Annotated in this window: 35 protein-coding genes (1 of these 35 running past the window's edge); 20 read left to right on the top strand and 15 right to left on the bottom strand. The window is 56.4% G+C overall.

Annotated elements, in window-relative coordinates:
* The 6 genes from H6B30_RS11610 to H6B30_RS11585 all read left to right on the top strand — a co-directional run.
* Positions 1–244 carry the 3' end of a hypothetical protein gene (locus H6B30_RS11610; RefSeq protein ID WP_205110770.1) on the top strand. Its footprint begins 2,003 nt before the window's first position, so the window shows 244 of its 2,247 coding nt (coding positions 2,004–2,247); its start codon lies beyond the left edge, outside the window; it ends in the stop codon at positions 242–244.
* A gap of 308 nt (positions 245–552) precedes the next feature.
* Positions 553–2,268 (top strand): pectate lyase family protein, encoded by a 1,716-nt coding sequence (locus H6B30_RS11605; RefSeq protein WP_205110769.1) that lies wholly within the window; start codon positions 553–555, stop codon positions 2,266–2,268.
* Between the two features lie 721 nt (positions 2,269–2,989).
* On the top strand, positions 2,990–4,666 hold the full coding sequence (locus H6B30_RS11600; protein ID WP_205110768.1) for a glycoside hydrolase family 43 protein: 1,677 nt from the start codon (positions 2,990–2,992) through the stop codon (positions 4,664–4,666).
* Between the two features lie 188 nt (positions 4,667–4,854).
* Positions 4,855–7,602, top strand: a complete 2,748-nt coding sequence (locus H6B30_RS11595; protein ID WP_205110767.1) for a glycoside hydrolase family 3 C-terminal domain-containing protein — start codon at positions 4,855–4,857, stop codon at positions 7,600–7,602.
* Between the two features lie 34 nt (positions 7,603–7,636).
* The gene (xyl3A, locus tag H6B30_RS11590; protein ID WP_205110766.1) at positions 7,637–10,213 is read left to right on the top strand and encodes a xylan 1,4-beta-xylosidase; all 2,577 of its coding nucleotides are present in this window, start codon (positions 7,637–7,639) and stop codon (positions 10,211–10,213) included.
* A gap of 350 nt (positions 10,214–10,563) precedes the next feature.
* Positions 10,564–12,108: a glycoside hydrolase family 28 protein gene (locus H6B30_RS11585; RefSeq protein ID WP_205110765.1), complete on the top strand. Its 1,545-nt coding sequence runs from the start codon at positions 10,564–10,566 to the stop codon at positions 12,106–12,108.
* Between the two features lie 318 nt (positions 12,109–12,426).
* On the opposite strand, the gene H6B30_RS11580 is transcribed toward H6B30_RS11585, so the two are convergent.
* Together H6B30_RS11580 and H6B30_RS11575 are read right to left on the bottom strand one after the other, a co-directional pair.
* The gene (locus H6B30_RS11580) at positions 12,427–13,425 is read right to left on the bottom strand and encodes an immunoglobulin-like domain-containing protein (RefSeq protein ID WP_205110764.1); all 999 of its coding nucleotides are present in this window, start codon (positions 13,423–13,425) and stop codon (positions 12,427–12,429) included.
* A gap of 69 nt (positions 13,426–13,494) precedes the next feature.
* Positions 13,495–17,301 (bottom strand): hybrid sensor histidine kinase/response regulator transcription factor, encoded by a 3,807-nt coding sequence (locus H6B30_RS11575; protein WP_205110762.1) that lies wholly within the window; start codon positions 17,299–17,301, stop codon positions 13,495–13,497.
* A 111-nt stretch (positions 17,302–17,412) separates the two neighbouring features.
* Between H6B30_RS11575 and H6B30_RS11570 the strand changes: the two genes are divergently transcribed.
* From H6B30_RS11570 to H6B30_RS11560, 3 genes are all read left to right on the top strand, one after another.
* Complete coding sequence (locus H6B30_RS11570) at positions 17,413–17,622, top strand: hypothetical protein (protein ID WP_205110760.1); 210 nt, start codon at positions 17,413–17,415, stop codon at positions 17,620–17,622.
* 450 nt (positions 17,623–18,072) lie between these two features.
* The gene (locus H6B30_RS11565) at positions 18,073–18,654 is read left to right on the top strand and encodes a DUF4274 domain-containing protein (protein WP_205110759.1); all 582 of its coding nucleotides are present in this window, start codon (positions 18,073–18,075) and stop codon (positions 18,652–18,654) included.
* On the top strand, positions 18,654–19,259 hold the full coding sequence (locus tag H6B30_RS11560) for a hypothetical protein (protein WP_205110758.1): 606 nt from the start codon (positions 18,654–18,656) through the stop codon (positions 19,257–19,259). Before H6B30_RS11565 ends, H6B30_RS11560 begins: the two co-directional genes overlap by 1 nt.
* A 114-nt stretch (positions 19,260–19,373) precedes the next feature.
* Here the strand turns inward: H6B30_RS11560 and H6B30_RS11555 are convergent, their stop codons facing one another.
* The 3 genes from H6B30_RS11555 to H6B30_RS11545 all read right to left on the bottom strand — a co-directional run bounded on the left by H6B30_RS11555 (position 19,374) and on the right by H6B30_RS11545 (position 24,110).
* Positions 19,374–20,780 (bottom strand): glycoside hydrolase family 57 protein, encoded by a 1,407-nt coding sequence (locus tag H6B30_RS11555; RefSeq protein ID WP_205110757.1) that lies wholly within the window; start codon positions 20,778–20,780, stop codon positions 19,374–19,376.
* A gap of 90 nt (positions 20,781–20,870) precedes the next feature.
* Complete coding sequence (locus H6B30_RS11550) at positions 20,871–22,139, bottom strand: glycosyltransferase family 4 protein (RefSeq protein WP_205110756.1); 1,269 nt, start codon at positions 22,137–22,139, stop codon at positions 20,871–20,873.
* A gap of 18 nt (positions 22,140–22,157) precedes the next feature.
* A complete protein-coding gene (locus H6B30_RS11545; RefSeq protein WP_205110755.1) occupies positions 22,158–24,110 on the bottom strand; it encodes a glycogen debranching enzyme N-terminal domain-containing protein in 1,953 nt (650 codons plus the stop codon).
* Between the two features lie 244 nt (positions 24,111–24,354).
* Here H6B30_RS11545 and H6B30_RS11540 point away from each other — a divergent pair, with 244 nt between their 5' ends.
* Positions 24,355–25,059 (top strand): Crp/Fnr family transcriptional regulator, encoded by a 705-nt coding sequence (locus H6B30_RS11540; protein ID WP_439116967.1) that lies wholly within the window; start codon positions 24,355–24,357, stop codon positions 25,057–25,059.
* Positions 25,060–25,096: 37 nt separating this feature from the next.
* Here the strand turns inward: H6B30_RS11540 and H6B30_RS11535 are convergent, their stop codons facing one another.
* The 3 genes from H6B30_RS11535 to gap form a co-directional block, all read right to left on the bottom strand.
* Entirely contained in the window at positions 25,097–26,038 is a 942-nt protein-coding gene (locus H6B30_RS11535) for a diacylglycerol/lipid kinase family protein (protein WP_205110753.1), read from the bottom strand.
* Between the two features lie 70 nt (positions 26,039–26,108).
* Positions 26,109–27,029: a tRNA (adenosine(37)-N6)-dimethylallyltransferase MiaA gene (miaA, locus tag H6B30_RS11530; RefSeq protein ID WP_205110752.1), complete on the bottom strand. Its 921-nt coding sequence runs from the start codon at positions 27,027–27,029 to the stop codon at positions 26,109–26,111.
* Positions 27,030–27,108: 79 nt separating this feature from the next.
* On the bottom strand, positions 27,109–28,119 hold the full coding sequence (gene gap, locus H6B30_RS11525) for a type I glyceraldehyde-3-phosphate dehydrogenase (protein WP_205110751.1): 1,011 nt from the start codon (positions 28,117–28,119) through the stop codon (positions 27,109–27,111).
* Between the two features lie 203 nt (positions 28,120–28,322).
* Here gap and mscL point away from each other — a divergent pair, with 203 nt between their 5' ends.
* The 5 genes from mscL to H6B30_RS11500 all read left to right on the top strand — a co-directional run bounded on the left by mscL (position 28,323) and on the right by H6B30_RS11500 (position 34,210).
* Positions 28,323–28,742, top strand: a complete 420-nt coding sequence (gene mscL, locus H6B30_RS11520) for a large-conductance mechanosensitive channel protein MscL (RefSeq protein ID WP_205110749.1) — start codon at positions 28,323–28,325, stop codon at positions 28,740–28,742.
* A gap of 822 nt (positions 28,743–29,564) precedes the next feature.
* Entirely contained in the window at positions 29,565–31,763 is a 2,199-nt protein-coding gene (locus tag H6B30_RS11515; RefSeq protein ID WP_205110748.1) for a helix-turn-helix domain-containing protein, read from the top strand.
* A 34-nt stretch (positions 31,764–31,797) separates the two neighbouring features.
* Complete coding sequence (locus H6B30_RS11510) at positions 31,798–32,628, top strand: carboxylesterase family protein (protein ID WP_205110747.1); 831 nt, start codon at positions 31,798–31,800, stop codon at positions 32,626–32,628.
* 215 nt (positions 32,629–32,843) lie between these two features.
* A complete protein-coding gene (locus H6B30_RS11505; RefSeq protein WP_205110745.1) occupies positions 32,844–33,176 on the top strand; it encodes a TIGR04076 family protein in 333 nt (110 codons plus the stop codon).
* A 461-nt stretch (positions 33,177–33,637) separates the two neighbouring features.
* Positions 33,638–34,210 carry a DapH/DapD/GlmU-related protein gene (locus H6B30_RS11500; protein ID WP_205110743.1) on the top strand — a complete coding sequence of 191 codons (573 nt, stop codon included), beginning with the start codon at positions 33,638–33,640 and terminating at the stop codon, positions 34,208–34,210.
* Between the two features lie 590 nt (positions 34,211–34,800).
* Here the strand turns inward: H6B30_RS11500 and H6B30_RS11495 are convergent.
* The 7 genes from H6B30_RS11495 to H6B30_RS11465 form a co-directional block, all read right to left on the bottom strand.
* On the bottom strand, positions 34,801–36,114 hold the full coding sequence (locus H6B30_RS11495) for a glycosyl hydrolase 53 family protein (protein WP_205110741.1): 1,314 nt from the start codon (positions 36,112–36,114) through the stop codon (positions 34,801–34,803).
* A gap of 21 nt (positions 36,115–36,135) precedes the next feature.
* The gene (locus tag H6B30_RS11490; RefSeq protein ID WP_239483940.1) at positions 36,136–38,154 is read right to left on the bottom strand and encodes a chitobiase/beta-hexosaminidase C-terminal domain-containing protein; all 2,019 of its coding nucleotides are present in this window, start codon (positions 38,152–38,154) and stop codon (positions 36,136–36,138) included.
* A gap of 99 nt (positions 38,155–38,253) precedes the next feature.
* On the bottom strand, positions 38,254–39,345 hold the full coding sequence (locus H6B30_RS11485) for a glycosyl hydrolase 53 family protein (RefSeq protein WP_205110739.1): 1,092 nt from the start codon (positions 39,343–39,345) through the stop codon (positions 38,254–38,256).
* A gap of 96 nt (positions 39,346–39,441) precedes the next feature.
* Positions 39,442–40,764, bottom strand: coding sequence for an Outer membrane protein SusF domain-containing protein (locus tag H6B30_RS11480; RefSeq protein WP_239483938.1), 1,323 nt, complete (start codon positions 40,762–40,764; stop codon positions 39,442–39,444).
* A gap of 71 nt (positions 40,765–40,835) precedes the next feature.
* Positions 40,836–41,993 carry a SusF/SusE family carbohydrate-binding protein gene (locus H6B30_RS11475; RefSeq protein ID WP_205110735.1) on the bottom strand — a complete coding sequence of 386 codons (1,158 nt, stop codon included), beginning with the start codon at positions 41,991–41,993 and terminating at the stop codon, positions 40,836–40,838.
* Between the two features lie 42 nt (positions 41,994–42,035).
* Positions 42,036–43,658, bottom strand: a complete 1,623-nt coding sequence (locus tag H6B30_RS11470) for a RagB/SusD family nutrient uptake outer membrane protein (protein WP_205110734.1) — start codon at positions 43,656–43,658, stop codon at positions 42,036–42,038.
* 13 nt (positions 43,659–43,671) lie between these two features.
* Positions 43,672–46,773: a SusC/RagA family TonB-linked outer membrane protein gene (locus tag H6B30_RS11465; RefSeq protein ID WP_205110732.1), complete on the bottom strand. Its 3,102-nt coding sequence runs from the start codon at positions 46,771–46,773 to the stop codon at positions 43,672–43,674.
* Between the two features lie 262 nt (positions 46,774–47,035).
* On the opposite strand from H6B30_RS11465, the gene H6B30_RS11460 reads away from it, so the two are divergent.
* From H6B30_RS11460 to pulA, 5 genes are all read left to right on the top strand, one after another.
* Positions 47,036–48,064 carry a LacI family DNA-binding transcriptional regulator gene (locus tag H6B30_RS11460; protein ID WP_239483936.1) on the top strand — a complete coding sequence of 343 codons (1,029 nt, stop codon included), beginning with the start codon at positions 47,036–47,038 and terminating at the stop codon, positions 48,062–48,064.
* A gap of 147 nt (positions 48,065–48,211) precedes the next feature.
* Positions 48,212–49,516: an MFS transporter gene (locus H6B30_RS11455; RefSeq protein WP_205110730.1), complete on the top strand. Its 1,305-nt coding sequence runs from the start codon at positions 48,212–48,214 to the stop codon at positions 49,514–49,516.
* 681 nt (positions 49,517–50,197) lie between these two features.
* The gene (locus H6B30_RS11450; protein ID WP_205110728.1) at positions 50,198–52,882 is read left to right on the top strand and encodes a 4-alpha-glucanotransferase; all 2,685 of its coding nucleotides are present in this window, start codon (positions 50,198–50,200) and stop codon (positions 52,880–52,882) included.
* A 290-nt stretch (positions 52,883–53,172) separates the two neighbouring features.
* Positions 53,173–55,296, top strand: coding sequence for a glycoside hydrolase family 97 protein (locus H6B30_RS11445; RefSeq protein ID WP_205110726.1), 2,124 nt, complete (start codon positions 53,173–53,175; stop codon positions 55,294–55,296).
* A 17-nt stretch (positions 55,297–55,313) separates the two neighbouring features.
* Positions 55,314–57,227, top strand: a complete 1,914-nt coding sequence (gene pulA, locus H6B30_RS11440; protein WP_205110724.1) for a type I pullulanase — start codon at positions 55,314–55,316, stop codon at positions 57,225–57,227.
* Positions 57,228–57,671 lie beyond the last annotated feature (444 nt).

Raw genomic sequence — 57,671 nt, 5'->3', positions numbered from 1 at the left:
GTGGAATCCTGAGACTGGCGAGGTTATCTGGGATGTTTACATCACCCAAGACGCATTCGAGTACATGGGCAGCATACTCATCACCGGCGACACCAGCTCAGTGAGCGACGGCATCGAGGAAGTGACTGCCGACGAACAGCAGTTCGACGAGAACGCTCCGATGTACAATGTGATGGGCATGAAGGTTGCCAAGGGCACCAAGGGCCTCATCATCCAGAATGGCAAGAAATTCATGGTGAAGTAACAAACCTGCAGGCGGGTTACCCGCCACGCGCCAAACCCAAGGGGCGCACCGCTCGGCCGGTGCGCCCCTTTTCTTGTTTCATTGCCGCAAGCCAATACCGGCGGCTTCTTTACCGGTTTGGTTTCTACGCCCTGTTGGTGGCGAAGCATCGATGTAAGTACTGTTGGCAAAAGCGCAAAAACTGGCATTAACCCGTACAAAAGAACATTTTCCACCTTTTAAGTGAAAAAATTCCCCCTTCGAACGGATAAAGTAAGTAACTTTGTAGGCAAAAGCAACACATATCAATAACAACTAAAACATCAAATATGAAATTCAGACTACTCACTTTGGGCGCTCTGTCGCTCATGCTCGGCACATCATTCTCGACAGATGCCATGGCCGAAAGCAAAGAGAAGCAACTGGCTTTTCCCGGCGCCGAGGGCTTCGGCCGCTATACTACAGGTGGGCGCGGCGGCACTGTCTACCATGTCACCACACTCGAGGATACCGACGAGGAGGGCTCGTTCCGCTGGGCATGCAATCAGAAAGGGCCGCGCACCATCATCTTCGATGTGTCGGGCACCATCTACCTGACATCTCCGCTTAGGCTCAACAACGGCGACGTGACCATTGCCGGCCAGACCTCGCCCGGTGGCGGAATATGCATTGCCGACTATCCTTTTTCCATCGGTGCCGACAATGTCATAATACGCTACATGCGCTTCCGCTGCGGCAACCGCCATGTCGACGAGCATGAGGGCGACGGCCTCGGCGGCATGGACCTCAAGGATGTCATCATCGACCACTGCTCCGTAAGCTGGAGTGTCGACGAGTGCCTGTCGGTATACGGCAGCCGAAACCTCACCGTACAATGGTGCATTGCCGCCCAGAGCATGGTCAATGCAGGCCACTCCAAGGGTAGCCACGGCTACGGAGGCAACTGGGGAGGCAGCGGGGCGTCTTACCACCACAACCTGGTAATTCACCACACCTCGCGCACACCGCGTCTCGGCCCGCGCCCGAGCACACAGACCGACGAGCGCATGGACATGCGCAACAACGTGATTTACAACTGGGGTGGCAACGGCTGCTACGGTGGTGAGGGCATGAACGTGAACATAGTCAACAACTACTACAAGCCGGGGCCCGCAACCGAGAACAGAAGCGAAACCATACAGCGCAGGATTGCCGGCATAGGCATCAGGACGTCAGAGTACACCGGCCACAACACCGACAGCCCCAACGAGTGGGACAAGATGTGGCACGTATGGGGAAAGTTCTATGTCGACGGCAACGTCAACTCCAAATATGACGACGTGACCAACGACAACTGGACCTACGGCATGTATAACCAGATAACCAACGGCAGCGGGGTTGACAACACTTACACCCAAGCCACTCGCGACACCATGCGCATCAACGAGCCCATCGACTTTGTTGCCGTGACCACCCACTCTGCAGAGGATGCCTTCGACCGTGTGCTCAAGTATGCGGGATGCAGGCGCACTGAAAGCTCGCGCGACGCCCTTGACATCATCCTTGTCAACGATGCAAGGGAAGGCCTGGCCACATTCACCGGCAGGAACTGTGACCAAGGCTTCATCAACAGCCAGGATGACTGCGGCGGATGGCCCGTGCTCGCCACGGCCAACGCACCGGCCGACCTCGACAACGACGGCATCAGCGACCAGTGGGAAGACTTCAACGGCCTCGACCCGTCAAACCCTGACGATGGAAACGAGGTCGGTGCCGACGGTTACACCAACCTTGAACGCTACCTCAACAGCCTTGTCAACATTACCACCATCAACCAGAATGCCGGCGGAACGCAGATGGGCTACATCATATATGAAGACGGCACGACAAGCATCACCGGCATTGAGGACACAAACGCAAGCCAGTATGGGGCAAACGCCAATACCGACAACAACATCTACTTCCTAAACGGCACCATAGCCAAGCAAAATGCCACAATGGAAGACTATGACGGCCTGGCAAAGGGCATATATATCCACAAAGGCAAGAAGGTTGTGGTGAAATAGCCTGGCTGTCGCATTGCCGCAATCACTCTTGGCAATGCCATCGGAGGCAGGCAAAATAGATTTCGCGGAAGTTTCTGTCTTCCGCGAAATCTTTGTCAACCACAATGTGGCTGCATTTCCAACAGCAAGTGGCACACATGCCCCCGTCTATTCACGGAAAAGCCATAAAGCCCATGCCTTCACATGACAAACCTGGAAAAAGCATCGGCATGCCTATTGCCTATGGCTGTCTGCACTATCGCCTTTCCGGCCTACGGAATCCCTTATGCAGTATCCTGCATCAGCAGGCCTGCCAAGGCATGTGATTAAAAGTGAAATGCAGGCAACTGCACGCTGGCCACCATGTGAGGCAGCACCACCATATGGCGAGGTGGTGGTAACCAATCGCCAACGGCCTGTCCGTCTCTCCACGCAGACGTTCTGCCTACTGTCAGCCCTACCTTGTTGCCAATGCCGGGGCAAACGGCACTGACAACAACTTCTCTGCCCATCCGAATGCACCCAAAAACTGCCTACATACGTAAAAGAAACAAATTTAACCCCAAAATAGCCAAATAATCGCCGGCAGGTTAACGGCATTTCACTAACTTTGCATCAAGCAATAGTAAACATGGCCGTAAGCCAACGCCATGTTGCATGCGGGCAACCCATGCATCATGTTGTGGCTGAAAATGATATCAGGCATGCCACAGGCCATAAATAATTATCAACGCGAGAAAACATGATAAGAAAACTTCTCATAGCCAACATGCTGCTGATGGCAGTCTCTGTCGGTGCCAGCGGGAGCGGCGAAGGGGCAAAAGCCTCGTTCGACTACTTCACTTATACCGGCGACGACGATTATTACCGACAGAATCCGCTGGCCGACAAGGCATCGTTCTACAATCCCATAATCCCCGGCTTCCACCCCGACCCTGCCATTTGCCGTGTCGGCGACGACTACTGGCTTGTCAATTCCACGTTCGGCTACTTTCCCGGGGTGCCGCTCTACCACAGCCGCGACCTTGTCAACTGGACGCTCGTGGGCAATGTGCTCAACCGCCCGTCACAACTGCCTGCGCTTGCCGGACAAGACGTGGGCAAGGGGGGCATCTATGCACCCAACATTAGTTTCGACCCGCAGACCGGCACTTACTACATGCTTACCACCGATGTGGGGCGCGGCCACTTCTACGTCACAACCAAAAACCCAATGAACAACGACTGGAGCGACCCCGTATGGCTGCCAGCCATCGACGGCATCGACCCGGCGTTCTTCTTCGACGACGACAGCAAGGCCTATATCATATACAAGGAGTCTACCGAAGGGCAGCCCAAGTGGAGCAACCACCGCTGCCTGCGCATAGCACGGTTTGACCGCGCTACGGGCCAGACCACGGGTGCACCGGTCAAGTTCCGCGAAGCGGGCGTGGGCCCCGAGGAGCGCCTGGCACGCAACGAAGGCCCGCACATATATAAAATCGACGGCAAGTACTACATCATCTGCGCCGAAGGCGGCACCGGCATATTCCACTCGGAAGTGGCCTACAGGGCCGACTCTGTGTTTGGCCCTTACACCCGCTGGAGCCGCAACCCGATGCTCACGCAGCGCGAACTGAAAGCGGGGCGCACCAACCCGGTTACCTGCACTGGCCATGCCGACATAGTGCAGACACCCAACGGCGAATGGTGGGCCGTGTTCCTGGGTTGCCGTCCGGGCCCCGGCGGCGTTGAGCAACTGGGCCGCGAAACGTTCTTGATGCCCGTGAACTGGAGCCTCGACGGCTTCCCTTACATCACCCAAGAGAAAGACACCGTGCCGCTGATGCTGCGCCGCAACGGCACAGAGCGCCGCGAAGGCGTCACGTTCGGCAACTTCACATGGCGCGACGATTTCGATGGCCGGCACGCCGGGCCCGAATGGCTCTCGCTGCTGGGCCCTGCCGACGCCTACGCGAGCATGGTCGGGGGAAGGCTGGACATAGTGCCCGACGAAGTGTTGCCTCAAGACAGGCGCACGCCGCCCATGCTCCTGAGGCGCATACAGCACCACAAGTTCACCGCCGAGACCAAGCTCGATTTCCTGCCCTACCCCGGTGCCCAGGCGGGCATGGCTGTATTCAAGAACGAACAGCGCTACTACCGCTTTGGACTGCGCCGCGGCATGATTGTGGTTGAGCGCAGCGACAAGGGACGGAGCACCTCGACCATAGCCTCGGTCGGCGTGGACAGTGAAACGAAAAGCGTCATGCTGCGCACCAAATGCCTGGGCGACAACTATGAGTTCAGCTTCTCGACCGACGGAGGCGCAACGTGGCAGACGGCAGCCAAGGGTGTCGACGCGTCGTTTGTAAGCCAGCGTGCAGGCGGGTTTACAGGCACCATGATAGGCCTCTATGCCTACAGGCAGTATCTCTGAGTCGCCGGCCGGCGTTCATCGCCCGGATGTGGCTGGGCCGCGGCCGGCGTTACAAGCCTCATCACCGTCACTATACCAACCACGGGGCTTGGCTTGGCCAACAGCGAAGGGCCTTGAAGCCACCCCGGCGCTGGCAGCACGACAATCCTGAAAAGAGTGGAATAAAATCCTAAAACAAAATAACGGCAATGAAAAAGAACCATGTCATATTTGCAATCGTCACGGCGGCATCGGCCATGATAGCCGCCCCGGTAGCATCACAAGTATATGAATACCCGTTTCAAAACCCGGAGCTGAGCTTCCACGAGCGTGCCAAGAACCTTGTGTCGCTGCTCACCCTCGACGAGAAAATCAACCAGGTTGGCCACCAGACGCTCGACATCACCCGCCTGGGGGTGAAGGGCTACAACTATTGGAACGAGGCCCTGCACGGCGTGGCGCGCTCGGGCAAAGCCACGTCTTTCCCGTCGTCGAAGGCCATGTCGAGCACATGGGACCTGCCCCTCATCTTCGACTGCGCCTCAGCCACGTCGGACGAGGCACGGATATATTACAACACAAAGCAGAAAGGGCTCATCTACTGGTGCCCAACGATAAACATGAGCCGTGACCCGCGGTGGGGGCGCGACGAAGAGAACTACGGTGAAGACCCCTACCTCACAGGCCGCATCGCAGTGGAATACATACGCGGCATGCAGGGCGACCACCCCAAATACTACAAGACCGTGGCCACGGCAAAGCATTTCGCCGCCAACAACTATGAAAAAGGGCGGCACAGCACCTCGTCGGACGTCGACGCGCGCAACCTGCGCGAATACTACCTGCCGGCATTCGAGACGGCGGTGAAAGAAGGCAACGTGCGCTCGGTGATGAGCGCATACAACGCCCTCAACGGCATACCGTGCGGAGCCAACCACGAACTGCTCATCGACATACTCCGGGGCGAATGGGGATTCGACGGATTCGTGACGAGCGACTGCGGCGCGGTGGAGGATGTGTACAACAAGCACCACTATGTGGCCACCCTGGCCGAAGCCTCCGGCGTGTCGATGCGCAATGGCGAAGACCTCAACTGCGGCACCACGTTCCAGGATTACTGCAAAGAGGCAATAGAAAAAGGCTACATGACCGAGGCCGACCTCGACTCGGCACTCACCCGGGTGTTTGAAGCAAGGTTCTCGGTGGGCGAGTTTGACGATGCCGCGCTGCTGCCGTGGAGCAGCATTTCGGAAAGCGAGCTCGAGTGCCAGGAGCACATCGACCTGGCCCACCGGGCTGCACGCGAGTCGATAGTGCTGCTGAAAAACGACAACTCGTTTCTTCCGCTCGCCAAAGACAAGAGCATTGCCGTCATCGGGCCGCTCGGCAACACCGTCAGCCTGGGCGGTTACAGCGGCTCGCCGGTTGAAGTGACAAGCCCGCTGGAGGGCATTGCCGAGAAGATAGGCTACACCATAAGCGACGGAACGATACAGTGTGAAGACTTCACGGGCAGCAGCGTGCCAAGCTCTTCGAAGCGGCTGAGCATAGAGGCCAACGGCAGTTCGGGCAATGTGGGATACATATATGCCGGCGACTGGATTTCGTTTGACGACGTCAACTTCGGCGACGGCTGCTCGAAGGTCGACATTTACTCGGGGGCAGAAAACGACCTTGCCACCACGGTAGAGCTCTACCTCGACCGCATCGATGGCAAACCGGCTGCCACCGTGACGCTTGCCACCACGGGCGACTGGGCAAAATACGCCACAACGACGGCCGATGTCGACCCGGCCCTGTTCAAAGGAACCCACAAACTGTACCTCGTCTTCGGCGGAGGCGACAAGTATTGCGCCAACATGGACTGGGTGAAGTTCTACAACGAGGGCGACGACAACCCGCTCGAGACCCAAGGCCCGCTCTACTTCTACAAAGGCTGCGCCGTAACAGGGAAGGCGGAAACCAACATAGAGCGCGCCGTCGAGATAGCACGCAAGGCCGACGTGGTTGTGTTTGCGGCCGGCACCAACCTCGAAGTGTCCGACGAGAGCAACGACCGCACCTCGCTGTCGCTGCCAGGCGATCAGCAACAGTTGCTCGAAGCCGTCTACGAGGCCAACCCCAACGTGGTGCTCCTGCTGCAGACGTGCTCGTCGGTGACAGTAAACTGGGCGCAAGAGCATGTGCCGGCCATAGTCGAGGCTTGGTACGGTGGCCAGGCGCAGGGCAAGGCCATTGCCGATGTGCTCTTCGGCGACTACAACCCGGGCGGCAAGCTGACATCGACATGGTATGCCTCTGAATCCGACCTGCTTGCGGACATGCTGCAATACGACATCAGGAAAGCCAAGTATACATATATGTACCACGACAAAGAACCTCTCTACCCGTTTGGTTTCGGACTGAGCTACACCACGTTCGGCTACAGCGACATGGCGCTCAGCACCAACAGACTCGACGCGGGCGACAGCGTGGTCGTCACGGCCAACATCACAAACACGGGCAAAGTGGCCGGCACCGAGATAGTGCAGCTATACACCCACGCACAATCGGAGATAGAAAGGCCGCTGAAGGAGCTCAAGGGGTTTGCCCGGGTTGAGCTCGAACCGGGCGAGACCAAGCCCGTAAGGTTTGTGCTGCACCACGACCAGCTGGCCTATTTCAACGACCTCACCAACACGTTTGACGTGGAAGACGGCACTGTCGACGTGCTCATAGGTGCAAGTTCGGCCGACATAAGGCTCAAAGACAAAATCACAACCGAGGGCGCCACGGTGAAGACCACATACAAAAGCACTACCAGCGGCATAGAGAACGCCATGCGCAACCCTTCGCTCAAGGGCGACAGGGTGTACACGCCGCAAGGCACCTGCCTCGGCACAGCCGACAACTTAGGCGCACTTCCGGCCGGTATATATGTGATAAACGGCGAGAAAGTGGCCGTAAACAACAAATAAACGAATCATAGAACAACTCTAAAACTACAACAACATGAAAAGAAGCAATCTGCTCTTATCCATCATCGTGATGTGCTCTGCGGGGGCGGCAGCACAAAACCTGCCTTACCAGAATGCCGACCTGCCGGCCGAGCAGCGCGCCGAAGACCTGCTGGGCAGGCTAACCCTCGACGAGAAGGCCAAGCTGATGATGAACGGCTCGCCTGCCATACCACGCTTGGGCATACCGCAGTTCGACTGGTGGAGCGAGGCTTTGCACGGCGTAGGGCGCAACGGCCTGTCGACAACGTTCCCCTCGTGCATCGGCATGGCAGCATCGTTCGACGACGAACTGCTCGAACGCATCTACTCGGCCATAAGCGACGAGGCCCGGGCAAAGAACACCGCACAGAAGCGCAAAGGCAAGGTGGGCAAATACCAGGGCCTTTCGTTCTGGACCCCGACAATAAACATATTCCGCGACCCGCGCTGGGGGCGCGGCCAAGAGTCGTATGGCGAAGACCCATACATGAACTCAAGGATGGGCCAGGCCGTGGTGCGCGGACTGCAAGGGCCCGAGGGCCACAAATACCGCAAGCTGCTTGCCTGCGCCAAACACTTCGCTGTGCACAGCGGCCCGGAAAAGACCAGGCACAGCCTCGACATTGAGTCGCTATCGCCGCGCGACCTCTGGGAGACCTACCTGCCCGCGTTCAAAGACCTTGTGCAGAAAGCCGGGGTGCAGGAAGTGATGTGCGCCTACCAGAGATTTGAGGGAGAGCCGTGCTGCGGCAGCAACAGGCTGCTGCAACAGATACTGCGCGACCAGTGGGGATTCGACGGACTGGTGGTCAGCGACTGCGGGGCCATAGGCGACTTCTGGCGCCCCGGACGCCACGGTGTGTCGAAAGACGCGGCGGCGGCGTCGGCCAAAGCCGTGATCAGCGGCACCGACGTGGAGTGCGGCAGCAACTACAAGAGTCTGCCCGAGGCCGTCAGGGCCGGCGAGATAAGCGAGGAGCAAATAAACGTGAGCGTGAAGCGGTTGCTGAAGGCGCGCTTTGAGCTCGGCGAACTCGACCCCGACTCGCTCGTGGAGTGGACAAAGATACCCGAAAGCGTGGTGAACTGCGACGCCCACAAGCAACTGGCGCTGCAGATGGCGCGCGAGCAGATGGTGCTGCTGCAAAACCGCGGCAATCTGCTGCCACTCGACAAAGACGCCGGCCGAATAATGGTGATGGGCCCCAACGCCGCCGACTCGGTGATGATGTGGGGCATTTACTTCGGGCAGCCGGCCCACACGGTGACGGTGATGGAGGGCATCGAGGCCAAGCTCGGCACCAAGGTGAAATATGCCAAGGGATGCGAGATTACCGAGATAACCGACACCCGGAGCCTGTTCGGCGACTTTGTCACACCCGACGGGAAGCCGGGCATGGAGGCGCGATTCTGGAACAACACCCGCATGGAGGGCAAGCCTGTGGTGGAAACACGCTACACAAGCGCGCTGCAATTCGACAACGGGGGCAACACGGCTTTTGCTCCGGGCGTTGAGCTCACCAACTTCACGGCCAGCTTCCGCGGTTCGTTCACGGCAAGGCAAGACGGACGGGTGTTCATCAACTATGTCAACGACGACGGCATACGCCTGATTGTCAACGGCGACACCGTGGCCAACCGATGGATGGCCGAGGAGATGAGGAACAACAAGAGGGAGTTGAAAGTGAAGGCCGGGCAGAAGTATGACATACAACTCGACTACATGCAACTGGCCGACGGCGCCACGCTGCAGTTTAACGTAGAGACCATAGAGCCGACTACGCCGGCAGAGGTGGTGGCAAAGGCCGCCGACGCCGACGTGGTGATATTCGTAGGCGGCATCTCGCCCGACCTGGAACGCGAGGAAGCCAAGGTCAACAAGCCCGGCTTTGACAACGGCGACCGCACGAGCATTGAACTGCCGCAGGCACAACGCGACATACTGAAGGCGCTGCACGAGGCCGGCAAGAAGATTGTGCTGGTGAACTGCAGCGGCAGCGCGGTGGCTCTGACTCCCGAGACCGAGACGTGCTACGCCATACTGCAGGCCTGGTATGCCGGCGAACAGGGCGGACACGCCGTGGCCGACGTGCTCTTTGGCGACTACAACCCGGGCGGGAAGCTGCCTGTGACCTTCTACCGCGACGACAGCCAGCTGCCGCCGTTCGACGACTACTCGATGAAGGGCCGCACATACAGGTATTTCGGCGGCGAGCCGCTATTCCCCTTTGGCTTCGGCATGAGCTACACCGAGTTTGAACTGGGCAAGCCCGAATACGACAAGAAGGCAGGCAAGATAACGGTGAGCGTCACCAACACCGGCCGGCGCGACGGCACCGAAGTGGTGCAGGCTTACATGCGCAACACGGCCGACACCGAAGGGCCGGCCAAGACGCTGCGCGGATTCTGCCGGGTGGAGCTGAAAGCCGGCGAGACCAAGGCCGTGGCCATAGACTTCCCGCGCGAGAGCTTTGAAGGATGGGACGCCGCCACCAACACCATGAGGGTGGTTCCGGGCAACTACGAACTGATGGTTGGCACGTCGAGCGCTGACAAAGACTTGCAGAAGATACAGGTAACCATCGACTGAGACAGACGCTTGGCAACGGGCCCCGGCGACGGACTGAGGCAAACGGCACAAGGGCCGCAGCCGGCCGGACGCTGCAATATTTACTGACAAAAGTGACATCAGGCCGCGCCAAGGCCCGTACTGCCATGCCAAACGGCCCGAACGGCCACGCCAAACGGGCCATACGGCCGGGCAGTACAGGCCTTTTGGCAGGCCGATATGCCGGCGAGCGCAAACCCGTGGGGCTCAAGACGTTAGTAGAACGTACCCTGATTTTGAAAAAAGCATACATGACCTGTGCACCCGACAGGCCGTTGACATCAATGAATTAACGACTGCTGAAAACATAACAAACAACAAAACAAAAAACAATGATGAACAGAATAACGAGAATGGTGGCTATGGCCACCGTGGGGCTGGCATCGCTGCTGACCGCCACGGCACAAAAGGCCGACGGCGCAGCCACCGACTACAACGACTTGCCCTTTGAGATGAGGGCCGTTGCTGAACCGAAAATACCCGACTATGAAGTAAGGCTCACCGACTTCGGAGGAGTGGCCGACGGAACCACAATGAACACCGAGGCTTTCAGGAAGGCCATTGCCGCCCTGGCACAACGCGGCGGCGGACGGCTGACGGTGGCCCGAGGGGTGTGGCTCACCGGGCCCATAGAACTGAAAAGCAACACCGAGCTACACCTTGAGGAGGGCGCCCTGGTGCTCTTCTCGCCCAACAGGGCCGACTACCCGCTCGTAGACTCTTACTTTGAAGGGGTGAGGATGCGCCGCTGCATGTCGCCGCTGACGGCCGTAAACGCAGAGAACATAGCCATCACCGGCACAGGCGTGTTCAACGGCAACGGACAGAGCTGGCGACCGGTGAAGCGCGGCAAGATGACCGATGGGCAGTGGAAGGCACTGTGCAAAGGCGGGGCACTCAACAAGAAAGGCGACGTGTGGTATCCAACGGAACAAATACGCGACATAGACGCCGACAGGGACAAATACTACCAACGGGCCTACAGCGAGAACACCGACGAGGCATGGCAGGAACTGCACGACTATCTGAGGCCTGCCCTGCTCTCGTTCATAGGTTGCAAGCGGGTGCTGCTGGAAGACGCAACGTTTGAAAACTCGCCGGCATGGAACGTACACCCGCTGATGTGCGAAGACCTGACTGTGCGCAACGTGACCATACGCAACCCGTGGTACTCGCAAAACGGCGACGGGCTCGACATCGAGTCGTGCAGCAACGTGGTGGTGACGGGCTGCTCGTTTGACGTGGGCGACGACGCCATGTGCATAAAGTCGGGACGCGACGAAGAGGGCCGCAAGCGCGCCATGCCCACCCAGAACGTGGTGATACGCGACTGCCGGGTGTACCACGGCCACGGCGGCTTCGTGATAGGCAGCGAGATGTCGGGCGGCGCACGCAACATAATGGTAGACAACTGCCTGTTCATCGGCACCGACACCGGCCTGAGATTCAAGTCGACACGAGGCCGCGGGGGCACCGTCGAGGATATATTCATACGCAACATCGGCATGGCCGACATACCCGGCGACGCCATCACCTTCGACCTGTACTACGGAGGCAAGGCCCCGCTCGAGGTTGCCGGCAAGGGCGGCAACCAGACGGCGGCACCCATACCGGCTGTCGACGAGACCACACCGAGCTTCCGCAACATAAGCGTTGAGGGAGTGACGTGCAACGGGGCCAAGCGAGCCATCTACATGAACGGGCTGCCCGAGATGCCCATCAAGGACATCAAGATAAGCCGCTCTACGTTCAAGGCGCAGGAGGGTGCAATACTCAACTATACCGACGGGCTGACTCTCGACGGCGTGAAGATAACCGCCGCCGACGGCAAGGCCATAAAGAAGTATAACAACGTGACCAACCTGACAGTAAAATAAGCGCCGGCCCGGGCATAAACAACCGCACCGGCATATTAGTAGCTGTTGAAAATCATTTATCTCTGGTATCGGTTAACTATCAACAGCTACTTGCATAAAGAAAGCTCCTACGCGCAAGATGCCACCATTGTGGTTTCCTTTGCGCGTAGGAGCTTTCTTTATTTGTGCCATCATTTTAACCCGCCCATTATGTTAGAGGCCGAATAGATTTGGCTCGGTTGGCATGAAGAGTGGCTGCCGACAAGGAGGCTGAAGCGCCCTGAAGCATGATTGACAACCGAAAAACAACATACGGCGGCCTGACGGGCGGTTAGGGGTTCATGTGCCAGACAGAAAGAAGTCGCACATAAGCACCACCTTGTGCCCGTCGATGCTTACCTCCTTGAAGAAACGGTAGCGCCCCGGCCGGTTGTTGTTGACCGTAGGATATAGTTGCCCGTAAAAAGTGTGGCTGCCGCCCGGGCCTACATTGATGCCAATGCTGTTGACCACACCGGCAGTAGGCAACCAGTACCACCGCCCGCCGCACTCGACGGCCATCCTGTAATCCTCGCCCGTGCCAACCGTCAGGCTGCCATGGTTGCGCAATACAAACGCAGCCCTCCGGGCATCTGCCGGGAAGCTGTCGCTCTCCGGCCGTATGCTGACGCCCAGCGTGTCGGCCACGCCGGTCACAGAGCATGGTTCACGCCCCGTGGAACCACTGAAGCGCAGCGCCGGCGAGTCGTATACGTGTTTTCTGAACGCCAGTCGCGCCGCTTCGGTGTTGAGCCTCATGTGCACGTCTATGGCATGTAGCCCGACACCCCACATGTAAACATTGTCACTGACTTCGGCCGGAGCCGTTGCCATACGCTTGTTTATCGTGTCAAGCATGACGCCGAGCTCTTTTTCCGAATACACCTTTCCGCCCACCTTCTCAATGGAGAAATGGTTGCTGCCGGCCGCCTGCGAAATCTCGCGGCGCGCCCTGGCCGTGTCGCCACGCACCTGGAACACAAGCCGCTCGCCGCTAAAATGCCACCCCTCAATATAGCCGGGGCAGCGGCTGCTGCCAATGTTGGCACCCACGGGTGCCCCGGCTTCACCATAAACGCGCGTGAGCCTCTCGATGATGAGCATGCCTTCCGACTGGTCGACAGCCCCCGAGGCATTGCCACCGGATGAAAGTGGCGGCGGCACAGTCTCGCCGTAGGCCACAGCGGTGGCAGTGGTGTCGCCACGGTGTGCCGTTGCAGGCCTCACTTTTCCGGGCCTGCCACACGCAGCCACCACGACACCCAAAGCCAGCAAGGGCGATAAAAAAAACTTTTTCATACCACAAAACATTTTGATCAGGGCCATGCAACCCGGGCTGCACAGCGGCCGAGGCATGCAAGCATACCGCTACGTGTTGTCGCCCGACTCGGCCCTGTCGCGATATTCAGACGGGGTCATGCCGGTTTCCTTCTTGAAGCACTTGCTGAAATACTTAGGGTCGGAGAATCCCACGGCATAAGCAATCTGCGAAAACGAATAATCGCTCTTTACAATCATCTCTTCGGCACGCAGAATCCTGATGTGCTTCACAAAGTCGACAGGTGCCATGCCTACAATGCTCTTTATCTTTCCATAGAACACCGAGCGGCTCAGATTGACGGAAGAGGCCAGGTCTTCAATCTTTATCTCCGGGTTGCTGATGTTCTCTTCGAGGTAAACCATGAGTTGCTTCATCATCTCCTTGTCTGCATCGACAATCTGCGGCGACTCCAACCTGTATGTGTCCTTGTTCTTAGGATCAAGCTGCTCTACGTAGAGTTGCTGCAGCATGCGCCGCTGACTGATGATGTTCTGCACACGCATCTTGAGGTATGTGGCACTGAAAGGCTTGGTTATGTAGTCGTCGATGCCCTCGCGCAATCCCTGCAAGCGGTCGTCGAGCGACGCCTTGGCCGACAGAACAATGATTGGGATGTGGCAAATATCCTTGTTCTGCTTTATCTTGTGCACCATGGTCAGCCCGTCCATTACCGGCATCATGACGTCGGTAACAATGAAGTCGGGCATCTGCGCCTCGGCGGCCTCGAGTCCGCTCTGCCCGTTGTCGGCCTGTATCACGGTATAGTCGCTGCTGAGTATGCCCACGAGGAAAGCCCGTAGGTCGTCGTTGTCCTCGACAACGAGCAGCCTCAACGACTTCTTTGCGCTACCGGCGGCGGCATGGGGCACGGCTGTCTCGCCGCCGCTGCCGGCCATCATCACCCCGGCGTTGGTGTCGCTGATATATACGTGGTGGTCGAGATTGTAACGAAGCATCTTGTTGACCAGCTCCAGCATGCGCGAGGCATTGCGCTGCACCATCTCGAGATGCCGCCGTGAGGTGTCGGTAAGACCGCCGCCGCCCAGCACCTCGGCCACCGGGCCGCCGATAAGCGTGAGCGGCGTGCGCAGCTTATGGCCTATCTCGGTGAAGAACTTGGTCTTCATGTCGTTGAGGTCGCGCTCGAGCACGGCCTTGGCCCGCAACTTATAGATGTAGATGGCGACATATATCACCAGGCATGACAGAACGATGTAAAGCAGCCAGGCCCACCCGGTCTCCCAGAAGGTGGGGTGAGAGTAGATAACCAGTTCGGCCACATTGTCGCTCCACACCCCATCGGCGTTGGTGCTCTTGACAAGCAGCCGGAACTTGCCTGCGGGCAACCTGTTGAACGAAGCGCTGTTGGCCGGGCCCACAAAGTTCCAGTTCTCGTCGATGCCTTCAATCTTGTAGGCATACCTCACGAGGTATTTGTCGGAGTATTCGAGCGCGGCGAAGTAGATGGTGAGGTTGCGGCTGTCGGCAGGCACGTCGAGAACGTCTTTGTTGAGGATGGAAACCATGCGGTTGGTGCTGTGGTAATGCACCCTGGTAAAGATGATGTTCGGGCAATACGAACTCTTTTTCAGGTCGGCGGAGTTGAAGCTCACGAAGCCCCCGCGGGCCGCAACGGATATGAAGTCGGTCTTTGCGTAGTGGGCGGGCTTGGCCTCTGACAGCTCCACACCGTCGCCGATGTTGCCCGGCCCGTAGCGCAACAGTTCGCCTGTGTCGAGCTTGTATCGGTCGATGCTGCTCTCGCGCATTATCCACAGGTTGCCTTTGTTGTCTTCGGCCACCGACTGCACCACGCCCTCGTCGGGCCTGGCTCCGCTCATGTCGCAGAACTTAAGGCCGTCGGCCAGCAACTTGGGCGAAGCCACGAGCTGCAAGCCTCCGCCCATGGTGACCACAACCACCCGGCCAGAGCGCGTGATGAGCGTCTGCAGCACGTCGGGGGCCAGCAGCGACGTGGTGTCGCCAACCACCTGGGGCGTGGTATAGAAGCGTATGCCCTCGGGGTGGCTGAAGCGGTCGGAGAACGTGACGAGGCCGTTGGTGGTAGAGAGGAGCATCTCGCCGCGGCCGGTGTGGGATATGCGGCGCACGCGTGCAAACTGCTGCATGGGGTATTGGGCCAGACGGTTGCGGTGGTTGATGAAGCGTATGCGGCCCTGGCTCTTGTCTACAAGGTTGATGCCACCCTCATAAGTGGCCACCCATATACGCCCCTTGCTGTCGGCATCGATGTCGTAAACGTCGTTATAGCTTATGGAATACTTGTCGGCGGCATTGGCAGTGAAATGCTCCACGCGGCCAAGGCTGTCGATGACATAGAGCCCGGTGCCCTTGGTGCCAACCCACACGCCGCCGTGGCTGTCTTCGAAAAGCGAGTAGATGCGGTTGGCGAAAGCCACCGGCTCGCTGACAAGGCGGCCACCGCGCGACATGTAGCCCACAAGGCGGCGGTCGGCATCGAACAATGCCAGCTGGCCATTGTACGTGCCTGCCCATATACGCCCCTTGCTGTCGTACATCAGCGAGCGCACCTCCTGCCCCGGGAGCACGGGCGTAAGCTTGAAGTGATGATAGCGGAAGTTGACAAGGTTGACGTCGCGCGTGCCCGTGAACCACAGGTTTCCCTCTTTGTCAAACATGAACTTGTTTATCTCCGGCAAGTAGGAGTCGGTGCGGTCGGACGTCTTCAGCATATACGGCACGAGCTCGCCGGCGGCCTCATCGTAATAGCTGAATGTGCCTTCGGCCGGAACCACCCACACCGTGCCGTAGGCATCCTCGTGAACAAAAGGCTTCACGCTGGTAGTGCGGTGCAAGGGGCGGTCGGCGTCGGCCATGAGCCAGCGTGGCGACAAGTTGCGGCCGGGGAGCAACACCACGCCTCGCGAAGGGGTGAAAGCCCAGATGCGGTGCTTGCGGTCGACGTAGATGGAGGTGACCTCGGACGACGGCTGCGACGGCGTCTGAACATTGAGCACCCTCATGCCGCCCCGCCTCACGTCGTAGGCCACTATGCCCACGTTGGTGGCCAGCAGCAGGTTGCCGCCGTCGAGCTGCTCGACGGCATTGATGCGCACCACGCCGTGGGGCATGGCCACAGGCTGCATGGCCCTATGCCGCGGGTCGAAGAGGAACAGACGGCCGTCGGTCGAGGCGAAATAGAGGTTGTTGCCGGCCTGTGCCATATACTCTGCCGAGATGTACGAACGCATCCTGGCACCGGCCATGGCCACGCCGCGGTCGGAAAAAATCCACTCGCGCCCCTGCCCGTCGAGCTCAACCTTGCTCAGGAGGTTGCTCGGCAGGGTGCCGTTGTCGACGCTGAACTGCTCTATGCCGGCCCCGGTTGAGATGAGACTGTCGCTCACACGGTAGCACGCCGAGGCGTCGTTGCTAATAAGCCACGTATGGCCATTGGCCAAGGGATAGATGCTGCGCACGGGCACATCATGGCCGAAACGCTCGCGTATCATGTCCGTCACGTCGATGAAACGGTTGGCCTGGGTGTCGAACAGGTAAACATGGCGGTCGGACGTGCCGCACCATATATCGCCCTTCGAACCCGGCTTGATGAGCATAATCCTGTTGGTGGACAGCACCATGCCTTGCTCGGCCGAATTACGGAACGTGGCAAAGCGATAGCCATCGTAATAACAAAGCCCGTTCCACGTAGACATCCACATAAGACCGTCGGGAGTCTGCATGAAACCGGATATGATATTGGCAGCAAGCCCGTCGCGGATGGTAAACGTGCGCACATCGCAATACGGCTGTGCAATGGCGCGGATGGAACACAGCACAGCTGCCATAATGATTATGAAACGGTATCTCATCTTTTAAAACAAATTCATAGCAACATTGCAAAATTACGAAAAAAGCATCAGAATACGCAAGCACACGCCGTCAAATTTACCAAAACAACGAAACAACAGACGACACAATGCATGAAGGCAAAAGACCGACGGAGCGGCATGAAACCCATGGACGGCCACGGAAAGCAACAGCCGGGGCTGCAACACAGACGGAGAAAAACACGAGAAACAGACCGGCAAGCAACGGCTAACGGCAACGGCAACGGCACAAGACTGCAAACAGTAGAAAAAAATCCCATGGCAATCGATGAAATAAATGCTCACAATGGCATTGGGAAATGAAAATTAATACGTATCTTTGCCAAATGCAACATTCAAGCAAGACAGACGGCCAAAGGCCGCTGACGACCAAATGCCTGCCGGCAACGGGCACCGGAAAAAAGGAAGCTACGGGCAGCCGGCCTTGGATGAACTGCACATCGGAATGGCCATGGGCTGTGTTGGCCAAAACCGCAATAGGCGGAACAAGTGATGACAATATGCAGACGGCGGCGCGGAAACGCTGACCGCCCCCGGCACCTGCGGTTTTCTGCAGGCCGTGGGCGGGCTGGATGAGACTGTAAGAGCCGCACGGGCAATGGCCGGCACCGCGCTTCGGAGGCCACTGCAAGAAACGACGCAGGATTTAATGATATTGACGGGAAGCCTGACAACAAGGCATGAAACCACAAGCAGCCTGGCCAACGAAAGGGCACAAGGCGCTGCATGAACTAACCAAAGAGAAAGAGACCTATGACTTTATTGAAGAAAATCTTAGACAAAAACTACGTGTGGGGCGACGAGCGCATAGGGGAAGACGCATACGAAGAGCTGCTGGCCGACATCATCATCGACTATCTTAAGCGGCACGGGCCCGAATGCAGGGAGATGCTGGCACGGGGTTGGCGCCTTGACAACCCGCCCAAAGTGATAAAATGGATTGCACAACAGCCAGACACAGACCGCGGAACGATACTGAGGCTGTACTGGATGATGGATCCCGGATACGGCAAGCAATTCGCCACCATAGATGAATGTGCCGAAGGACACAGGTGGTATGTGGAAGAATATGACATAATTAAGACCATTGAACGCAACTATTCTGAAGGGTTCTACCGCAACGAGAGATATGCCTTCGACCCGGGCAACGACGGCTGCAAGCAGGGATACGACTGGACAAAGACGCTCGAAGGACATACGATGAAGGATGACATACCTCAGGAAATGTTCATACCGACCAATGGAACGGTGGCAGACACCAAGGGATGGGCCGACGGAGTGCCGCCTGAACTGAAAGAAACCATATCACGACTTGAAGAACTTATTGACGACTGATGGACAAAGAAAACATTATCAAGCACTATTGCGCCAAGGCCGAAAGGGCTGTGAGGCGCATGAGCCGGAAAGGGATTGGCGACATTTACGCCATTTCGTTCTGGAAAGACAACGTGGATGACGACCCGCGACGCCCTGTGGTGACAATCGGATACAACACGGTTTCGCACGCGGAAGCCCAAAAACAAAACACAAGCAACGCCATGGAGGCTAAGTGGAACTACGCTTACTGGATGCAAGACGACACGGGCACGCTGGGTGGAAACGACACTATGCTCAGGCTTTACTTTAAAGACGAGGGCTTGTTCTACACCCTGCACGAACTGAACAAGGCCGAAAAGCAGGAAGAAAACGGCAACCCGGAGGGATACAGGATGATTGAAGAGAAAGACAGACGAATGCAAGAGGCATTCATGGACATTGTCATCGAGGTGGCCAACAGGCTGCACCGCAACGAAATGATAACCCGGGCCTTGGGCAGGGACCTGCCGGTAATAATCCACGAACTGGAATACTACGACCAGCCTGTGGGCTGGACAGCCAAGGCCAACCCCACCCCGCTGGTGGCAGAGTTCATGGAATGGTACAGAAGCTTTGCCAAATGAGGGCTGAAGGCTTGGCGCAAGCCTATATGAAAGAGAGGCGATGGCATGATGCCCATCGCCTCTCTGCATGTAGATACCGACGCAACGGCCTAAACACAACGGCCAAGCGCCATGTCACTTGGATTCAGTCTTTGCATCGGCAGCCTTTGCCGTGGCCTTGCGCGTTGTGGCTTTCTTGGCGGCGGCAGCCTTCTCTACCTTTGCCTTGAGCTTGTCTTCGGTTGCCTGCATCTTCTCAATCTTGGCCTTGAGACGTATGATTTCCTTGTCTTTCATCTCAATCTCGTCGCCTTGGTTCTTGATGGTGGTGAGCAGACCGTTGAGTTCCTCGTTGTCTATATCCTCGGGATAAAGACTGTTGACACGGTTGAGGAAGTCGCCGAGGATGTTCATGTAATTGGTAAACGCGTCGAACGCGCTGCTGTAAATGCCGCGGTCAAGCCCCACACTGGCCGGTTTCGTGGTCATGAAACGGAAGTTGTTGCTTGCCTGCAGGTAATCCCAGTCTTGGCAGATGCGCGGGTTGTTGGCTATGCGCACACGGTCGGCCACACTGTACAGCTTGTTGAATGCGTCACGCTGCATGGCGTTGCCGAGCCAACAGCTTACGTCGCGCTCCTCGTCAACCCACGAAAGCGTGTCAGGCACGTCAAGGCTGCCCACGCTCTTCACCGACGAGCATATCTCCGACGGTGTTGAGAACGTGATGTCCTTGGCCCGGGCGCAAGCCGGCAGGGCCTTGATGAACTCAAGGATGTTTGACGACAGCGGCTGGGCAATGCCCAGGGCAGACAGCTCCATGAAGATGTTGATGATGCGCTCTTCCTCCGGGAAAGCCGCAATGCGGTTGATATAGTTGTCGGCAAACAGCGGATAACGATCCCACTCACTGTTGTTGAAGCGCAACGAAATGTCGTCGCTCAGCTCTACGTCACGCAGCAATAGCTTGAGGTTTGGGGCTATATTGCAATTGTAGACATAATGGGGCGACTTCCAGCCAAGCACGTGTTTGGCACCCTCGGTGAGCATTCCCTTGAATCCCATGGCGGCCACCTGGCCTCCGATGTCGTCGCTGTAGATTAGCGAAGAGTTGCGCAATACCGTCGGTTTCTTGCCGAAATACTCTTCAATCTTCACGCACTGCTTCTTAACATCGTTGGCAAACGTATCTTCGTTGGCCAGTGATGAAAGTCCGTGAGAATATGGCTCGGCAAGGAATTCCACGCACCCTGTGTCGTTCAACTCCTGCAACTTCTCGAGCACTTGGGGCGCATGCATCTCAAGTTGCTCCATGCCGACACCCGAAAGCGAGAACGCCACCTTGAAATAATTGCCGTTGCTCTTTATCATGTCGAGCAACGTGTTGAGCGCAGGCATGTACGAGCGGTTGGCAATGTCGTTTATGCTGCGCTCGTTTTCAAAGTCATCGTAATAATAATGGTCTACACCTATGTCAAAGAAACGATACCTCTTGAGGTGGATTATCTGGTGAATCTCAAAATAAAGACATATTGTTTTCATAATGCTTTTGTTTGTTTTGGTGGGCCGTCATCACTCCACCGTAAGTTGATTATGTGTTGTTTAAGCTCTATAGTTACTTGGTAGTGGCCGTTAGCGCCATCCGAGCGTACGCTCGTAGAGTTCCCTTATCCACGCTCCGACCTTAATCCATGTTATCTGGTCAACCTCCTTCTTGCCCTCATCCTGCAGATAATGGAACAGGCTGTCGTTGGAGCATATAGAGTAAATGGCGTCGGCCAGGGCATGAATATCCCAATAGTCCACCTTGATGCAGTTGTGAAGGATTTCAGCGCAGCCGCTCTGCCATGATATTATAGACGGAGTGCCGCACTGCATGGCCTCAAGCGGCGATATGCCGAAGGGCTCGCTGACAGACGGCATGACATAGACGTCAGACCCCTTAAGGCATTCATACACTTCCTTGCCGCGCATGAAGCCCGGGAAATGGAACCTGTCTGATATGCCCCTTTCGGCCGCAAGGTAAATCATAGAGTCCATCATGTCGCCCGACCCGGCCATGCAGAAGCGCACGTTGTGGGTTCGGTGGAGCACCATGTTGGCAGCCTCGACGAAATATTCGGGCCCCTTCTGCATTGTGATTCGCCCGAGGAACGTCACCACGCGCTCGCCACCGCTATGGTCCGGGCGCGGTATGTCGGCATATTCTGGCTTCAACGGATAAACGGCATTGTGCACCGTGAAACACTTGCGCGGGTCTTGGTGATACTGGTTGATGACTGTCTGGCGTGTCAGTTCGCTCACGCACATAATGCAGTCGGCCCAGTCCATGCCGTTCTTCTCGATGGAATAAACAGTGGGATTCACCTTTCCGCGGCTGCGGTCGAAGTCAGTGGCGTGCACATGTATGCACAGAGGCTTGCCGCTAACCTGCTTGGCGTGGATGCCGGCAGGGTAAGTCAGCCAGTCGTGCGCATGTATAATGTCGAACTCCTCGGCCCTGGCCACCACTCCGGCGATGATGGAATAGTTGTTGATTTCCTCATGGAGGTTGCCGGGATAGCCCCCTGCAAACTCCATGCAGCCCAGGTCGTTGACGTTCATATAGTTGAAGTCAGCGTATATATGGTCGCGCAGCTTATAGTAAAGGTCGGGCGACATAATGTTGCCCACGCGGTTTTTAACATAGTCATAGTCTACGTCACGCCAAGCAATGGGCACCGCATTCATAGCAATGATGCGCGCCGCGTGCTGCGACTCATCACCAAAAGGATGTGGCAGGCACAGGGTTATGTCCACATCGCCCTGAGCATGCAAGCCTTCAGATATCCCAAAGTTAGCAGTGGCAAGCCCACCGAACACATGAGGGGGATATTCCCATCCAAACATTAACACTTTCATAGTCTTAGCTCTCCCCTGTTATTTCTGATAGGTATAATTCTCCAATAACTTCAATGTGCGCAGTATCTCGGCCACGTTCATGGCGAACGACATTCCGCCACGGCCATGGAAAGGCGGGTTTCCATCGAACAACTCGGATATGGTGCCCAGTGTATGGTAGTTCATCTCATCCTCATAGCCAACCATCTGGCGCTCGATGAAACTGAGACGCGTGCGCTTGTACAGCTTCAGGCTGGCCTCCATGTAAAATCCTCCGAGCCATGGCCATGCCGTACCCTGATGGTAAGCATAGTCGCGCTGTGCCTGTGGGCCGACATACATCGGGTTGTATCCGCCGCTCTTGGGCGACAGAGAGCGCAGCCCCTTCGGCGTCAGCAGTTCGCGTGTGCACATGTCAAGCACGCTCTTCTTCTGGTCAAGGGACAACGGCGAGAAGTCGAGCGCCACAGCAAATATCATGTTTGGCCTGACACTCCAATCCATGTTGCCTCCATCGACATAATCCAACAGATAGCCATATTCGTTGAGGAAGGTGTCGACGAACGACTTGCGGCACAGTTCCGCCCGTGCTTCCAACCTCTGTGCAGCATCTTGCTCACCACACTCTGAAGCCATGACGGCACAGAACTTAAGCGCATTGAACCACAGGGCATTGAACTCAACGATGTAACCCGTGCGTGGCACCACCGGACGACCGTTGGCAGTGGAGTTCATCCATGTCACCGGCTTCTCTCTGCCGTCACTGTAAACGAGCCCGTTGTCGTCGAGCCTGAGGTTCGGGTGCTTGTTGCCTATGATGTAATCGACAATCTTCTTGAGCAGCTTGCCGTACATCTGCCAGCACTTGGCGTTGCCCACCTGCTTGGCGTACTGCTGTATCGACCACACAGCCCAGAGCAGCACGTCGGGCTGGTCTATCTCATATATGCTCACGGAGAGCGGTTTGCCGTCCATAAACTCGCACAGGCCACGCTCTGCGGTCTTCATCACCATCTCGAAATAATCCTGCTCGTCGATGGCAAGGGTGAGCCCGGGCAACGATATGAACGTATCGCGTGCGCGACACTTGAACCACGGGTAGCCGGCCAGGATGTATCGGTCTTTGCCGTCTTTCTCCCTCTTGTGGAACTGATGTGCGGCATTGACCAGGCAATGGAAGAAGTTGTCGCGCGGCGTGCGCTCCTCCACCTCTTTTTCGAACAACGACTTCAGCCCGCTGGTATGTATGGGTGAAGTCGATCCGGAGAACACAATGCTCTCGCCTTTCTTGATGTTCATCTCGAAGTAACCTGGCACGTAGAGGTCTTCATTCGAGGCGTAGCCGCGCTCTTGCTCCTTGGTATACTCCACACCACGATACCAGTCGGGGCAGAACACAAACTCGTTTTTCTTGCTGAACTGCATGTACAGGTCCGGATAACCGGCATACATGCAGGTACGTATGCCATTGTCCACCTCGTGGTATTCGCGGCTGGCCACAGAGTTCTCGTGCGTAAACTGCCGCACGCTGCGGAAAGCCAGGAACGGGCGGAAGCGCAATGTCGTCTCCGAATGCGCATCAAGCAACGTATAACGGATAAGGATGCGGTCCTCGTAATGCTGGAACACAACCTCCTTCTTCAGCAACACCCCTCCGACTCGGTAGACCGTGGTTGGCACTTTATCGCAGTAGAACTCACGGATGTACTTATGCCCTGTCGGACTGTAGTTGTTGCCTTGATACTTATGGAGGCCGAGGTTGAACTCTGCGCCGTGTTGCATCACCGTGGCATCCAAAGATGAAAGAAGCACATGGTTGTCATCATCCAGCTCTGGCACCGGAACGACAAGCAACCCGTGATACTTCCGCGTATTGCAGTCCACGATGGTAGAGCACGAATATGCTCCCGAGCGATTCGTCCGTAGCAGCTCTTTGCGGAGAGACTCCTCCAGGTTAGTCATTACAGTTTTTTCAAATCGTAAATAACTCATAGTCCATGTATTAAGGTTTTTAATTATCATTAGTATCCATAGCAGCGCCACCGGTGGCCGGACAGCGCCACTAATCACTTTCAAAGTTAGCCATTTTTACCGTCACGGCAAAGAAAAAATCGATTTTTTTGATAAAAATAGAGTATTTTTGTCCTACAGTATACAATTCACAGTTGGCCGAAACACATATTAAATCAAAATGTTGTAATTTTGCAGCAGCAAAAAATGGTATGCCAGGATAATGATTGTAAAAGAGGATTTCGACAAGGAGAAGATTGCGGAGTCAATGACTGTGCTATGGGAGCCACTTACGCCAGATCAACGAAAATACCTCGTTGACAATATCAAGGTGCACTTATTCGAGAAGAATGAGACCATCTACAAACAGAACGAGCAGCCCACTTACCTCATGTGCCTGCTCAAAGGCAAGATAAAAGTATACATGAACGGTGTAGGCGGGCGCACACAAATCATCCGCGTCATTGAGCAGATGGGCATTTTCAGCTACCGTGCCGCGTTTGTAAACGAGAACTACAAGACATCGGCGTCGGCCTTCGAGGCGTCGACGGTATGCATGATACCCATCAACGTCATCAGGAGCATAATTGAAGAAAACAACGAACTGGCTGTTTTCTTCATCCGCCAGCTGTGCAAGATGCTTGGCGAAGCCGATGCGCTGACGGTCAACCTGACCCAGAAGCACATGCGCGGGAGGCTGGCCGAATCGCTCATCATACTAAAGAACAAGTATGGCTATGAAGACGACGGCTCGACACTGAGCATTTACCTCAGCCGCGAAGAGTTGGCCAACATGTCGAACATGACCACGAGCAACGCCATACGCATACTCTCCTCGCTCGCCTCAGAGAACATCATCATTACCGACGGCAGGAAAATAAAGATAATCGACGAACACAGGCTCTGCCTCATCTCTGAGAACGGTGGCTGACGCCGCCCATCCACAATGGCTGCCTGCCACCGCCTGTTCATTCGGGTATGAGGAAGTTTACCACCTCCTGCTCCACGCTGACCTTGTAGGAGCCCACCGGGGTGCTCATCATCCGCCCGTCGATGCCAACCATCGCGCGCCGCGTCTCTACAATCTCGACCTCCCGCGTGCGGTAAGGGTGCACGCTCCTGTGATTGAGGAAGCGCCCCGTGAGCAGCAGCCAGATGCCGGCTATGAGCTGTGTCACCTCCGGATGGTAAACCACCGACACGTCGAGCAGTCCGTTGTAAGGCACGGCATTGGGCGTCTGCCCGTATCCATAGGCATTGCCTATGCACACCGTCATCACCTTCCGCTTCACCTCGTCGGCATTTATCTTTATGTCCATGAAGTATTCCAGCCGGTGGAACAGCATCAGCACGAAAGACACTACAAACGAAAGTGTCTGCGAACCGAACAGCCGGTGGGTCTGCCTTCTAAGGTTCATCATGTCGGCAATAAGCCCGATGTTGACGCAGTTGAGGAAATACCTGTGGCAGTTTTCGCCTTTCTTGTTGGTATACCTGATGCATCCGAGGTCTATCTTTCTCACGCGCCGCTTCATCAACCAGTCCACGGTCTGTGCCACATCGCTCTCCTTGAAGTTCCAGAAACGTGCGAAGTCATTTATCAGCCCGTTGGGTATCACCCCCAGCACAACGCTCTCCCTCACCTCGCGCCCGGCCTCCATGAGGCAGTTGACGGCATCGTTGAGGGCCGAGTCGCCGCCGACTATGATTATAGTCTTGTATCCGTTGTTGATCAGCATTCGTGTGAGCCGCTCCACGCTATCGGTGTTTTCGCTCTGCACGAAATCGTATTCAACGCCGCGCTCATCGAGCACTCGCTGTATCTTCTTCCACTGGGCAGCCCCCTTGCCCAGCCCTCCCTTGGGGCAGTAGAGCACTCCCCAGCGGCTGTCGTTGATATTGTTGTCCATTGTCTACCTTCTACTTTTGTCGCCGCGCGGGCCACCCAGCGGTCATGGCCGCCACTGTCCGCGCATGCCGTTACATCATCCTAATAATCTCGTCAACCTTTTCGGCCACAGGCCTCATGGCGTCTATCCAGTGTATGTGCAGCCCGCGGCGCTCCATTCCGCGAAACCACGTCATCTGCCTCTTGGCAAACTGGTGTATGGCTATCTCGAGCTGCGCAAACATCTCGTCGTAGCCTATGCGGCCGATGGCATATTCCGTGACATACTTATACTCAAGGCCATAATATATAAGGTCGTCGGCAGCCACCCCGCTTTCGAGCAGTGACCTAACCTCGTCTACCATACCGTTGTCCAGCCTCTGCCTGAGCCGCTCTGTTATCCTGCGCCTGCGCTCCTCCCTGCCGATGTCCAGCCCGACTATGAGCGAGTCTATTGGCGGCAGTTCGGCCCCGGCCGTAGGGTTTTCGCCGTTGAATGTCTCTATCTCTATGGCCCTTATGGCCCTCTTTGCCGTGTCCACGTCGGTGGTGTTGTGCATCACCGAGCCGTTGCGCCGCTTCAGCCCGGCCAGCATTTCAGTCAGTTCAGCCAGCGACTTGCCTTCGAGGCGCTCCCTTAGCTCCTTGTTCTCGGGCACTGCCGCGAGCCGGTAGCCCCGCAGCACGGCCTCTACGTAAAGCCCGGTGCCGCCGCACAGTATGGGCTGTGCGCCCCGGGCCAGGATGCTTTCGTATGCCTTGAGGAAGTCGTGCTGGTATTGGAAGAGGTTGTACTTCGTTCCCGGCTCGGCGATGTCAATCAGATGGTAAGGCACGTGCCGCCCGCCAACCTCATAGTCGGCCAGGTCTTTGCCCGTGCCGATGTCCATCCGGCGGTACACTTGCCGCGAGTCGGCGCTTATCACCTCGCCGCCCACCCTCACGGCCAGCTGCGTGGCCACAGCCGTCTTGCCGCAAGCCGTAGGGCCTATTATGGTTATCATCTTTGCCATAGTTGCCGCAAAAGTACTAAAAAAAAGCCGTCCGGCAATGCCGGGCGGCTTTATTTTATCGTCAAATCATTGAAAATGATTAGCCGTTAACCTTCTTCATGTGGGCGATGAGCTCGAGCACCTTGTTAGAGTAGCCAATCTCGTTGTCATACCAAGACACAACCTTTACGAAGGTGTCTGTGAGATAAACACCTGCATTGGCGTCGAAGATAGATGTGAGCGTGCAGCCGAGGAAGTCGGAAGAAACGACAGCGTCCTCAGTGTAGCCCAGAACACCCTTCAGCTCGCCCTCGGCAGCCTCCTTCATGGCAGCGCAGATAGCCTCTTTGCTTGCGGGCTTAGCCAGGTTCACGGTCAGGTCAACTACAGAAACGTCCAGAGTAGGAACGCGCATAGAGATACCTGTCAGCTTGCCGTTGAGCTCGGGGATAACCTTGCCCACAGCCTTGGCGGCACCGGTAGAAGACGGGATGATGTTGCCAGAAGCGGCACGGCCACCACGCCAGTCCTTCATTGACGGACCGTCAACGGTCTTCTGTGTGGCAGTTGTAGAGTGAACGGTTGTCATCAAGCCGTTAACGATGCCGAACTTGTCGTTCAGAACCTTAGCGATAGGAGCCAAGCAGTTGGTTGTGCAAGATGCGTTTGAAACGAACTGTGTGCCCTTCTCGTACTTGTCGAAGTTAACGCCGCATACGAACATGGGGGTGTCGTCCTTTGAAGGAGCAGACATTACAACATATTTGGCACCAGCCTCGATGTGAGCCTGAGCCTTCTCCTTTGTCAGGAACAGGCCGGTAGACTCAACAACATACTCAGCCTCAACTTCGTTCCACTTCAGGTCAGCGGGGTTGCGCTCTGCAGTCACGCGAATCTTCTTGCCGTTCACGATGAGCTGGCTGTTCTCAACGTCAGCCTCGATTGTGCCCTGGAATGCGCCGTGCATGGTGTCATACTTCAGCATATAGGCCAGGTAGTCAACCGGGCAAAGGTCATTGATTCCTACAACCTCAATGTCGTCGCGAGTCTGAGCTGCGCGGAAAACGAAGCGGCCGATGCGGCCAAATCCGTTAATACCAATTTTAGTCATCTTACTTTTATATTTTAAAGTGGTTCAAAAATATCCTGTTTACTTTCTTTTCAAGCCGTGCCGGTAACGCCCACAACTGAGCAATGAACACCAAAAGCGACATACCGACCAGCCTTTTCTTCTTTTTTCGCCCGCAAAGTTACTAAATATTTTCTATATTTGCAGCACCATTCCGTATTAAATAATATAAAAAGTAAATAAGCATGAGTAAATTTATGAGAGAGTTCCGCGAGTTTGCAGTAAAGGGCAACGCCGTGGACATGGCAGTGGGTGTCATCATCGGAGGCGCCTTCGGCAAAATAGTCACGTCTATTGTCAACGACATAATAATGCCGCCGATAGGCTGGCTCATCGGGGGAGTTAACTTCACAGAACTGAAACTGACGCTGCCTGCAATGGCAATCGGGCCGGAGACCACAGCTCCGGCCACCATCAACTATGGCAACTTCATACAGACGATGATCGACTTCACCATCATCGCGCTATGTGTGTTCATGCTTGTCAAGGGCATCAACAAGCTGTCGCGCAAGAAACAGGCCGCCCCGGCTGCGCCGCCTGCCCCACCGGCAGAAGAGAAGCTGCTGGCCGAGATACGCGACCTGCTCAAACAGAAAGACCGCTGAGCCGGCGGCCGGGGGCCGCGCCATGGGGCCGTGAGCGATTGATTGCCGAGGCCGATGCGCCCGTTGGCAGACGGGCATTGCCCGCCATTGCACTAAGCGGCGGGCTGCCTTGGCCGTGGATGCGGCCGGGCAGGCAGAGCCACAAGGCCACCCTGCCATGGCAACAACAGCCTATTGATATATAAAATATGTGTGTCTTCGGATGCCAAAGCCAACGGATGCTGAATGCCAGTGGCATCCCGGCAACCAAAGGGCAAGAAAATAATTTATTACAATTGCGCTCCGGCAAGGCCAACGGCCCACAACGGGCGGGCAATATGTGCCGTTTCGCACTGCAAGATGCACCGTCTTGCAACGCGAAACGGCACTTTTTGACTGGTCGGACGGCCTCTATGGCAATATCCTGTGGGTCAGTGGAATACGGAAGCCTGGCGCCGTTGCGAAATATCATTACCAAAACCGGGCTGCGGCACCCATGCCAATGTGCCACGACCGCGGGCAACCTGCCAGCGGGGCAACGCGCCACCGTGCACCAAAGTCAAAATAGGAGCCGGCCGTTTGGCTGTCTTGCATTTTTGTTATACCTTTGCATAAGGCAAGCTGCGCCCGGTGATGTGCAAGCTAACTTGCATCATGCTCGCTTGCATTGCCTTGGGATAGCGCGGGAATCAGCCTATCAAGCCTGACGATGGCCCACCACCCTCTTGGCTCGGCACAGCATGTCAGAGGCATGGATGCCACCAACCGAGGCCTGAAGCCGAGGCGCCGCGGTGGGCATGGCGCAAGCGAAACCTGAAAAAAAGACACAAACACAAACGACGAATGGAAAAGAACGAAGAACTTGACATGGCATGGCAACTGGTTGAGAACACCGGAGCCAACGTGTTTCTAACCGGCAAGGCCGGAACGGGAAAGACCACATTCCTGCGCGAACTGCGCCGGCAGTCGCCCAAGCGCATGGTGGTGCTGGCGCCAACGGGCATTGCCGCCATCAACGCCGGGGGCTCAACCATCCACTCGTTCTTCCAGCTACCGCTGTCGCCCTACGTGCCCGGAGCGTCATTCGGGGCAAAAGAGAAGCGCCGCTACCAGTTTGGCAAGGTGAAACGCAACATACTGCGCACGCTCGACCTGCTCGTGATCGACGAGATAAGCATGGTGCGCGCCGACCTGCTCGACGCCGTCGACTCTGTCATGCGCCGCTACCGACGCCACGACCGACCCTTCGGCGGCGTGCAGCTGCTGCTCATTGGCGACCTGCAGCAGCTGGCCCCGGTGGTGAAAGACGACGAATGGGAGATGATGAAGCAATACTACGACACGCCTTACTTCTTTTCGAGCAAGGCCCTGGCCATGGCCCCCTGCCAGACTATTGAGCTGCAGAAGGTGTACAGGCAGCAGGACTCGCGGTTTCTGGCGCTGCTCAACAAAATCAGGGAGAACCGCGCCGACGAGTCGACGCTGGCCGAGCTCAACCGCCGGTGCGTGCCCGGCTTCGTGCCGCCGCCCGACAGCGACTACATCAGGCTGACCACCCACAACTACCAGGCGCAGGCCGTCAACGACCGCGAGCTGGCCCTACTGCCGGGCCAGGCCGTGACCTACCGGGCCACCGTCGAGGGCACGTTTCCCGAAAACAGCTATCCGGCCGACGAACGGCTCACCATAAAAGAAGGCGCACAGGTGATGTTTATAAAGAACGCGCCCGACCACTCGTACTACAACGGCATGATAGGCACCGTGGTGTGCGCCGAAGACGACTGCCTGAGGGTGAGAAGCCGCGACTCGGGCGAGGTCATCGAACTGGAGCCGGCCGAATGGGAGAACACGCGCTACACCCTCGACGAAAGCACAAAAGAGATAACCGAGGCTGTGGAGGGCGTGTTCCGCCAATACCCGCTGCGCCTGGCATGGGCCATCACCATACACAAGAGCCAGGGACTGACGTTTGAGCATGCCATCATCGACGCCTCGCGCTCGTTTGCCCACGGCCAGACCTATGTGGCGCTGAGCCGGTGCAAGTCGCTCGAGGGCCTGGTGCTCGACGCCCCGCTAAGCCGCGAGGCAGTGATAAGCGACGCCACCGTCGACACGTTCATCAGCTGCGCCGAAGCCAACCGCCCCACCCCGCAGACGCTGAACGCGCTGCAGCGCGAATATGTGGCGCAGACGCTCGACGAGCTGTTTGGCTTCGGAGCGCTGGCGCAGGCCGTAGAGCAGATGACGCGAACGCTCTCTGAGCATTTCTACAACAGATGCCACGCGCTGCTAACCGAATACACCCGGGCGCAACAGTCGGTGGCGGTGATGGCCGGGGTGGCCGAAAAGTTCGGGGCGCAATACCGGGCCATACTCGCCAAAGAGCCCTCGGCAGGCAGCAGCCTGCTGCAAGAGCGTGTGCACAAGGCGGCTGCCTACTTTGCCGGGCAGCTCAAGCCGCTCGCCGCCTTGCTGGCCAAGACGCGCGTGGAGACCGGCAACAAGACGGTGAGGAAACAGTTTGACGACCGCCGGGCCACGCTTGCCGACGAGCTGTCGCTGAAGTCGAGGCTGCTCGACTATGAAGGCCGGGCCGACACGGAGTTCACTACCAACGACTACCTGCGCCGCAAGGCGGCCATAGTGCTGGGCGACGAACCTGCAGAGACGGCGACAAAAACGGCACGCCCCAAGGGCGCGGCCGCAACCAAAGGCAAAGCCGGGCCAAAGGCGCCCAAACTGTCGACACGCGAGGTGACCCACGCCATGTTTACCGCAGGCATGACTGTGGAGCAGATTGCGGCCGAGCGTCACCTGACCACCGACACTGTGTTTGGCCACCTGGCTCAATATGTGACCGAAGACCGGTTGCCCATCGACCAGCTGGTGACACAAGAGCACATAGACACCATTCGCAACTACGCCAGGATGCACCCCGACAACACTCGCACGGCAGACATCAGGGAGGCCCTGGGCGACGAAATATCATACAAGGAAATAATGCTCGTAAAGCGCATCTATGGCATTGACAACCCCCAGTAGTGATGCGCCGGGCAACAACCAAATGCACAACGACATGAAACGACTGTTGACAACCATCATCATAGCCCTCGCCACACTGGCGGCCCACGCCCAACACGGACAGCTGGCAGCCATGCGCAATGTGGTGGAAGAAGGCTACAACTTCTGGCTCTACGCACCAAGCGAATACGTGACCGACCACCGCCGTGTGCCGGTGATAATCTTCTTGCACGGGGCAAGCCTATGCGGCAACAACATGCAGAGGGTGCGCCGCTACGGCCTGCTGCACGCCATAGCCAAAGGCCGCTACTATCCCTGCATGGTGATTGCCCCGCAAAACCCCGGCGGGGCATGGCGCCCCGACAAGATTGCGCGCGTGCTCGACTGGGTGGAGGCGCGCCACGACATAGACACCACCCGTGTTTATGTTATTGGCATGAGCCTCGGCGGATACGGCACGCTCGACTTCGCCGGCACTTACCCCGACCGTGTGGCAGCAGCCATGGCCCTGTGCGGAGGCAGCACGCTCAAAGACTTCGGCGGGCTCGGACGCATACCGCTGTGGATTCTGCACGGCACGGCCGACAGGGCTGTGCCCGTAAGCCAGTCGAAGGCTGTGGTAGAGGCCATCAAGGAGTCGGGCAACGACGGGCTGCTGCGCTACGACTGGGTGCCGGGGGCATCGCACGGCGACCTGGCCCGGCTGCTCTACCTTAAGCAGACTTACGACTGGCTGTTCTTCCACACTACGCTCGACAATCCGCGCGAGGTTGACCGCGATGTCACCATAACAAAAGATGACCTGAGAAACGCTTACTCTGACCTCGACCCAAAGGCCACCGAGTTTGACATTGTGGACGAAATAAAACCTACGAAACAGCCCTGAGGCGAAACAAGCGAGGCTTGACGTGAATATCAGTAATAATGGTATGTTTCACGGCAATGGGTATACAGACTTTTTAGCGCCTTGTCATTAACTTTGCAGCCGGCATAGGCCTACTGCCACAACGCCCCGCGCCGCAACGGCCGCATGGGGCCATGGCTTAGCCACGTGATGGGCCCTGGCCAATAAAAACAAAACTAAACAAAATCTATAAAACAATGAAGAAAGTAAAGATTACGGTTTTGAAGAGAGAGTTCAAGGCCGACCTCGCTGCCGAATACGGATGCGACGGGCTCGGCCCTTGCGGCAGGCTGAAAGACGGCCAGGTGTTCTATGCAGGCATCGACTGCCCGCCCGGACTGTGCAATACGGCTTGGAAGTGTATGCACCAATACATTTTCGCTCTGCAAAACGGGGTCGAGAGTTTCTTCTTCGACAACTGGTGCCGCCAGCCACGCACTGCCATTGCTTGCTGCAACGACGGGTTCCGCCCAGTATATTTCAAGCTTGAAACAACCGACGAGGACATCCCCAACCCGGAAAAGAAGTGAAGGCGATGTTTGGGGGAGTTGGAATGAGGCAGACGGAGTTATCGCTGTGCTGCACTTCGAACAAGGAGTTAAATTACAACGGAAGGCAATCTAAAGTTTGATTTGCCGATGGTTGGGCCGTCACTTCAGTGAACCACATCCTCATGACTTCTACGCAAGGAGAGCGGCGACACCGCTGTCAGGGAAGCACGCTGCAAATGTATTGACATAAGTAGCTGTTCAAAATTAACCGATACAATAGACCTTGCAGGTGTCCTCTATATCTTTGCCACCACCTTGTGTGCCCTTTCGGGCCGCATACCCAAGTCTCATCGGTCGCGTAGCCCGCTACGCTCTCTCTTCGGACTTTGGCATGCATCTCAGAAATAATGCACAATTTGATGGCAATTGATTTTGAACACCTACTTACATACGGCGGCACGACAGCCTGCAGGTAACTGAACCAACAAACAGGAAAAACAATGACAATAGAGAAATTCCAACAATTGATAGCCGAAGGCAAACCGCTCGAAGGCACCGAGATGATTACATTCATGCGCGAACAAACCGCACAGACAAGGAAGGTGCTCATGGACTTGAACACCAACTATCACACAGACGAGGAGATTGTGGGACTGTTCTGCAAAATAACCGGCAGCAACGTCGACCCGACATTCCGCATGTTTCCGCCGTTCTACACCGATTTCGGAAAGAACATCCACATTGGCAAGAATGTGTTTATCAACTCGTGCTGCCAGTTTCAAGACCAGGGCGGAATCTTCATCGGCGACGGTTGCCTGATAGGCCCGGGCACAATGATGGCCACGCTGAACCACGGCTTCCAACCGGAAGACAGGCAGAACATGACGCACGCGCCGATAGTGATTGGCAAGGGGGTGTGGATAGGCGCCCACGTTACCATACTTCCCGGCGTGACCGTGGGCGACAACGCCATCATTGCAGCCGGAGCTGTGGTGACAAAAGACGTGGCTGCCGACACGATTGTAGGCGGAGTGCCGGCCAAGGCCATCAGGAGCATACATGACAACGCCTGACGGGAGCGGGCAGCGAAGCGGAGGTAACGCAGGCACTACGGCATGCCTGCTGCGGGTAATGAGCTGCCCGACGCGAAATTGATGATGCTGCAATGATTTTGATACGACTTGAACAATGCCTGGCCTACATACCGGCAATGGGCAGCATCCACACTGTCAGTGTGCAGAACAACCGCTACGCATCATTTGCAGATGACATGTCGGGCCGTTGTTCTTGGCGCCATGCGCTACGTTTCCGACAATGTTGAAAAACAAGCGGCACGCCTACATGGCGAAACCGCTTGTAAACCAAAATGGCAGATTGGGCTTAAGGAGAGCCAAGGGGTTGTGACTTTGGCTTTACATGAGGCTGTAGGGCAACGACAGCCTTACGGCATGCACTGCCGGCGGCTGTATGGCTAAAGACTGCTATGCCGGCATGCATAAATACACAAGCCATCTTCCCAACTGCCCGGCTCTCCTTTTTTTCTTAGCCTGCGGCCTTGTCATGATACCGTTTGGCATACAGACGAATGTCATCGACAGCCTCTCGCGCCTCCCAAGCCACACGGCTGTAGCCCCGGCCGTAGGCGGCCCGGTGTGCCTACAGCTTATTCGGCCACACCGCCGTGGCCACGGCCAATGCTCAACTTCCGGCCGTCGGCGGTTACATATATGCCCGGCGGCAACTGGCCGGCACCATTGCCTGAAGTCACACGCACACCGCCCAAGGTGTAAACCGGGCCACCGCCGCCGACACCGCCGCCGACAGCATGGCCCGCCATGCCTGCAGTCACATTAAAACGGGCCAGCGACGACAATGCCGGCATGGCCCTCCCGGTCTGGTTGTCAAACAGTCCGGCGTTATACCAATTGTCGGTAACGCGGTTGGTAGCCCAGTCGAGTCCACACTCGTTGGCCTCCATAAACCACCAGAACAGTCCGGTAACATTGGCGTGACGGCTGAGCATGTCCACCAAGTCGTCGGCAAACGCCTTCTGGCCGGCCCCGCTGATGGGGTAGACAGAAGAGTAGTCGAAGTAAACATCCGACGGTTGCCACGCATGGTAATAGCCCGTTTCGACTATCATCACCTCTTTGTCGGCGAAGCGCTCCGCCAACGTTGTGAGCGCAGCATCAAGCGATTGGAGCGGGCCGTGGTGGTAAGGGTAATAGCTCAAGCCTATGATGTCGTAGTCGAGCCCGGCCGCATCCATGTCATCATAAAAGGCGGTGAGATACGACGGTTGGGCCACGCGCTCGGTGTGAAGCACGATGCGGGCCTTCGGGCATATCTCGCGGCACGCCCTGATGGCAGAGGCAAGAAGGGAGGTGAAGCGTTTTTCGGTTGCCTCGGTGCCGCCAACGGCATAATAACGCTGCCACGAGCCTTCATCATAACGCGGCCCCCACAGCATGCCGTAGCTTATCTCGTTGCCGGTCTGTATGAGGTCGGGGGCTGCCCCGGCCGCAACCATCTCCTCAAGCACGTTGCGCGTGTAATCATATAGACGCTCGTTGAGGGCGTCGCCGCTGAGCCCACGCCATGCGTCGGGGGTGAACTGCTTGGCAGGGTCGGCCCAGGTGTCGCTGTAATGTAAATCGAGCAACAGTGAAAAACCGGCATCCTTTATGCGCCGACCGAAGGCTTTCACGTAGTCAAGGTCTTGCTTCACGCCCTCGCCTTTCTCGGCATCTGTGGCCTTGGACGGGTCGACGAAGAGCCTGAGGCGCATGGCGTTCAACCCTTGACGGCCGAAGAACGGCAGCAACCGGGCAATGGGCTGCCCCGAGGCGTCGTAATACTGGGCGCCATGGGCCTCGTAGTCGGCAAGCAACGAAATGTCGCCTCCTACATATTTATGTGCCGACGCCGGCATCAGGAGTACTGACGCCAGCGCCGCAACGATGATTTTGATTCTCATAAAAAGCAGGGTTGGGTTGGTTTACCTTACCACTTTCTTTCCACCTACGATATAGATGCCCTTGCCAAGGCCGTCAACGGCATTTGCGACAGAGGTGCCGGCAGGGGCCACACGCAGCAATTGGCCGCCCACGGTGTAGACTTTCACAGGGCCTTGCGAGGCAAGGTCGCCGGCCACGACACCGCTTATGGCCGAGTAATCGCCGGTGACATCGGTAACGGTATACTTGCCGTTGGTCATCCCTTCGGATATGACGTAATACTTGTCTTCGGATATCGGGCCTATGTCTACTGTCTGGCCGGAGCTGCTGCCTTGGTCGAATATCACGTTAAACGAATAATCGGACGTGGCAACATCAAACGATTGGTAATACCAACGCTCGCCATTGATGTCACAGGTGGCCGTAACCCTGCTGCCGGGCCATGCGCCGTTGAGTTGTGTCGAGGCAGCATCGTTTGCCCAGGCATAAAGATATAGCGAGCTCCACCCCGGGTCTTTCACATAGACCGTGGCCTTGTGGGCTTCGAAAGGCTCGATGGCATAATGCCGCGTGATAACGTTGCTCACCACGCCGCCGCTGAGCAAGCCAGCCTTGAGCGTGGTTGTGGCGGTTATCCTGACACTGCCGCCATCGGGCAGCGATGCCGACGAGGCCGTTGGCTCGGTGCCGTCGGTGGTATAGACAATGCGTGCCGAGGCATCGGCGCTGATGGCCGACAGGGTGACACTGAAAGCACCATCATACGTGCCCGACGGTGCACTAGCCCAAGGCGACTCGGCCGAACCTGACACATATACCTTGTAACCGCTGCCTGACGCCGTGAGCTTGTAGCCAGCAGGCGCTGTATATGCCCCTGTGCCATAGACCCCAATGACGCCGGCCTTGGTGCCGGTAACCTCGACAGCAAAAAGTGAAGAAGCGTTGTTGAGCACCCGGGTGGCGCTTTGGTTGGTTATGCCGGCCATCTTGCGCACCGTCACAAGCTGCTTTATGGCATTCTTGTAACCCTTCCAGTGAGAAAGAAACACGCATGGCGTGCCGGGCATGGTCAGTATGTAGGCATTGGCAGCCTCGACATACGAGTGCACGGGGTCGCCGAGGCTGGAGGCATCGCGGTATTGCGTATCGTGGTTTTCGACAAACGTGACGGCGTAGCGCCTGTAGTCGCGATAAGAAGCCAGTCCTATGCCCGAGAGCTTGCTCCAGTTACCGCCGTTGCAGGCATCGCGGATGGCATATCGGGTGGCGAAATCAAACGTAGCCGACTGAGGCTTGCCGTCAACCATGGTGCCGTCAACCCAGTTGCGCAGCAATGTTGCGTTGCCATCCCAATACTCGCCGACAGAGAATTGGGGTGCCACGGTAGAGTTGTAGAGGCCCGTATACTTGGCAGCATAGCCCTTGGTCATGTCGTAACGGAAGCCGGCATAACCAAGCTCGTCTTTCAGGAAACGCAAGTATGCAATGACATTGTCCTGCACATTCTTCGACGTATGGTCAAGGTCGCGCATCCCGCTCCAGTCTTCGCCCGTGTCTGCCGCCCCGGTGACGTTGTACAGACGGGCCGTAGCTCCGCCATCATCATCACGGCAAATATCGGCAAGACCCATCTGGTATGTCACGCCGTTGTGGGTCTCGGCAGGGAAGTCAACCCACGAACCGCCCACACCGAGCGAGCCACGGTGGTTGACAACGACATCGGCAATGACGCCAACGCCGCGTTTGCCGAGCGCCGAAATCATAGAGCGCAACTGCGACTCGGTTCCGAAACTGCTGTTCTGGTCGTAATAGTACACCGGGGTGTAGCCCATCACGTTGTAGGTTGTGTTGCAGTTGCCGCTCTGGGGCACCCAAACGAGGTCGAAAAACTCGGACAGTTCGTCGGCCTGCGACTCGATGTTGCTCCATTGGGTGTCTACAAACGAGTCCCAGTAGAACCCTTGCAGCATCACGCCACCATAGTTGGCCGGCCAGCCTTGTGCATTCAAGCAAGCCGGAAAGAGCAGCATCGAAGCCAAAAGAGAATTGAATATTTTCATAAAAGGTTTTGTTTTTAGTAATTGAATTGCTATTTGTACATCTCTTAAAAGAGTCTATCATAAAACCGATGTGCAACGGAAAGCGACGGAGACACGGGCCTACTCACCGATGAACCCCATGAAATCATACGCTGCCGGCAGCAGCCTGCCGGTGCGGTTGTCAAAGAGTCCACGGTTGATCCAATTGCCCATCATACTGCCGCAGCTGCCGTTCTCCTCGGGAAACCACCAGAACAGTCCGGTGACATTGGCATGGCGGCGCAATTCGGCCACCAGTTCGCGTGTGAACATGCGCTGCCCGTCGATGCTGATGGGATAAAACTCGGCATATTGGTCGGGCGAGGTTGCCCAACGGTCGTTGGCGTGAGAGTAGTAGGCAGCCGTCTCGACAATCATGACAGGCTTGTCGGGATAACGCACCGCAAGCGAATCGAGTGTTGCCGACAGCACTCCCACGGCCTTGTGCCACATCGGATAGTAGCTCAGGCCTATGACATCATAGTCGAGCGTGGCCAGACGGTCATAGAACGCCTTGGTGAATGCCCAGTCGCCGGCCTTCTCTGTGTGGATGATAATCTTTGCTTCAGGGCACACATCGCGGCAGGCACGGCAACCGGCGGCAAGCAGGCTGCCGAAGAGTTGCTGGTTGGCATCGTCGAATGGCGATGTCTTTGCCTCGGGCCACATCATGCCGTTGCTTATCTCGTTGCCCACCTGTATGAGGTCGGGGGCTGCACCTGCACCGACCAATGCTTCAAGGCTTGCTCGGGTATAGGCATAGACGCTGTCGGGAAGAGCCGTCCGAGGCACTCCCGACCAACGTGCGGGCATGAACTGCTTGCCCGGGTCGGCCCATGTATCGCTGTAATGGAAGTCGAGCATAAAGCGGAAACCGGCTCGCTTTATCCTTGCACCCAGACGCCTGACGTAGCCGATGTCCTGGCACACTCCTTCATCCTTGTGGTCGGCGGGGGCCAGCCCGGGGTCGACAAACAGCCTTACGCGCATGGCATTCCAACCAAGTTGGCTGAACATTTCAAGCGGTTTTACCGCCTTGCCTTCCGAATCACGGTAGACAGCCTTGCTCTCTTCGTATGACGGCAACATAGATATGTCGCCACCGAGCAGCCGTTGCTGGGCAACCGCACAGACAGAAGCAGCCAGGGCCAAAAGAAGTAATGGTTTTCGCATGTGGTCGTTTTAGGTTATAAATAAAAAAAGATGAAATTGAAAAAAGGGAGACTCCGCCGATTACAACGGAGCTCCCCTCTATTCTTAACAAAGAAATCAATTCTTTGTCATGGTGCAATGGTTCATGCCTTCGCACGACAGATACAGCTTGATGGTGTAATTGCCGGCAGACACACTGATGTCACTGCCACCGGAAGTAAGGTTGTCTATGCTTCCGCCCCAGTTGATGTCCCAGCCTTTGTTGGCACGGAACTTGAACTTGCCGTCAACAAGCGACGTGGTGACAGTCCAGCATCCCTCGCTTACATCGTACGTCATCTCTGTGTCGGTGTCCCATCCGCCAGACGTAGCATCGCCGATGAGGCCGATGGTGTTGATGCGGGTGAGGTTGTATGTCATCGAAACGATGTTCACATCCATCATATAGAAGCCTGTCTCAGGCGCGTCGATGTTGCTGCTTCCGTTCTCGGTGAGGGTTCCAGAGTAAGCGTCGCCCGAAGCCTTCTCCCAGTCGCCGGTCCAGTTGTCGTCAGGGTTGGGCTTGAACTTGAATTCACCGTTGAGGTAAGCAAAGCCACGGTAGGTGCCGTCATAGTTCACACCGGCAAGCGGAATGGTCGACGACCAACTGGTGTTGTTGCCAATCTCGTATATGTATGGGGCAAAGTTCAATGCCTCGATGGCATAAGTGCGCTCCCACATGTTGATGGTTATGCGGTAGTGACCTGCCTTCCCGAGCACGCCTTTGCCGGCGTTCTCAGACACGAGCTTGCCACTGAGCTCGGTGCTGCCATCCTTTTCGGGGCCGAAATACAATCCTTCATCGTTGGTAGCAGCGCTCGACACTATCTGCCAAGTGGCGTTGTCCTCGGTTGTCTTCACCGTAACGGTGAACACCGGGTCGTCGTAGACATCGGCACTGCTGTGGGTAAACTCCGCAGTGTTGTTATCGCCATACTGGAAATAATACCCATCGTCGATGCGATACGGGGCTGAAGGAGATACCTTTGCCTCAAAAGAACCGGCATCTACAAACACAGCCTCGCCATTCTTCGTGGCATTGGCATATATATGCACGGTAAAAGGACGTGCCGTGGGACGCTTGCCATAAGACGTGACCACAGCGTCTTGGAGCTCGGCTGTTGCCACCCTGCCGTTGACATCACCGTTAAGCACCTGCTTGGACTGGTTGCCATCAAGCAATTCAGCACGCACATTCTCAACCGAGTAACCCTCTGGAAGAGCCGGAACGGCCAATGAAAACAGTTTAACGCTGTCTGACTCGCTTGCCGACAAGTCTACGACATAACTTGCATCACCTACGTATGATGAAGAAAAACCAGGTATTGTGATAGCCGGTTCTTGCGCACTCGACTGCGGATTGGCCCAATCAGTATAATCATCAGAACATGATGCCATACTTAACAGTACTAAACCTGTCAGCGCATATAATGATTTCCTTTTCATAATTCGTCAATATAAAGTTGTTATTACTTAATTTCGCCGGTGCCGGTAGCGAAGTTCAGATACATCTTCTGGCCGACAGAACCTGCCACACGCTGCTGGTCACCACCTGTGCCGCGGTAAACTATCTTGCCTGAAATAACGATAAACTCAGACTTCCACCAATCATATCCGGGCACTTTGACGTAAACGCGCACTCCGTCACCATCACCACCGGGCACTGCTCCCGTGAAGGCGGGCGACTCAAACGAACCCTTGGCGTCTGCAGGAACACTGAAAAGACCTGCAGGATTCTGCTCCTTCCAGTCCTTGTCGCCGATGCACGGGCCCATAAGCCATACCTCGGGCTTCAAGAACTGAACGTCGTAAAGGATTGTACGGCCCGACACTGACGCTGAGACAACCATGAGTGTCCATTGTGGTTTGTCTGATGCTATCTTGCCGCCATTATCCTTTATCTGGCTTGCAAGGTCTCCGGACACTGAGTTCAATCCTGCATATCCAACCTCATTGCCATCGTAAGCCATGGCCGAGTTGAACATGATGCCGTCAGCATCAACATATACCATGGCCCAGAACACATTGGTAGTGCCATTAACCATGACCATCTCGACGGCCTTGTCCCACTTACCATCGGTGAAGTTGCCCATGACATAAAGTTTCTCTGGCACAGTAACAGGGGGCAGAGAGAACTCGAACATGACCTTGTCCAAGCTAATCACGTTTGAGAGAATCTCCGTGCCAGGCACAGGAGAGTTGGTGCTGGTAAGCATCTGTGCCTTCAGGCGCAAATAAACCTTGCTCACAAGCGGGAAGTCCTGCTCGGTCTTGCCTTCAGAAAGCTCAAGCTGTGTGAGGGCGCTTGCCAATGTGTAAGCATCCAGATTGATGTTCACCGACGAAAAAACCTGTGCTATCTCGATAGAGTCGCTCATGTCGGACTTTAAAGACACCTGCACTGTATAACCTGTACTTGCCGGGAAACCGTAGTCTGGCTGTGAACAAGTCAGGTTCACCGTTGTTGAGTTGGTGAGGTCGATGGGCTGGTTCGCAGCCGCCGGTGTATTCAGGACAAACTTTGTTGGTGTAACAACAGTCGGGTTAGAGTCCGTATCGTCGGAGCAGGCTGTAAGCAAGCCAAGCCCCACCACCATCATCAACATTGACTTTATTATCTTATTCATCGCTATTATCTTTAATTAAATTAATCATACTCAAATGCTGAATCAATACTCAGGATTCTGCTTCAGATTACTGTTAGCGGTCAACTCTTCTGTTGGAATGGCAAAGATATTCAGATGTGAGTCGAAGTTGCGGCCAGCCTTGTCGCCGCCCTTCCATTGCCAATTGTAGTTGTTGTTGCCACCGTAACGTCCGAAACGAATCAGGTCAGTGCGCCTGCGGCCCTCAAAGTAGAACTCGCGGCTCCATTCGTCACATATCTCAGACAACGAATAAGAGGCTGATTCGCTTCGGGTTGAGGCGTGAGCTCTGTTGCGAATGTCATTGATAGCCTTGGTTCCGTCGATAGATGTCTTGCCTCCATTCAAGCGAGCATCGGCCTCGGCGTATGTCAGGTAAGCCTCGGCGACGCGCATCAAGAAGAAGTCTGCATCGGGGAATGTAGCATCGCTTCCTGCAGCACCATTGGTCTTGAAGTTCGTAAACTTGGCAACGGCATATCCACTGGTGAATGTCGAAACGTCGTTGTTGTCCAAAGTGCGTCCGATTCCGTCAAAGAGAGCACGGTCGTCGCCTGCTGCCACATACATATCATACGACGCTACCTGCGGCACATCGGCAGACTTGTCGGGGAAGAACTTCCTGATCAAGTCGGGACGCGCGCGGTTTCCACCCCAGTTTTGGTCGGTTCCGTTTGTCGCATTGAGGTTTTTGGGGTTTGCATGCATCTTGTTGTCGAAGCATCCAGCCATCAGGAAAAGCGACGTACCCCAGCTTGTGGTCTTCAGACCGTCGCACAGCAACGGGAAAATGCCCTCATAAGCAGCGTCGGTCTCGCCGTTATCGCCCATGAAAAGCATCTGGTATGCAGTCCATCCACCCACTCCCTGAGTGTTCAGCCTATATGATGATGTCATCACCTTGTTGGCATAAGTCTTAGCCTGCGACCACTGAGCGGTGCCAGTGTAAACCTCTGCATTGAGAGCCATGCGGGCCTGCAGCAGCCAGCAAGCGGCCCTGTCTACGCGGCCATATCCCGGGTCTGAGGATTTCTTAGCCTTCGGTTCAGACAAGTCAGGCTCTATCTCGGCGAGCTCATTGTTAATCCATTCAAACATCTGGGCCCTTGAATACTGCACCGGCTTGTCCAGCGACTTTGTGGTGAAAGGCACATTTCCCCACCCGTCCATGAGCAGATAGTACTGGAATGCACGCAAGAACCTCACCTCGGCACGCTTTGTCGGCTCGGCGTCGCCTATCAGCTCAAGGTATCTGTTGCAATAAGATATGCCTGTTGTAAGCCTGTAATAGAATCCCTTCAGCATAGGGTGCGAGGCATTGTATGAGTTATAGCAGAAGCTTGCCACGCCGTCGTCGCCCCAGCCACAAATAGCCTCGTCGGTTGTCAGCTCGTTTGAGTTGAACAATTGGCGCACAAATCCCGTCGTTCCGCCATCCAGACCGTCGATGTCGCAGTCGCCGTTGGCGCCGCCATTGCCGGCAAGGGCAAAGTTGGCATAGCACTTGTTGAACAGTCCGTCAGCATTTAATTCAGTATCAATGTTGGGGCTTATTGGTGTTACATCCAGGTCGCCCGTGCAAGATACGATTCCAAACACAAGGCCGATGGCCGCTGTTGAAACCAAGTTCTTCATATATCTTTTCATGATTGTAGTCTATTTAAAAATTCAAGTTCAGGCCCAGGATATACGAAATAGGACGCGGATAGAGGTTGTTGTCGTATCCGTTGTTTATTTCCGGGTCAATTCCATTGTACTTTGATATAGTGAACACGTTCGAAACGGTTGCGTAAATACGTCCAGAGAGACCTTTGTAAGAACCAATCTTGAACAGGTTCTCAAAGCTGTAGCCGAGAGTAATGTTGTCACACTTCAGGAAAGAAGCGTTCTTAACATAGTAGTCAGACATCTTGGCTGTCATCTCATAAGTCTGCCAGTTGCGTGCCAAAGCGTCAACGGGTCGGTTGGACAGATACTTGAGCGAGTTGGAGAACACCTCTCCCTTGTTCATGTTGCTCCATCCGGCGAGTATTCCGTCATACACATAGTTGCCGAAGCTGGCCCTGAGCGAGAAGCCGAAGTCCCAGTTCTTCCACTCCATGCGTGAAGACAGACCCATCGTCACGTCGGGTGCCGGGCTCTTGTAGAGGTAGCGGTCGTCTTCGCTTATCTTGCCGTCGCCGTTGCGGTCGACAACCAAATTCTCTATAGGATTGCCGTTGCTGTCGTACACCTGCTGGTAAACATAGAACGAGTTGCAAGGATAGCCCACCTGGTTGTACTGCAGGTACGAGCCTGTTCCCTGTCCCACCTTGATGTCGGTGTTGGCCACCGGGGCCCCGTTTTCCGACACACCCGTAAGGTCAGTGATCTCGTTCTTGTTGAATGTGAGGTTGTAGTTGATGTTCCAATAGAAGTCCTTGGTTGTTATGGCCTTCCAGTCTGCCGATATTTCCAAGCCCTTGTTCTCGAGCGTACCGATGTTCTGCCAAGCCTGGTTTCTGAATCCGGCCATTGCAGCAAGCGGGGCATAGTTGAGCAAGTCTTTCGTCTTGCGGTAATATCCATCGATGCTCAGCGTGAGCTTCTGGTCGAGAATGCCGAAGTCCACCCCGACGTTGTATGTCGTGGTTGTCTCCCACTTCAGTTCTGGTGTATAGTTGTTCGGCCTGTAGAGCACGCCGGTGCCTGTCACGGGATAGAATCCGTTGGTGCCGGTGCTTATAGAGTACGACGGAATCCAGTTGTAGTTGTCAATTTTCTCTCCGGCCTGCTGTCCGGTCATACCCCATCCCAGGCGCAGCTTCAAGTCAGACAGCCAGTTGACGTCTTTGAGGAACGACTCCTCGTTGACCTTCCATGCAAAGGCAAACGACGGGAAAGTAGACCAGTGCTCCTTAAAGCGTGAGGTACCGTCGCGGCGCACAGTGGCAGTGAGATAATAGCGGTTGAGCAGAATATAGTTTGCTCGCCCGAAGAACGACACCAGGTAGCTCTCTGTCTTGTCGTTGTACGGAGTGTGGGGGCGTGCTGTTCCGCGCAGTGTAAGGTCGTCGTTAGTCATCCGGTAATACCCTACGTAGTCGTTGCTGGTGCTCTTCCAGAAGTGCTGCCACTCGTAACCGGCCATGACGTCGAAGTGATGCTTATCGTTGAAGTCCTTGTAGTATTGCACGTATGCGCTGAGAGAGAGGTTGCGCTTGAGTATTTCCTCGGCGCCATAGCTTCCGTAGTACATTGTGCGCGGGCAAGCCGGGCTCGAAGCCAACGACTGGCGGCCCTTTGATATGTCGGCACCAAGCGTCAGGTGCAGGCGCAAGTCCTCGAAGCCGTGCACCTTGTAGTCAATGTCTGCGCTGCCCACGAACGCGCGGCTGTGGGCAATGTCCTCGCGCTCATACAACAGCGCCATCGGGTTTGGTATCTCGGCCGTGCTGTTGTAAGTGTTCTTCCACGAAGAGTCGCCGTACGAAGCGGTGGTTGTCCACTCAAAATACCCACCGAAATTCTTGAGAGTATATGGAACCAACGAGATGTCATTCGTGCTGTCATACAGCAAATCCTGGTGATACTTGGATGTAAACCTATAGGGGTCTTGCGTCGGGTCCATCTTGACAGCAGCCGCCACGGCGCCACCGTCGGCATACTGCGTGCGCGCATACATGCCCTTGGCGTTGAGGTTCATTGTCAGGTGGTCGTCAAGCAATGACGGGTTGAGGTTGATCGATGCCGTCACGCGCTCAAAGTCTGATGTCTTCAGGATACCCTCCTGGTTGGTATAGCCCACAGAAACGCGGTAAGGCAGGTTCTTGAGCGCGCCAGACAACGTAACGTTGTGGTCGTGGCTCCACGCCGTGCGGTAGATAAGGTCCTGCCAGTCGGTGTTGGCGGTGCCCAAGGCGCTGTATGCCTCGCTGTCCACGCCATAGATATCCTCTATGAGCGACCTGTACCCATCGGCGTCAAGCACGTCGACAGTCTTCTTCTTTGTGCTTATTGTCATGCTTCCCGAGTAAGACACAGTGGGCTTCTGGCCCTTGCGCCCCTTCTTGGTCGTGATGATGATTACGCCGTTAGAACCGCGCGAACCGTAGATGGCTGTGGCCGAAGCATCCTTCAATACGTTGAACGACTCGATGTCTTGCGGGTTAATCATCGACAGCTTGTTCGACAGTCCTTTCACTCCGTCGTTGTCCATAGCCATACCGTCAATCACGATAAGGGGGTCGTTGCTGGCGTTGAGCGACGAACCGCCGCGTATGCGTATCTGCGCGCCGCCACCGGGAGTACCGTCGTTGGATATGACATTGACGCCGGCCACCTTGCCCTGGATCATGTCTTGGGCATTGACCACGAGGCCCTTGTTCTTTGAATCGGGCTTCAAGGCCGTCACCGACCCTGTCAAGTCGCTCTTCTTCACCGTGCCGTAGCCGATCACCACCACGTTGTCGAGCACCTGCGCGTCGCTTTTCAGCACCACAAGCACCGAGGGCGCTGCCTTGACCGTTGCCGGCTGGTAGCCTACATAAGTGATGTTGATGTTAGCTCCCTCACGGGCCTTGATAGTAAAATTACCTTCGTAGTCGGTAACCGTGCCGCCTTGGGCACCTTCCACGCGCACCGTCGCGCCGATGACCGACTCGCCGGTGTCGTCATTCACATGGCCCTTGACAGTAATCTGTGCAAAGGCACCTACCGATAGGAATATGCTGACCAATAATGCAGCAAACCTAAACGGGCATCTAATGCTCACCTGTTTCATTTTGCATTAATTAAAAGTTAATATTTATGTACTTATTAGTTATTGGTTCGTCCTTGGTCTTAGGGCTGTCGCGGGTTCTTCGCAGCTCCTCAACGACATTGCAAAGATAGGTTTATTCGTGTTTGTTCATGTTTTTTATGATATAAAACTGCCCATTGTCTTTGCGCAATCGATTGCGCTATATAAATTTCAATATTTAATAATGTGTTACCCTCCACTTAGGGAGTTTTGAATAATTTTGTCGTCGCAAGCAAAGAAGACGATGGGCAAGAGGTCGACACAACTGACAATGAAGGACATTGCGCGCCAGATGGGCACTTCAGTATCCACAGTATCAAGGGCACTGAAAGACTCGCCGCGCATAAGTCCCGAGCGTAGGGCTGAGATTCAGGCCTTCGCGCGGGAGCACAACTTCATTCCCAACGCCCTGGCTGGCACGTTGCGCCATAGCAAGGTGGAGCCGCAGAAGACCATAGGCGTGGTCGTTCCCGAGATTGTGCACTACTATTTCGCCTCAATCATCTCCGGCATCGAAGAGAAAGCTTCGGCCGAGGGCTTCCTCGTGATGGTCAACCAGAGTTGCGAGAGCTACGAGCGCGAGGTGACCCTGTGCAACAATTTCTATAAATATAAGGTGTGCGGACTGATTGTCGTCCAGGCCAAAGACACGAAGAAGTATGCCCACTTCACCCAGTATGTGGAGAACGACATGCCCATAGTATTCTGCGACCGCATCTGCACGGGCGTCGATGCCAGCCGCGTGGTGGTCGACGACTACATTGGCGCCTACAACGCCGTGTCGCATCTCATCGAGACGGGCTGCAAGCGCATAGCCTTCTTCGGCTCGCAGCAGTCGCTCGAGATATTCAAGAACCGCTTCAACGGATGGAAAGACGCCATGCTCCGCCACGGCCTGAAGGCCGACAGCAACCTTGTCTACGAATGCGACACGATGGAGGAAGCCGAGCGAATAACCCCGATGATACTTGAAGGCGACGACCATCCCGACGCCATCTTCGCCGTCAACGACGACACTGCCATAGGAGCTCTCTACGCAACCAAGCAAAAAGGGTTCAGGGTGCCCGACGACATTGCCATCTGCGGGTTTACCAACAGCAACCGGAGCACGGCCTGCGATCCCATGCTGACCACCGTAGAGCAGCGCGGCCACGTCATGGGCATGGAGGCAGCCGACATACTGATAAGCCAGGTGAAGGGCACGCTGTCGATAGAAAAGGTAGAGAAGCGCGTTGTCCGCACCCAGCTCATAGTGAGAGGCTCAACGCTGTAACCGCCCCCCGGCGGTGGATGAGAGTCTGTGGCGCCCTGCGACAGGGCGCCGGCATATCCCGGGGCACGCTGCGGCCCGGCCCCGCGGGCGAAAGCCGACGAAGGCCCGTACGGGCAAACGACAAAGCCAATAACTTAAAACATAAATATGAAGACAAAACCGGATTTATCGTTCTGGAAACTATGGAACATTAGTTTCGGATTCTTTGGGGTGCAGATAGCCTACGCACTCCAGAGCGCCAACATCGCGCGCATATTCGCCACGCTCGGCGCCGACCCCCATTCACTGAGTTACTTCTGGATTCTGCCGCCACTGATGGGCATCATAGTGCAGCCCATCGTGGGCACCCTGAGCGACAAGACATGGTGCCGCTTCGGCAGGCGCATACCCTACCTGTTCGTGGGCGCCGCCGCGGCTGTCGTCGTGATGTGCCTGCTGCCCAACGCAGGGTCGCTGGGCATGACAGTATCCACCGCAATGATATTCGGACTGTGCGCCCTGATGTTCCTCGACACGAGCATCAACATGGCCATGCAGCCATTCAAGATGCTCGTGGGCGACATGGTCAACGAGAAGCAGAAGACGCTGGCCTACTCCATACAGAGCTTCCTTTGCAACGCCGGCTCGCTGGTGGGCTATGTGTTCCCGTTCTTCTTCACAGTGCTCGGCATTAGCAACGTGGCCCCCAAGGGCGTGGTGCCCGACTCGGTCATCTATTCGTTCTACATCGGCGCTGCCATACTGATACTCTGCGTCATCTACACCACTGCAAAGGTGAAAGAGATGCCCCCGGCCGAATATGCCGAGTATCACGGGCTCGACAAGCCGCTAAACGAAGAGAAGGTGAACATCATGCGGCTGCTGCGCAATGCTCCGTCGACATTCTGGACCGTGGGCCTCGTGCAGTTTTTCTGCTGGGCGGCGTTCATGTACATGTGGACTTACACCAACGGCACCATAGCCGAGACTTGCTGGCAAACCACCGACGTGGCATCCGAAGGCTACCAGGCAGCCGGCAACTGGGTGGGCGTGCTCTTCGCCGTGCAGGCCGTGGGCAGCGTTGTATGGGCCGTGGTGCTCTCGGTCATACCCGGCCGCAAGCTGGCCTACAGCCTCAGCCTCATCCTGGGCGGCGCCGGCTTCTGCATGGTGCCGTTCATCCACAACCAATACGTGCTCTTCGTCCCCTACCTGCTCATAGGCTGCGCATGGGCCGCCATGCTGGCCATGCCTTTCGCCCTGGTCACCAACGCGCTCGAAGGCCACGGCCACATGGGTGTGTACCTGGGCTTGTTCAACGGCACCATTTGCATACCGCAGATAGTGGCGGCCGCACTCGGCGGCACCATACTGTCGATGGTGGGCAGCTCGCAGAGCAACATGCTCCTGGTGGCTGGCATCTGCCTCATAGTCGGGGCGGCATGCGTGGCGGTCATCAAAGACAGGCAGTGAGGCCGGGGCGGCACGAATGCAGCATAAATGAATATGCCGGGGTGGTTCCCGGCATATTTTTTTCAAACAGGCTACCATGCCGCCGGATGCCGGTCTGTGCCTTTATACACTACCGTTCATCAGTGCCCAAAGCGCCCCTGCGCTGCTGCCGCGAATATTGGCCGGCGCCCTTGCCGAAAGAGCGGTGGGCCAAGCCACGGCAAAAGCGGCCGTTTGAGGATGAGGAACGGGCCGTTTTGGCATGCGATACGGGCCGTTCGGCAACGCAAAACGGCACATACCGCAAAACAGGCTGCCAACGCCACGCTTGCATGGGCGGTAAGCCGGCCATGAAACGCCGCCCAGCAACCAACCCAAAGTGGCCATGGCGGCCCGCCAACCGGCTGTGCCGACTGCCCTCGGCCGCTTTCTTTTGGCGAAGCAACCTGGCCGACTCAGGGCCTGACAGGGTATTGCCGCACGGGAAACCTACATGCCGGATGGCAAGGCATTGGCAAAAGCCACTGGATTAGGGAGCCCAGATGCCAGGCGGGGGATAGGGCCCGACGCAATGAAACGGGCATTGACCGCGGGGCAATGCGCAACCGATTGCACAAACAATCAACCTTTTCGATGGTCAACACGTAACTGCCTATCAGCTAAATTCGTAACTTTACACTCGTAAACTAAAAACCACCATATATGAATTTACATTTTAACATTAACTACAACACCCGCTATGGTGAAGAGCTGGCGTTGAACATAATAGCCTTCAACGACGATGGGAGCGACAAGACCATCGCCATGGACACCGACGAGGGGAGCCAATGGTCTTGCAACGTAGCCGTTGACAAGAAGCTGCCTGAAACAATTGACTACTACTACAGCGTGATGAAAAACGGCTGCCAGGCCAGGCACGAGTGGATGGTGAGCCCGCACAGGCTTGAGCTCGACGGCAGCCAGACTTACCATATCTACGACAACTGGACCGACCTGCCCGACGATGCCCACCTCTACAGCTCGGCGATAACCGAATGTGTGGCTGCCCGCAGCCACACAAACACGCAGGCCGGGCAAAGGCCGCGCCACGCGGTGGTGCTGAAAGTGAAGGCCCCGCAGCTGGCAGGTAACCAGAAACTCGTCATGGTGGGCAACGACTCGCTGCTCGGCGAATGGAACGCTGCCAAGGGATACCCCATGGCCGAGCACAAGCCAAACGAATGGATGGCCGTGATAGACACCGACAGGCTGTTTGCAAAAAACATAGAATTCAAGTTTGTGGCTGCCGACAGCGAGAGCCCCTTGGCCTACAAGTGGGAATGGGGCGACAACCGAAGGATGAGCATACCGGCGCTCGGGGCCGGCGAGACCATGGTGTGCGAACTGCAGCAGGCACGCCTCGAAGCCCCAGCCTGGCGCATGGCAGGCACGGTGATACCGGTGTTCTCGCTGCGCTCTGAAGGCAGCTTCGGCGTGGGCGACTTCGGCGACCTGCGCCTGATGACAGACTGGGCGGCACAGACCGGGCAGCGCGCCCTGCAGCTGCTGCCCATCAACGACACGGGCATCACCCACACCTGGACCGACTCATACCCTTACAATAGCATAAGCATCTATGCCCTGCACCCACAGTACACCGACCTGAGGCAGCTGCCGCCGCTCGCCGACGAGGCAAGGCGCAAGCACTATGAGCAACTGCGCACCGAGCTCAACGCCCTGCCGCAGATTGACTACGAACGGGTGAACAACGCCAAGCTGGCCTATCTGCGCGAACTCTATGCCGAACAGGGCGAGGCAATGATGCAGCGGGGCTCGTTTACACAATTCTTCGAGGCCAACAAGCAGTGGCTCGTGCCTTACGCCGCCTTCTGCCACTACCGCGACATGTATGGCACGGCCTCGTTCGGGTCGTGGCCCGACCACCGCCGCTTCGACGAGGGCGAACGCCTGTCGATGGCCAACCCGGCATCCGAGAGCTACCGCGAGGTGGCGTTCTGGTATTTCGTGCAATACAACCTGCACACGCAGATGCGCGGAGCCCACGAATACGCACGCTCGCGCAACATCATACTGAAGGGCGACATACCCATAGGCATCAGCCGCGACGGCGTCGAGGCATGGGTAGAGCCAAGGTATTTCAACCTCAACGGACAGGCGGGGGCACCGCCCGACGCATTCACTACCAAAGGACAGAACTGGGGATTACCCACATACAACTGGGACGCCATGCTGGCCGACGGATGCTCTTGGTGGGTGCGCAGGTTCCGCAACATGGCCGAATACTTCGACGCTTTCCGCATTGACCATGTGCTCGGCTTCTTCCGCATCTGGGAAATACCCATCGACGCGGTGCACGGGCTGCTGGGGCAGTTCTCGCCGTCGCTCGGCCTGTCGCGCGAAGAGATTGAGGCCTACGGCCTGCACTTCCAGGAAGAGTTCTACACCACGCCGTTCATCACCGACTGGGTGCTCGACCGCATATTCCGCGAAAGGGCCGGCGAGGTGAAGGACAACTACCTTGAGCGATGCGGCGACCGCTACCGCATGCTGCCGCAATACGACACGCAGCGCAAGGTCGAGGCTGCTTTCAGCGGAAAGACGTCCGACAGCGACACATGGCTGCGCGACGGTCTCTACGCCCTCATAAGCGACGTGCTCTTTGTGCGCGACCGCAAGCGCCACGACTTGTTCCATCCGCGCATCGGTGTGCAGCTCGACTTCATCTACGAGGCGCTGTGGGACTGCGACAAAGAGGCCTTCAACCGCATTTACAACGACTATTTCTACCACCGCAACAATCAGTTCTGGTATGAGGAGGCCATGAAGAAGCTGCCCATACTGACCGAGGCCACACGCATGCTGCCCTGTGCCGAAGACCTGGGCATGGTGCCCGACTGCGTGCCATGGGTGATGAGGCAGCTGCACATACTGAGCCTCGAAATCCAGTCGATGCCAAAAGACAACCACCTGAGGTTCGGGGCGCTCGAAAAGAACCCGTACCTGTCGGTGTGCACCATATCAACCCACGACATGCCCACGCTGAGGCAGTGGTGGGACGAAGACTGGCCACAAACGCAAGACTTCTTCAACAACACGCTCAACCACCAGGGACCGGCACCCCACCCGCTGCCCGGGTGGCTCGCCAAAGACATCGTGTGGCGCAACCTGTCGAGCCCGTCGATGCTCTGCTTGCTATCGCTGCAAGACTGGATGGCCACCGACGAAGACCTGAGGCTGGCCGACGCCGACGCCGAACGCATCAACATACCGGCCAACCCGCGGCACTACTGGAGGTACCGTATGCACATAACCATAGAGAACCTGATGAAGGCCGAAGGCTTCAACAGGCAGATCGGCGACATGATTGCCGCCAGCGGAAGGAAATGACCTGCAGCCGGCCGCGCCCGAAGTGGCTGCGGCCGACGCCCCGCACGCTCATATCGCATCGCTAAGGTAGCGGGAGTGGTTGCCAACTTATTGTCAAGTCAAGGCAGCAACACTGCTGTACTAAACACGTAGCGGCCATCGCAGTTAGTTTGGTTTCATCGGGCAATCACCCCGCTACCACTTGCCGGAACAAGGAAACGCCACACAACGGCACACATAGGGCCACAAGCCGGCAACAACGACAGACAGTCATGATAATCAATTATTAACTGATAACTAAAGACAACATAATGAAACGCAACATCATGCTATCAATCCTGACTGCACCTCTCATGGTGGCAGCACAGACAGTAACATCACCCAACGGCAACGTGGAAGTGAAGTTCTCGCTCGACGGAGGCCGCCCAGTCTACGAAATGTCATACAAAGGCAAGGCTGTGGTAAAGCCGAGCCACCTCGGGCTGGAGCTGGCCAAGAGCAAACACGCCAGCAAAGGCATGGAGGAAACCGACCTGATGGACGGATTCACGGTCAAGTCGACCGACACGTCTTCGTTTGACGAGACATGGAAACCGGTGTGGGGCGAAACGGCAACCATACGCAACCACTACAACGAGATGGCCGTCACGCTGTCGCAGGCGGCCACCAAGCGCGACATGACCATACGCTTCCGCGTCTACGACGACGGCATGGGACTGCGCTACGAGTTTCCCCAGCAGGAACAACTCAACTATTTCGTCATCAAGGAGGAGCGCACGGAGTTTGCAATGGCCGGCGACCACACGGCCTACTGGATTCCGGGCGACTACGACACGCAGGAGTATGAGACGGTAATCTCGCGACTGTCGGAGATAAGGGGCAAGATGAAGGAGGCCATAACGCCCAACTCGTCGCAGACGCCATTCTCAGACACGGGCGTGCAGACGTCGCTGCAGCTCAAGACCGACGACGGGCTGTACATCAACATCCACGAGGCTGCATGCGTAAACTATGCCACCATGCACCTGAACCTTGACGACAAGACCATGACTTTCACCTCTTGGCTCACCCCCGACGGCCAAGGCATGAAGGGATACATACAGACTCCGTTCAACACTCCGTGGCGAACGGTGATGGTGAGCGACGACGCGCGCGACATGCTTGCCTCAAACCTCATTCTCAACCTCAACGAACCATGCAAGATTGAAGACACCTCGTGGATAAAGCCGGTGAAGTATTGCGGCGTGTGGTGGGAGATGATTGTGGGCAAAGGCACGTGGAGCTACACCAACGACCTGCCGTCGGTGCACCTCGGACAGACCGACTACGCCAAGTGCAAGCCCAACGGCACTCACTCGGCAAACAACGAGAAGGTGAAGAGATACATCGATTTCGCCGCCAAGAACGGGCTCGACCAGGTGCTCGTCGAGGGCTGGAACGAAGGCTGGGAAGACTGGTTCGGCCACTCTAAGCTCGACGTGTTCGACTTCATCACGCCCTACCCCGACTTCGACATCAAGATGCTCAACGACTACGCACACTCAAAGGGCGTGAAACTGATGATGCACCACGAGACGTCTTCGTCGGTTTGGAACTACGAGAGATGGATGGAGCAGGCCTACTCGCTGATGAACAATTATGGCTACAACGCCGTTAAGAGCGGCTACGTGGGCGACATCATACCCCGCGGCGAGCACCACTACAGCCAGCTGATGAACAACCACTACCTGCGCGCAGTGACCGAGGCCGCCAAGCACAAGATAATGGTCAACGCACACGAGGCCACCCGCCCCACCGGCCTGTGCCGCACATGGCCAAACCTGATAGGCAACGAGAGCGCCCGCGGCACTGAATACGAGGCCTTCGGGGGCAGCGCACCCTACCACACGGTAATCCTGCCGTTCACACGCCTGCAGGGCGGCCCGATGGACTATACGCCGGGAATATTCGAGACGCAGCTCTCGACATGGAGCGACAACCCGTCGTTCGTGCACACCACGCTCTGCGGACAGCTCTCGCTCTACCTCGTCATGTACAGTCCGCTGCAGATGGCGGCCGACCTGCCGGAGCATTACGAGAAGTACGACGACGCTTTCCAGTTCATCCGCGACGTGGCTGTCGACTGGGACGACTCGAAATACCTTGAGGCCGAACCGGCCAAGTATATCACCGTGGCCCGCAAGGCCAAGGGAACCGACAACTGGTTCGTTGGCGGAAAGTGTGGCGAAGAGGGACACACGGCCGTGGTGAAGCTCGACTTCCTGGACAAAGGGCGCAAGTATGAGTGCTCGATATACCAAGACGCAAAGGATGCCGACTACGAGAAGAACCCTAAAGCCTATACCATCACCCACAAGACGGTGAAGAAAGGCGACGTGCTGAAAATCAAGGAAGCACGCGGCGGCGGATTCGCCATGTCGCTCTTCGCCAAATAAACAAACCGCATCATGAAATGAAAACTCAAAAGACGATATTGACCGGGCTGCTGGCAGCAATGCTGCCGGCGGCCGCCGGGGCACAGACTTTCAACGAAGCCGACTACACCCCGGAGCAGACAACATTCAGGCTGTTTGCACCCGACAATGCAAAAACCGTGAAACTCAGGATTTACAAGGCCGGGCACAAAGGACGACCTGAACGCACGGTGAAGATGGAACGCACGGCCGCCGACACATGGACGGCCACCGTGACGGGCAACCTGATGGGCCGCTTCTACACATTCGACACCGGGAGGGGCGAATGCGCCGGCGTTTTTGCCAAGGCCGTGGGTGTGAACGGGCAGAGGGCGGCCATCATAGACATGGACAAGACCGACCCTGCCGGCTGGAACGACGACCGTAGGCCTGTGGTGAAGTCGCCGGCCGACCTCGTCATCTACGAGATGCACCACCGCGACTACTCCATCGACGCTTCGTCGGGGATAGCCAACGGTGGCAAGTTCCTGGCGCTAACCGACCCCAAGGCCATCACCCACCTCAAAGAACTCGGTGTCAACGCCGTGCACATACTGCCGTCGTTCGACTATGCTTCCGTAGACGAGACGCGCCTTTCGACGCCACAATACAACTGGGGATACGACCCGGTGAACTACAACGTGCCCGACGGCTCTTACTCTACCGACCCGTATAAGCCCGAAACACGCATCCGTGAGTTCAAGCAGATGGTGCAGGCGTTGCACAAGGCTGGCATCCGCGTCATTCTCGACGTGGTCTACAACCACACCTTCAACATCGACGGCAGCAACTTCCAGCGCACATATCCCGATTACTTCTACCGCAAGACGGCCGACGGCAAATACTCCGACGGCTCGGGATGCGGCAACGAAACGGCATCGGAGCGCGACATGATGCGCCGCTTCATGGTTGAGTCGGTGCTCTACTGGATTGACGAATACCACATCGACGGCTTTCGGTTCGACCTCATGGGCTGCCACGACATAGAGACAATGAACGCCATCCGCAAGGCCGTCGACGAGGTTGACCCCACCATTTTCATCTATGGCGAGGGATGGAGCGCAGGCAGCTGCGCCCTGCCAAAGGAGCAACTGGGCCTCAAAGCCAACATGAAGGCCATGCCGGGCATTGCCGCCTTCAGCGACGAACTGCGCGATGCGCTGCGCGGCCCGTTCAGCGACGACACCAAGGGGGCGTTCCTTGCAGGCAAGCCGGGCGAGGAGGAGAGCATTAAGTTTGGCATTGCAGGGGCCATCGAGCACCCGCAGGTAGACATGTCGAAGGTGAATTACTCGACAGAGGCATGGGCATCGCAGCCCACACAGATGATAAGCTACGTGAGCTGTCACGACGACATGTGCCTCACCGACCGCCTGAGGGCGAGCATACCGGGCATAACGACCGACGAACTGATACGCCTCGACATGCTGGCACAGACGGCGGTGCTCACCTCGCAGGGCGTTCCGTTCATACTGAGCGGCGAGGAAATGCTGCGCGACAAGAAGGGGGTGCACAACAGCTACAACTCTCCCGACAGCATCAACCGCCTCGACTGGAACAACATGGAGCGCTATCCGCAGGTGATGGACTACTACAAGAACCTGACAAGGCTGCGCCGCAACCACCCGGCATTCCGCCTGGGCTCGGCGGATTTGGTGCGCCGCCACCTCGAGTTCCTGCCCACGCAGCCCGGGCTGGTGGCCTTCCGCCTGAAAGACTACGCCGGCCGCGACGACTGGCGCAACATCATCGTCATACTCAATGCCGCCAAGCAACAGCGCAAGGTGGCCATCCCGCAGGGCAACTACACCATTGTATGCCACGAGGGAAAGATAGACGAGAATGGCCTTTCTACCTTCAGCGGCAGCGAAGCCACCGTAAGCGCGCAGTCGGCACTTATACTCCACGACTAAGGCAAACCTATGGCAACATGAGTTGGAACCCATATTGATACGCATATATACATTATTGTCACTCGGACAAGACAAGCAACAATATGAGTTGCCAACACCACGTTTCGTGTGTATGGCTGTGGTGACTCAAGGCTGTATGGCAAATGCCATAAAAAGGCATGAGCCGCAGCCGCGGGACACCACAGCCGACACACGACAGACGACTTCGGATTGCATCACAGCCTGCAATTGCACGGCTGCTGCAAAATTCCCCCAAAGGACAAAGAGCGAGTGGTTTCGGCGATTTTTCAGCTATCTAAAACAACACAAATTAACCAAAATATTGTACCTTTGTAACTGTAACATCAATAGAAATACTAATACATGCCATTAGTGTCCCGTTAAAATCGGGACAAATTAATATTAATCAAACAATCCCGGCAAAAGGGAAGAATTGAGTTCTTT

The organism is Marseilla massiliensis, from assembly GCF_016899955.1.
Taxonomy (GTDB): Bacteria; Bacteroidota; Bacteroidia; order Bacteroidales; family Bacteroidaceae; genus Prevotella; species Prevotella intestinigallinarum.
Note: the sequence above shows the minus strand (reverse complement) of the source record. Positions and strands in the feature narration are given on the sequence as shown.

What these genes read in the sequence shown, in the direction of transcription:
- H6B30_RS11605 (WP_205110769.1), top strand. Translation starts at nt 553, where the DNA reads ATGAAATTCAGACTACTCACTTTGGGCGCTCTGTCGCTCATGCTCGGC.
- H6B30_RS11600 (WP_205110768.1), top strand. Translation starts at nt 2,990, where the DNA reads ATGATAAGAAAACTTCTCATAGCCAACATGCTGCTGATGGCAGTCTCT.
- H6B30_RS11595 (WP_205110767.1), top strand. Translation starts at nt 4,855, where the DNA reads ATGAAAAAGAACCATGTCATATTTGCAATCGTCACGGCGGCATCGGCC.
- xyl3A (WP_205110766.1), top strand. Translation starts at nt 7,637, where the DNA reads ATGAAAAGAAGCAATCTGCTCTTATCCATCATCGTGATGTGCTCTGCG.
- H6B30_RS11585 (WP_205110765.1), top strand. Translation starts at nt 10,564, where the DNA reads ATGATGAACAGAATAACGAGAATGGTGGCTATGGCCACCGTGGGGCTG.
- H6B30_RS11580 (WP_205110764.1), bottom strand. Translation starts at nt 13,425, where the DNA reads ATGAAAAAGTTTTTTTTATCGCCCTTGCTGGCTTTGGGTGTCGTGGTG.
- H6B30_RS11575 (WP_205110762.1), bottom strand. Translation starts at nt 17,301, where the DNA reads ATGAGATACCGTTTCATAATCATTATGGCAGCTGTGCTGTGTTCCATC.
- H6B30_RS11570 (WP_205110760.1), top strand. Translation starts at nt 17,413, where the DNA reads ATGAAGGCAAAAGACCGACGGAGCGGCATGAAACCCATGGACGGCCAC.
- H6B30_RS11565 (WP_205110759.1), top strand. Translation starts at nt 18,073, where the DNA reads ATGACTTTATTGAAGAAAATCTTAGACAAAAACTACGTGTGGGGCGAC.
- H6B30_RS11560 (WP_205110758.1), top strand. Translation starts at nt 18,654, where the DNA reads ATGGACAAAGAAAACATTATCAAGCACTATTGCGCCAAGGCCGAAAGG.
- H6B30_RS11555 (WP_205110757.1), bottom strand. Translation starts at nt 20,780, where the DNA reads ATGAAAACAATATGTCTTTATTTTGAGATTCACCAGATAATCCACCTC.
- H6B30_RS11550 (WP_205110756.1), bottom strand. Translation starts at nt 22,139, where the DNA reads ATGAAAGTGTTAATGTTTGGATGGGAATATCCCCCTCATGTGTTCGGT.
- H6B30_RS11545 (WP_205110755.1), bottom strand. Translation starts at nt 24,110, where the DNA reads ATGAGTTATTTACGATTTGAAAAAACTGTAATGACTAACCTGGAGGAG.
- H6B30_RS11535 (WP_205110753.1), bottom strand. Translation starts at nt 26,038, where the DNA reads ATGGACAACAATATCAACGACAGCCGCTGGGGAGTGCTCTACTGCCCC.
- miaA (WP_205110752.1), bottom strand. Translation starts at nt 27,029, where the DNA reads ATGGCAAAGATGATAACCATAATAGGCCCTACGGCTTGCGGCAAGACG.
- gap (WP_205110751.1), bottom strand. Translation starts at nt 28,119, where the DNA reads ATGACTAAAATTGGTATTAACGGATTTGGCCGCATCGGCCGCTTCGTT.
- mscL (WP_205110749.1), top strand. Translation starts at nt 28,323, where the DNA reads ATGAGTAAATTTATGAGAGAGTTCCGCGAGTTTGCAGTAAAGGGCAAC.
- H6B30_RS11515 (WP_205110748.1), top strand. Translation starts at nt 29,565, where the DNA reads ATGGAAAAGAACGAAGAACTTGACATGGCATGGCAACTGGTTGAGAAC.
- H6B30_RS11510 (WP_205110747.1), top strand. Translation starts at nt 31,798, where the DNA reads ATGAAACGACTGTTGACAACCATCATCATAGCCCTCGCCACACTGGCG.
- H6B30_RS11505 (WP_205110745.1), top strand. Translation starts at nt 32,844, where the DNA reads ATGAAGAAAGTAAAGATTACGGTTTTGAAGAGAGAGTTCAAGGCCGAC.
- H6B30_RS11500 (WP_205110743.1), top strand. Translation starts at nt 33,638, where the DNA reads ATGACAATAGAGAAATTCCAACAATTGATAGCCGAAGGCAAACCGCTC.
- H6B30_RS11495 (WP_205110741.1), bottom strand. Translation starts at nt 36,114, where the DNA reads ATGAGAATCAAAATCATCGTTGCGGCGCTGGCGTCAGTACTCCTGATG.
- H6B30_RS11490 (WP_239483940.1), bottom strand. Translation starts at nt 38,154, where the DNA reads ATGAAAATATTCAATTCTCTTTTGGCTTCGATGCTGCTCTTTCCGGCT.
- H6B30_RS11485 (WP_205110739.1), bottom strand. Translation starts at nt 39,345, where the DNA reads ATGCGAAAACCATTACTTCTTTTGGCCCTGGCTGCTTCTGTCTGTGCG.
- H6B30_RS11480 (WP_239483938.1), bottom strand. Translation starts at nt 40,764, where the DNA reads ATGGCATCATGTTCTGATGATTATACTGATTGGGCCAATCCGCAGTCG.
- H6B30_RS11475 (WP_205110735.1), bottom strand. Translation starts at nt 41,993, where the DNA reads ATGAATAAGATAATAAAGTCAATGTTGATGATGGTGGTGGGGCTTGGC.
- H6B30_RS11470 (WP_205110734.1), bottom strand. Translation starts at nt 43,658, where the DNA reads ATGAAAAGATATATGAAGAACTTGGTTTCAACAGCGGCCATCGGCCTT.
- H6B30_RS11465 (WP_205110732.1), bottom strand. Translation starts at nt 46,773, where the DNA reads ATGAAACAGGTGAGCATTAGATGCCCGTTTAGGTTTGCTGCATTATTG.
- H6B30_RS11460 (WP_239483936.1), top strand. Translation starts at nt 47,036, where the DNA reads ATGGGCAAGAGGTCGACACAACTGACAATGAAGGACATTGCGCGCCAG.
- H6B30_RS11455 (WP_205110730.1), top strand. Translation starts at nt 48,212, where the DNA reads ATGAAGACAAAACCGGATTTATCGTTCTGGAAACTATGGAACATTAGT.
- H6B30_RS11450 (WP_205110728.1), top strand. Translation starts at nt 50,198, where the DNA reads ATGAATTTACATTTTAACATTAACTACAACACCCGCTATGGTGAAGAG.
- H6B30_RS11445 (WP_205110726.1), top strand. Translation starts at nt 53,173, where the DNA reads ATGAAACGCAACATCATGCTATCAATCCTGACTGCACCTCTCATGGTG.
- pulA (WP_205110724.1), top strand. Translation starts at nt 55,314, where the DNA reads ATGAAAACTCAAAAGACGATATTGACCGGGCTGCTGGCAGCAATGCTG.